A 56926-nucleotide genomic window follows, 5' to 3' on the forward strand; every position below is an offset into this window, starting at 1 on the left:
GCGTGACGGAACTGTCCTTGGCAATGTCAAAGATGACGCTTTCGGCACCGCGCGTCACAGTGACAAGATTTGGCGTTATGGCAATCTGGCCGCTTCCAAAGACGACGGTCGCCGCCACGACGGCCTTTTCGCGGACCGTTTTGGGCGCAGCCGGAACCGATTTGCCTGGCGAGGGGGCAGGGTTCTCGGCGGTTGGCGCGCCAGGCGCCATGAAAGAGCCCTGCGACGACTTGTCAGTGGCCATCGCCGGTGCTGGTGCGGCGTCGCCCCGCCGCTCGATCGCAGCAATCTTTTTGATCACCCAGTCGGGATTTGGATTGGATCCCAGTTTGGAGAAACGGGAGTAGTCGATGGTCAGATAATCGTCCTTGAACTCGATGTCCGGGCGGATTTCGTAAGACACCCAGTCGGCGAGATAGGCGCCGGCCAGGTTCCAGTTCGCCTTTTCTAGAACGATGCCTATCGAAAAGAACCACCAGCAGTAAAAGGTATAGAGAATGCACAAAAGGACGCCGAACGGGGCGGCATAGCGCTTCCAAAAGGGGCGTCGGAACGCATCCGGATGGCGAGCGGCGATGTCGTTGATGGCGTCGGCGTTCATTGCGCTATTCTCCGCGCCCGTATGCGAACGCCTGCCTGCCAACAAGACGTTGTCTCAGCCATGCCGAAAACTGGTCGACGGCGACAATCGTGCAGAACAGCAGAAAGACGATGGCAATGGTCTTGGCCTCATGGCCCCGGCTGATCGAAAGACGCAGGGATTCGCCGATGCCGCCGGCGCCCACGGCGCCGAGAATGGTCGAAGCGCGCACATTGATCTCGAAGCGGAGCAGGAAATAGCTCATGAAGTTGGGCAGAACCTGAGGCACGATGCCGAACCACACCCGTTCGACCCAATTGGCGCCAACGGCCCGCAAGCCTTCGTCAGGCTTCATGTCGGCATTCTCGACCACTTCGAAGAACATTTTTCCGAGCGCGCCGACGGTATGGATGCTGACCGCGAGGATCGCCGGAATGGGCCCAAGCGAGAAGATCGCCAGAAAAAAACCGGCAATGACGATTTCCGGAAAGGCGCGGACAATTTCGAGGAAGCGGCGGGTGGTGAAACGGAGCCAGCGGCTGGCCGTGATATTGCTGGCAGCCAAGAAGCAGAGCAGGAAACCGAAGGTGGAGCCGACCAGCGTCGAAAACAGGGCAATGTTCAGTGTCTCGATCATCCGGTAGAAATACTCCGGTATGTAGATGCCCTGGGTCAGGTAGACCCGGCCTTCGGGATAGTCGAATTTGAGGCTGCCATCGTCATAGGGCGAGGGCAGGTCGAACAGCGCGCGCACCGGGTCGAACCAGTCGCGCGGCTTCAGTTCAACGAAAAAGTCGGCGATGTAGGGAAGGCGGTCGAAGAACTTTCCGGCGTTGGTTTCGTTGGCGAACCAGAGCGAGCCCGAGAGCGCAAGCAGCAGGAAAACCAGGCCTCCGATCGTGTAGAGGCGCCGGCGAGCGGCGAGGTCGCGCCAGTGCCGCTCGACCAAGGCTCCTTCCGTGGAGAGCGCAGGCGCGCGGTAAACGTCGGTCGCACTCATGGATAGGTCCCCAGCCCGTGACGCGGCAACGCCGCCGGCGGCACTTTGGCCCCGGCGGCGTCGTGCCTTTAGGCTTACGAGCCGATCTTCGCCTTACGAGCGTCGATGATCGCCTGATAGAATTCCGGGGTGACCGGCGAATAGCCCTTGAAGTCGCCGCCTTGAACCGCCGAGAAACAGGCCGGATCGGTTTGCGGAAGCTTGGTCAGGAAATCGGTGATCTTCTGCTTGGTAGCGGCGTCGAGCGAGGTGCGTATGACCAACGGGCCGTTCGGGATCAGCGGCGACTGCCACAGTTCGACGAGGTCGTCCATCTTGAGGACGCCCTTGTCGACCATCTTGCGCAGATTGCCCGAGCTGTAGCCGTCCTTGAAGTCGCCGACGCCGGAGGCCCAGGTGGTGCCGGCATCGAAGGTGCCCTTCAGAACTTCAAGGACAAGCTGTTCATGGCCGCCGCCGAAACCGGTCGAGGCGAAATAGCTCTTCACATCCATGCCGATGTCCTTGGGCAGCGACGTGACCGGGATCAGGTAGCCAGAAGTCGAATCGGGATCGGCGAAACCGAGCTTCTTGCCCTTCATGTCAGCGAGTGTCTTGATGCCTGAATCTGCGCGGGCGACCATAACCGAATGGTAGCCGGTCGAACCGTCGGTCTGGACCGTCGTCAGGATCGGCTGAACCGCGTCCTTGTTTTCGAGATAGACCTTGGCGTAAGCGGAAGCTCCGAGTTCGGCATAGTCAAGTGTGCCGCCGAGGAGGCCCTGGATGACGCCGTCATAGTCGGCGGCCGGGAACAGCGAAACCTTCTCGACACCGAGGACTTCCTTGATGTGATCGGCGAAGCACTGGTAGTTGCGCAGACGGTCGGCTTCGTTCTCGCCGCCGAGAATGCCGACGCGGAATTCCTTCAGGTCCTGTGCCTGGACAGAGCCCATCGCCATGGCAATGATGGAAACGGCACCGAAGAGTAACTTCCTAAACATCTCGTGTCTCTCCTGTTGAGTCCGGCATCGCGCCGGCTGCGTTCGAATTTTGACGGTGCCTGTGACGCGGGCTGGCGATCCAGATTGCTCTTTTGCTTGTCCATGATCTTTCCCCGCAAACCGGCGTCTACTTTGCGGGATCATGGATCAGTATCCCGGGAATGCGGGCTCGAGCGGTCCAGTGGATGCGGCGATTCTTTGCTTGATGGTGACGCTGGTCGAGGTGATGACCTCGGAGATTTCGCCACCCTTGCTGTCGGCACCATAGACCATGCGCACAGCCTCGCGGTTGAGGTCTTCGGGCGGGCCGTCAAACACAACCTTGCCGGCGGCCATACCGATGATGCGGTTGCAATAGGTGCGGGCCGTGTCCAGCGTGTGCAGATTGGTGATGACGGTGATGCCTTCGCGCAAATTGATATCCTGCAGCGAATCCATCACCACCTTCGCGTTGAGCGGGTCGAGCGAGGCGATCGGCTCGTCGGCTAACAGAACCTTCGGCTGCTGCATCAAGGCGCGGGCGATGGCGACGCGCTGCTGCTGGCCGCCGGACAAGGTGCCGGCCGGCTGCAGCGCGGTGCGGGCGATGTCGAGACGCTCGAGTGCTGCGATTGCCTCAGCCCGTTCCTCGCGCGAGAAGACACCGAGCAGATTGGCAATGGTAGCACGATGATTTAACCGGCCGAGCAGCACATTGGTCAGCACGTCGAGGCGCGGCACCAGGTTGAACTGCTGGAAGATCATGGCGCAGTCGCGCTGCCAACGGCGCAGCGGCGAGCCCTGCAGGCGCGAGACTTCGGTGCCGTCAAAAAAAATCGACCCCTGGCTGGGATCGATGAGGCGGTTGATCATGCGAAGAAGCGTCGACTTGCCGGCACCGGAGCGACCGATGATGCCGACCATCTGGCCCTGCGGGATCGACAGGTCGACGGCGCTGACAGCGGTGTTCTTGCCGAATCGTCGGGAAACGCCGCGGATTTCGAGCGTGGCAGAGGTTGCTGACATGGGGCAGGGCTCCAGTCCAGTCGCGATTGAAGGTCTGTTAACCTTGGCTAGCGCAGCCGCATGAACCTGCGGTGTCGGATTGATGTCAGTTTTGTTACCGCCCACAGGCCCGTGGTGATCCTTTGCCTTGTGCATGTCGCTGTCCCAAAACCGCTGCGCCGTTTTGGGCGAGATGCACGGGATCAACCGAGGGCCAGAAGCTCCTCGAAATGGTTCATGTCCTTGAAGCTGCAGAAAGCCGGGGGCCTGAGTTCGATCACCGGCGCCTCGCGCTCAAACAGCGACAGGCAGTCATCGAACAGGTCCTGCCAGGCGGGCGCCCGCTCGTCGGCGAGACGCCGAATCTGGTAGGCGATGGTGATGTGGAAGACGTAAGTGTCGTGGTCGGGGTGACGATAGCCGAACGGGACCGCCAGCGCGTCGCGCCATGCGCTGAGGATGCGCTCGTCCTCGGCGGTGGCCCCGGCGACGGTGAGGCCGTTCGGCGTGATGCCGATGGTCCTGATGCGGAGCGGAGGGCACGGTTCGAAACCCTGAAGCCGCTCCAGATAGAGGTGGGTCATATGGTCGATGCTGGTGTCCAAAGGCACGTCCTGCGGCCAATATGGAAGCCGCCGGCGATATTCGATGATGCCCTGGAACAGCGTCATGTGCAGGCTGGAGATCGGCGTGAAGGCCAGCCGGTCGGCGTCGGGCATGCCGCGCATGCGCTCACGTACCTCGATGACCACCGCTTCGGAAGGCGAGCCGCCGACGAGATGGCTGACGACCGTGTTGCCGGGCTCGAACAGAAAATTACCTGATCTGTCATAGCGCGTGCCGAGATGCAGGGGCGGCGTCGGGTTGGTGCCTTCGAAAAATCCGGCGAGCGAGGGTCTGACCAAATCGAGCATTGCGATCTCCAAGGAAAGACCGCGTCCTGTCCGAGTCATGTGTCAGGGATATGAAGCGGGCAGGCGCGCCTATAGCATTCGATGCATGACCAAGGCATCAACGTAACCCAGCCTAGGGTGTTCAAACGCCTTCGGGATTGTCCCGACAATGTCGAAGCCGAGCCGGCTCCACAGCTTTACTGCGCGCTCGTTGGTGCTGATGACGAAGTTGAACTGCATGGCCAGAAAGCCTCGTTCGGCAGCCCTTTGCAAGGAATGCTCACACATCGCGGTGGCGATGCCGCGGCCGCTGGCGGCGGCAGAGGTGACGTAGCCGCTGTTGGCGACATGCGCGCCGCCGCCACGCTGGTTGGCATGGAGATAGTAACAGCCGATCACGTTGCCGGCATCTACTGCCACGAACACCTCATGACCGCCCGAAAACCAGTAGTCCAGCGCCTGCGCACGGCTCCAATCGCGGGGCAGCGCATAGGTTTCGCCGGCCCGCAAGATGGGCTCAAGCATGGCCCAGATTGCGTTTGCGTCGGCCTCTGTGGCGGGACGAATGGTCGGCACGATCGACAACTCTTGAGTGGTGGGAGCGTCAGAAACAGATAGCGGCAAGGATACTGCCAAGAAAGATCAGGGCCGCAAAGGCAGCCACAATTCCGGCTGTAGAGGGTAGGCCGGCGAAGCGGGGATGTCCCTTCGCAAGGGCAGCATGAACCCCTCAAACATCCCCTACTTTAGCATCTGCGCATCTTCCTGAACACTCGCGAAGTACGTCCTTTGCCCCAGGAGGTGATGTCGACGCTAGCCGCCATACTTCTGCAGGAAGGCTTCCGCCTCCAGCTCGCGGAAATCGTCGAGCGCAGCGCGTAGCCGGGCATGGTCCCAATCCCACCAGGCGAGCGCCTGGTAGCGCTCGGCGGTGCGGCGGTCGAAGCGCTCGCGGATCGGCTTGGCCGGCACGCCGCCGACTATGGTGTAGGGCGCGACATCCTTCGACACCACCGCTCCCGCGCCGACCGCCGCACCATCGCCGACGGTGACGCCGGGCAGGATGGTCGAGCCGTGGCCGAGCCAGGTGTCGTGGCCGATGGTGACCCGTTTGGCGCGGCGCTGGGCGAAGAATTCGCTTTCGTGCTCGGCGTCGTCCCAATAGTCGGAAGCACGGTAGGTGAAGTGGTGCAGGGTCGGCCGCCAGGTCGGGTGGTTGGTGGCGTTGATGCGCACGCTTGCCGCGATGTTGGAGAACTTGCCGATCGTCGCGCACCAGACTGCGCAGTCCTGCATCATGTAGGAGTAATCGCCGAGGGTGCTCTCCGAAACCCGGCTGCGGTCGGCGATCTCGGTCCAGCGGCCGAGCGTCGAATTCTCGACCTGCGCAGTTGGATGAACCAGCGGCGCTTCCGACAGTTTTTTGCTCACGCGGCAAGCTTCCCGGCGGCGAAGGCAGTGACATCGATGATCCGGTCGACGACCGCTTCGCGCACATCGTTGTCGTGGAAGATGCCGAGCAAAGCGACGCCCGCCGCCTTCTTTTCCGCGATCAGGGCGATCGCCACGTCGCGGTTCCTGGCGTCGAGCGAAGCGGTCGGTTCGTCGAGCAAAAGGACCGGATGGTCGGTGATGAAGCCGCGCGCGATGTTGACGCGCTGCTGCTCGCCGCCGGAGAAGGTCGCCGGCGGCAGCGCCCAAAGCTTTTCCGGCAGGTTGAGCTGTGCCAGCAGCGCGCGGGCCTTTTCACGCGCGGCCTCGCGCTCCTCGCCGCGCTCGACAAGCGGTTCGGCGACGACGTCGAGGGCCGAAACGCGCGGCACGGTGCGCAGGAACTGGCTGACATAGCCGATCGTTTGCCGGCGCACGGCAAGCACGGTGCGCGGGCTGGCGGTGGCGAGATCGATCAGCCCGTCAGCGTGCTGGACGATGATCTGGCCTTCATCGACGGCATAATTGCCGTAGAGCATTTTCAAAATCGAGCTCTTGCCGGCACCGGAGGGACCGCCAAGCACGGCGCATTCACCCGCTCGGATCGAGAACGAGACGCCGGCGACGACAGGCAATTTGATGCCGTCGCGCAGATGCATGGTGAAGCTTTTTGCAACGTCGGAGACAACGAGCGGGGTGGGCATCGTTTACACCTGCAAAATCGAGGAAACGAGGAGCTGCGTGTAGGGCGCGCGCGGGTCGTCGAGTACACGGTCGGTGAGGCCGCTTTCGACGACGCGGCCGTCCTTCATCACCATCATGCGCTGCGACAGCAGACGCGCCACGGCGAGGTCGTGGGTGACGACGATGGCCGCCAGGCCGAGGTCGGTGACGAGGCCACGCAACAGGTCGAGCAGGCGTGCCTGCACCGAGACGTCGAGGCCGCCGGTAGGTTCGTCCATGAACACAAGCCGCGGCCCGGTGACGAGGTTGCGGGCGATCTGCAGGCGCTGGCGCATGCCGCCGGAGAAGGCGCGCGGTTCGTCATCGATGCGGTCCTCGTCGATCTCGACGCGCGACAGCCAGTCGACGGCGGTAGCGCGGATCTTGCCGTAGTGCCGGTCGCCGATCGCCATCAGCCGCTCGCCGACATTGGCGCCGGCCGATACCGTCATGCGCAGCCCGTCCGCCGGGTTCTGGTGGACGAAACCCCAGTCGGTGCGCATCAGGAAGCGGCGCTCGGCCTCGCTCATGCGATAGAGCTCGCGGAACTGGCCGTCGCGCATGCGGTAGCTGGCGGTGCCGGAGGAGGGCAGCAGCCGGGTCGACAGGCAGTTGAGCAGCGTCGTCTTGCCGGAGCCGGACTCACCGACGACCGCAAGCACCTCGCCCGGCCATAGGTCGAAGCTGACGTTCTCGCAGCCGACGCGCGAGCCGTAGAATTTGGACAGCGCCGAGACGCGCAGCAGCGGTTCGTCGGTCATTGCGCCGGCTCCATGGTTTGCGGGGCAAGGTGGCCGCGATGGCCCTCGTCACGCCGCTTTTCGCAATGGTCGGTGTCGGAGCAGACGAACATGTGGCCGCCATGGTCGTCGAGGATAACCTCGTCGAGATAGACGCTCTCGGCCGCACACAGCGCGCAGGGCTGGTCGAAGGTCTGGACCTCGAACGGATGGTCCTCGAAGTCGAGGCTGACCACGTCGGTGAAGGGCGGCACGGCGTAGATGCGCTTTTCACGGCCGGCGCCGAACAATTGCAAAGCCGGCGAACGATGCATCTTCGGATTGTCGAATTTCGGCGTCGGCGAGGGGTCCATCACATAGCGACCCTCGACCTTGACCGGATAGGCATAGGTGGTGGCGATGCGGCCGTGCCTGGCGATGTCCTCGTAGAGCTTCACATGCATGAGGCCGTATTCCTCCAGCGCATGCATTTTTCGCGTTTCGGTCTCGCGTGGCTCGAGGAAGCGCAAGGGTTCCGGGATCGGCACCTGATAGACCAGCACCTGGCCCGCAGTCAGCGGATGTTCGGGGATGCGGTGGCGCGTCTGGATGATGCTGGCCTTGGCCGTCTCGGTGGTGACGGCGACATTGGCGACCTTCTTGAAGAAGGCACGGATCGAGACGGCGTTGGTGGTGTCGTCGGCGCCCTGGTCGATGACCTTCAGCACATCGTCGGGGCCGATGATCGAAGCGGTGACCTGGACGCCGCCGGTGCCCCAACCATAAGGCATCGGCATTTCGCGCGAGGCGAACGGAACCTGGTAGCCGGGGATGGCGATGCCCTTGAGGATCGCGCGGCGGATCATCCGCTTGGTCTGCTCGTCGAGATAGGCGAAGTTGTAGGTGGCGATGTCGGTCATGGCGATGGCTTCCGCTTTGTGCTACCGAATTGACTTCCAAAACGCGGAAAGAGGGCCAGACTCTTGTGACCCCTACCGGATGGATGCACATCGGAATTCTGCTGCTGGCGTTCGTCGGCGTGGTTGCCTTTTTCCTTCGCCCCAAGAATCTTTCCGGACCAAGAGACGGTTCGAGCAATGACTTCTTCTCTGGTGGGCAGGATGGCAGCAGCGGGTATCCTGGGCACGGCGGTCACTCTCACGATAGCGGTGGACACGGGGGGCACGGCGGCGGAGACGGTTGAACTCATGACGCCCTCTCCAGCCCCTTAGCGTAGCGCACCAGCCGACCTGCCAGCGTGCCCGCGTGCAGTTCGAACATGTGGTTGTCGTCGTCGTAGAAATAGATCGAGCGGCCTTCGCCCTCGACGCGCGGGCGCGGCGGGCGCATGTCGAGACCTAGCCTGCTGACGCGCTCGGCGTAGCGGTCGAAATCGGCGTCATCGATCTTGAAGGCGATGTGGTTGTAGCTGCGCTCCGGCAGCGGCTCGCCCTCCATGATGGCGATCCAGAGATCGCCGATCAGGAAGAACTTTTCGCGTGACAGCGAGAACTGCTCGGTATCGCTGGCATAGACTTCGCGTGCGTCGAAGATGCCGGTCAGGATCGCGCTCATGCGGTCGAGATCGCGGACGATGAAGGTCATGTGGGACAGGCCTTCGATCATTCGGCGGCCTCCCGCTTTTCCTCAACCTTCGCAGGGTTTTCGCGGGCGTCGTATTCGGCGCGCATGCGGCGCACGAGATCGAGCTCGGCCTGGAAGTCGACATAGTGCGGCAGCTTCAGATGCTCGACGAAGCCGGTCGCCTGGACATTGTCGGAATGCGAAATGACGAACTCCTCGTCCTGCGCGGCGGCGACGACATCCTCGCCCAGTTCGCTTGCACGAAGAGCGCGGTCGCAGAGCGCCATGGCCATCGCCTTGCGCTCGCTCTGGCCGAACACGAGGCCGTAGCCACGGGTGAATTGCGGCGGCGCCTTGGCCGAACCCTTGAACTGGTTGACCATCTGGCACTCTGTGACGCGGACGCTGCCGAGTGGCACGGCGAAGGGCAGTTCCGGAACGTCGAGCTCCAGCTCGACCTCGCCGATGCGGACCTCGCCGACGAAGGGGTGGTTGCGGGCATAGCCGCGCTGGGTGGAATAGCCGAGCGCCAGCAAAAAACCTTCGTCGCCGCGCGACAGCGCCTGCAGGCGGATGTCGCGCGCCATCGGGAACTCCAGCGGCTCGCGGGTGATGTCGCCGGGGATGTGGTCCTGGGACATCTCGCCGTCCGGTTCGATCAGGCCTTCGCGGGCGAGAATCGCCGAGACGCGCGGCATGGCTTCCGCCTCGCTTTCGCGCTGCAAAGGCTCGGCGACGTCGCCGCCGGCGGCAAGCTCGGGATCGAGCAGCCGGTGGGTGTAGTCGAAGGTCGGGCCGAGCAACTGGCCGCCGGGCAGGTCCTTGTAGGTCGCAGAGACGCGGCGCTCGACCAGCATCGCGCCGGTGTCGATCGCCTTGGTATAGCCGAAGCGCGGCAGCGTGGTGCGATAGGCGCGGACCAGGAAGATCGCCTCGATCATGTCGCCGCGCGCCTGGACGATGGCGAGCGCCGCCAGCTCGCGGTCGTAGAGCGAGCCTTCGCTCATCACCCGGTCGACGCCGAGCGCCAGCTGCTCGACGATCTGGTCGAGGCGAAGTGCCGGAACCGAACGGTCGCCGCGGCGGCGATCGGCGAGCAGTCGGTGGGCGTTTGCAATGGCTGCTTCGCCGCCTTTTACCGCAACATACATCTCACGCCTCCATCGTCTTGATGCGCGTCGTGCGCGGCAGGCAGGCGAGGCTGTCGGCGGTGGCCAGGATGATGTCGACGCCACGCGGAAAGCGCTGATTGTTCTGCTTCCACTGTTCGACGAAATGGCGCGGCATCTGGGCCGGCGCGATGGTCGTGCTGGTTTCGATGCCGGGGCCCTTGAGCAAAAGCGGCGTGCCTGAAGCAAGATCGCTGACTTGCAGGATCAGCGTCGTCGAGCGATCGGGATAGTCCTGGGTGCCTTGCGAAAAACCGTCGAGCGCCATCATCTCGGCCGGGTTGGCGATCAGCGCGAAATGCGCATCGGGTGGGGTGTTGGCGAGTGGCGCTCCGGTGTGGAAGCCGAGCCAGGATTTGACGGCGGGCGCGGCCTGCAAGGCGGGGTCGAGCCAGAGCGGCGTGTCGTTGTCGCAGAGCGCCAGGACGACAGCGCCAGCTGTCGCCGCGAGCGGCGCTGGCGGGCGGGCAAAGGCCGGCAGGGCTTGCACGCTGCCTGGCCGCGCCATCGCATCCATGACGGCGCGGAACACCGTCTGGGCGTTGAACACCGGATCGGCGAAGCCGCCCTCGATCGATTGAGGCGCTATCTCCATCAGTCCTCTCCGCGCACCATTGTGAAGAAATCCACTTTCGTTGCCGCGGTCTCGGCATGCCGCCGGTCGCGCGCCTCGACCAGGGCCGCCCGCAGCGGTGCAACCAGCCGGGTCTCGACGGCCTCGCGATGGACGGGTTCCTGCCACAGCGCGTCGGCGATCGCCGCCAGTCTTGCCTTCTGCTTGTCGCGGCCGAGCGTGTAGCAATGGCCGACCTGTCCAGACGGCAGTCGCACGGTGGCACGGGTAACCGTCGCCTCGCCGACATTGAAGGGCGCGCCGCCGCCGCCGATGCGGCCGCGCACGGTAACAAGACCAGTCTCGGGACCGCGCAGCAGTTCAGCCTCCGAAGGCAGGCCGGCGTCGCTCCAGAGGCGGGCGATGTCGTCGCCGGGCGACTGCGCCAGCGTTGCCATTATCGCCTTGCGTTCGGCCTGATCGCGGGCTTCCTGTCCTCGCATGGCGTGCTCCTTAGCAATATCTAAAATTTGTCTATTGATATAGACAATTATACAAATTATACCCATTAGCTAACGCGAGTCCATGACGGGTGCATGACACTTGGCAAAAAGGCTGAGCGGGCGAAAACATCGGGGCGACGGAGGAGCGGGAGCGGAAATGATCGCACAGCAACTGGCCAGCAGCATCGAAAGGCGCAGCGGTGTCTCGCTATGGCGGCAGATCGCCGACCAGATCTTGCACGCAATCGCGATCGGCGATTTCGCCGAGAATGCGGCGCTGCCGCCGGAAATGGCGCTGGCCGAACGCTACGGCGTCAACCGCCACACGGTGCGAAGCGCGATCGCGGCACTCGTGCAGGACGGGGTGCTGCGGGCAGAGCAAGGGCGTGGCACTTTCGTGCTGTCACGCAAGCGGCTGTCCTACCCGATCGGCGCCCGCACGCGCTTTTCGACCGGCCTGCAAGGGCAGACGTCCGAACGGCATATCCTCCTGCTTGCGTCGACGGTCGAGCCGGCCAGCCGGCGCGTCGCCGAGGCCTTGGGTCTTGCAAGGGGCGCCGATGTGATCCGCCTGGAAACGCGCGGCGAAGCCGACGGACGTCCGGTGTCACGCGCCACCGCCTGGTTCGATGCCCAGCGCTTCGCCGGTATCGACGCCGCCATGGCGGAAACCGGATCGGTCACTGCTTCCCTCAAGCGCTTTGCGATCAACGATTATCTGCGGCAATCGACGGTGCTGTCGGCGCGCCACGCCGATGCCGCCGACCTCGCCGATCTCGACCTACAGCCCGGCGCCATCGTGCTGGTGACGGTGGCCGTCAACGTCACGCTCGACGGCCAGCCGATCCAGTTTTCCGAGTCGCGGTTTCCGGCGGAGCGGGTGGAGCTCAGATTGTCGGCTAACGATCAGGCAATGCCGTAGAAACGCGCGGCATTGCCGCCGAAGACGGCATCCTGCTCGGCCGGCGACAGGCCAGCCAGAAGGTCCTTGGCCGCAGCCAGCCAGTTCTCATACGTGGCGGCCAGTTCGCAAACCGGCCAGTCGCTGCCGAACATCAGCCGCTCCGGGCCGAAGCAAGCGATGAGATGGTCGGCATAGGGTTTCAGGCCAGCGACCGACCAGTTAGGGCCGGCTTCGGTGACCAGACCGGAAAACTTGCACAGCACCGACGGTCTCTTGGCGAGCGCGGTCATGTCGCTCGCCCAAGGCTCGATGATGCCCTTGGCGATGAACGGCTTGGCGGCATGATCGACGACGATGGCAAGCTCCGGGATATGGTCGGCGAGCGCCGCCACCACCGGCAAATGGCGCGGCTGCGCCAGCGCGTCGAAGCGCAGGTTCAGTTCGAGCAGCAGCCTGAGCGCCGCGAGGTGCTTCGGCTTCAAGATGTCGAACGTGTCTTCGATGTCCTGCAACATCGGTCGGATGCCGCGAAATTTCGGCCGTGTCGCGAGCCGGCGCAACGTCGCTTCGACGTCGTCGGCGCCGAGATCGACCCAGCCGACCACGGCGGCGATGCTCGGCTCGTTCTCGGCAAGGTCGAGCATGAATTCGGTCTCGGCGACCGTCGCCGCCGCTTGCACCACCACGGTGCGTTCGATGCCGGCGGCGCTGAGATGCGGCTTCAGATCGGCCGGAAGGACATCGCGCACGATCGGCGCGACATGCGACCCCATCCAGAAATAGTCGCCGCGGGCGATCTGCCAGTAGTGCTGATGTGCGTCGATCCGCATCGTCTCATCCGACCTCGATGACGGCCTTTATCAGGCCGGATTTCTGCTGCGCCCAGCGGGCGAGGTCAAGGGGCGCCTGGCCAAGTGTCGTGCGGTGCGTGACGAGCTTTGCCATGGGCACCGCACCGTTGCGGATCGAGGCGGCGACATGGTCGAAATCGGCTTTGAGCGCGTTGCGGCTGCCGACCAGCGTCATCTCGCGCTTGTGGAACTCGGGATCGGAAAAGCTGATGTCGTCCTTGACGACGCTGACCAGGACCAGGGTTCCGCCATGCGCGACATGGGCGAAGGCAGACTGCACCGACTTTGTGTTGCCGGTGGCGTCGAAGACCACGTCGAAACCCTCACCGTCGGTCGCATCCTGGACCAGCTCGGCCGCTGTCTGTCGTGAACCGTCGAGCGTCGCGAAGCCAAGCTCGCTTTCGGCGAAGCCGAGGCGCTCCGTGCTCATATCGAGCAGGCTCACATCGAGCCCGGCGATGCGGGCAAACAGCGCCGTGCCGAGACCGATCGGCCCGGCACCGATGACCAGCGTGCGGGCGCCGGGATCGGCGCGCGCGCGGCGCACCGCATGCGCACCGATCGCCAGGAATTCGACGGCGGCGGCGTCGGCCAGCGACAGGCCATTTGCCGGGTAAAGGTTTTGCGCCGGCACCAGGATCTGTTCGCACATGGCGCCGTCGCGATGGACGCCGAGCACTTCGATCTTGACGCAGCAATTCGGCTTGCCGTGCCGGCAGGCGATGCATTTGCCGCAGGCGAGATAGGGATTGATGATCACCGGTTCGCCGATGGCAAGGGCTACGCCGTCGCCCTTGTCGACGACTGTGCCCGAGACCTCGTGGCCCATGATGCGCGGATAGGCGAGGAACGGGTGCTTGCCCTCGAAGATATGGTAATCGGTGCCGCAGATGCCGACATGGCTGACCGCCACCAGCGCCCATCCGGGCGGCGGTGCGCCGGGCGCCGGGCGGTCCTCCACGACAAGATCACCGGGCGAGCGGCAGACGACGGCTTTCATGCTTCAATCCAATTTATGAAACCGCCGGCCCTCGCTTTCGCGGGGCCGGCGGCCGCTTGGGAGGGACTTACTTGCCGCGGCGGCGCAGGCCGTCGAAGTAGACGATGACGATGATTAGCACACCGGTGATGATGCGCTGCCAGAAGGCGTTGACGTTGAGCAGGTTGGCGCCGTTGTTGATGGTGGCGAGGATGAAGGCGCCGAGCAGCGGCCCGTGCACTGAGCCGACCGCGCCGAACAGCGAGGTGCCGCCGATCACCGAGGAGGCGATCGCCTGCAGTTCCCAGCCTTCGGCCTGGGTCGGATTGCCGATGCCGATGCGCGATGCCAGCAGCACGCCGACGAAGGCGGCGCACAGGCCGGACAGCGTGTAGGCCATGTAGATGGTGCGCTGGACGTTGACGCCCGACAGGCGCGAGGCCTCGGCATTGGAGCCGACCGAGAACAGATAGCGGCCCCAGCGGCTGTGATGCAGGAAGATGTAGGCCGGGATGCCGACCAGGATCACCATCCAGAACAGATTGGGGACGCCGACAAAGGAGCTGCGCGAGAATTCCTGGAAGGCGTCGTTGTTGATCGAGATCGAGTTGCCGTTGGTCATCAACAGGCCGATGCCGCGCAGCGATGTCAGCGTCGCCAGCGTGATGATGAAGGGCGGCAGGCCCATCTTGACGATGCCGAAGCCATGGAACAGGCCAATGGCAACGCCGACCAGCAATGTGATAAGGATGGCGAGGAAGACCGGCACGCCGGCATTGATCAGCATGGCGGCGATGACGGTGGCAAAGCCGACCACGGCGCCGACGGAAAGGTCGATGCCGCCTGTGATGATGACGAAGGTCTGGCCGACCGCCAGGATGGCGATCATCGAACCCTGACGGAGCAGGTTCGAGATGTTGTTGCCCGAAGCGAAGCTTTGCGTCGCCACTGACAGGATGACCCACAACAGAACCAGCAGCGCCAGCAGTGTCAGCCCGAACAGGGCGTTGTAGTTGCGCTTCGGTTTTTCGGCGGCAATGGCCTCGGTGCTCATTTCTGTCCTCCCAGCTTTTCTTGTTTCTCGGCGAGCGCCTGCGTGAGAATGTCCTCGTGATTGGCGGTGCGAAACCCGTGCGTGGCCACCAGCTTGCCGCGCCGGAACACGTGCAGCGTGTCGGCCAGCTCATAGACCTCCGGCAGATAGGACGAGATCAGGATGATGCCGGCGCCCTTGGACAGCAGGGCACCGAACAGGCGGTAGATCTCGGCCTTGGTGCCGACATCGACGCCGACCGTCGGCTCGTCGAAGATGAACAGCTTGGCGCCGTGCGCCAGCCATTTGCCGATGACGATCTTCTGCTGGTTGCCGCCGGACAGGCTGGACGCGAGAGCGTTGCGCGTCGGCGTCTTGATCCTGAGGCCGGCGATCTGGCGATCGGCCTCGGTCTTTTCCTTGGCGCCTGAGATCAGCATGTTGCTTGAGATGCGCTTGTAGATCGGCAAATTGAGGTTGAGGCCGACCGGCAGGTTGAGGCACAGGCCCTGGTCGCGGCGGCTTTCCGGCGCCAGCGCCATGCCGAGCCTGATCGCGTCGTGCTCGGAATTGACCTGGACCGGCTTGCCTTGCCAGAGGATCTGACCGGCCGACTTGCGGTGGCGGCCGTAGAGCGTGGTGACGAACTCGCTGCGACCGGCGCCGATCAGGCCGTAGAGGCCGACGATCTCGCCGGCGCGCACCGACATCGACACATTCTCGAAGCCCTTGCCAGACAGGTTCTTGGCTTCGACGATCATCGCGCCGGGCGTGAAATGCTCCTTGTGGTAGACCTGTTCGATCGAGCGGTTGATCATCATCTTGACCAGCTCGGCGTCGTTGGTCTCGGCGATGTTCCTGGTGCCGACCAGCGTGCCGTCGCGCAGCACCGAGACGCGGTCGGCGAGCTCGAACACCTCTTCCATTCGGTGGCTGATGTAGATGATGGTGACGCCTTCGCCCTTCAGCCGGCGGATCAGCTTGAATAGCTGGTCGGCCTCCTTGCGGGTGAGATAGGCGGTCGGCTCGTCGAAGATCAGGAATTTCGTGCCGCGCACCGTTGCGCGAGCGGCGGCGATCAGCTGCTGCTGGCCGATGGTGAGATCACCGAGCACGACATGCGCCGGCAGGTCGAAGCCGAGATCGTCGATGATCTTCTGTGCGTCCTTGACCATGGCCCGCTGCTGCAGGATGCCATAGCGCGAGTTCTCCTCGCCGAGGAACATGTTGGCGGCGACCGTCAGGTGACGGCAGAGTACGACCTCCTGGTGCACCGCATTGATACCGAGCGCCATCGCCTCGTGAGGGGTCGCCAGCGCTTCCGGCTTGCCTTCCCAGATGACGTCGCCTGAGGTGCGCGGCATGACGCCGGTCAGAAGCTTGATCAAAGTGGACTTGCCGGCGCCGTTCTCGCCGACGATGGCGTGGATCTCGCCGGACTTGAAGGCTAGGTCCACCGGCTTCAGCGCGTGCGTGCCGGGATACCGCTTCTCCAACCCCTTGAGTTCAAGGATCGTCCTGCCGGGCTCCAAGGTCGGGGCCGGGTGCAGTTCCTGCGCCGTGGACGTCATGACAATCCTCCCAGATTGGTCTTACGATTGGGCTCGTAGACCAGAGCCTGCCGCATCACGACTGAATCGGGATGCGGGCTGTCTCCGGGGCAACGAGCCCCGGAGAAGATGCGCCCGTGGCGATGCTTAGTCGAGCTTCGGGTTGAGCAGCGCGTCGATCTTCGGCTCTTTCATGTTGGCCTTGGTGACCAGGTTGGCGCCGGTGTCGACATTGGCCTCGACCTTCTCGTTCTTCGAGGCGGCGAGCGCGGTCTTGATGCCGTCATAGCCCATCCGGTACGGGTCCTGCACGACGAGGCCGGAAATGACGCCGTCATTGAGGAACTTGATCAGCTTCTCGTCGCTGTCGAAACCGATCAGACCGACCTTGCCGGCAAGGTTGTTCTCGGCGATCGCCTGGCCGACGCCCTGTGCCATGATCAGGTTGGAGGCGAAGATGCCCTTCAGGTCAGGGTTGGCGGTGATCAGGTCAGTGGCGATGTTGAGGCCGGTCGTGGCCTGGCCGTCGGCATATTTGTCGGCAACCAGTTCGAGGCCCGGATATTTCGCCTTGAGCTGTTCCTTGAAGCCTTGAGCGCGCTGCTCGAGCGAGCCGGCGCCGGGAAGCGCGGTGATCAGCGCAACCTTGCCCTCGACCTTGCCGCCATTGGCCTCGCCAATGGCCGCGGCGAGACCGTCAGCGGCGACGCGGCCACCCTGGACGTTGTCGGTGGTCAGGAACGAGGTGAAGGCCTTGGAGTCGGCCCCGGAGTCGATGCCGATGATCTTCACCTTGGTGGCAGCCTCGTCGATCGGCTTGCCGAGCGCCTTGGCTTCGGTCGGTGCGATGACGACGGCGGCCGGGTTGCCGGCGACGGCGTTCTCGAGGATCGAGATCTGGCCGTTGACGTCGGTTTCGGCCTGGGCGCCGAGCTCCGGCACGTTGACGCCGAGGTCCTTGCCGGCCTTGCGGGCACCGGCGAGCACGATCTGCCAGTAGAAGGAGGTGGTGTCCTTGACGATGATTGGGATGGTCACGTCCGCCGCCGAAGCCGGTGCCGAGTGCAACGCACCTGCAAGCATCGAGGCGGCCGCGAGTGCCACGAAGGCGCGGCGGTTGAGAATGCTGGTCACAAATTTCATGAGGGTTCCTCCCTAGATCGCCCGGTGAAGGTTACGGAAGCTCCATTCGGATAGGCGCGGCCCAAACAGAACTTTATCAATAAAAAACATTTGCCGCTTTTTGATAGTGCATCGATCCGGCCGACGCAAGCGGTGTTTCATATCGTCTCCGCGTGGCCTCGACAGGAGGCAAGCCTCCCTTCGCCGGTCCTCTTGCCACGTTCGGATGCTTCCGATCCTCTCCGATCGATATGGAATGTTAATTCCATCATCATGTCAATATGGAATATTCATTCTCTCGCGATCGTGAAGCTGTTTTCATGCCGACCACCCAGTTGGACAATAGGCTCGTTGCCTCAGCCGAGTTCCTGCACCACCGTATAGGGATCGTATCTGGCGAATTCCGCTGGCGGCACGGGGGTTTCGAGCAGCTCCAGATTGCGCGTCAGATTGGCCGGCTTGGCGGTGCCGGTCAGCACGGAAGCGACGACGGGTTCGTGCAGCGGGAACTGGAAGGCTGCGGCTGCGAGCGGGTAGCCGCCCTCGGCGGCGATCTTCTCCATCGCATCGACGCGGTCGAGAATATCCTTGCCGGCCGGCTGGTAGTCGAAATGCGCGCCCTGCACCGGGCCGGTTGCCAGAATGCCCGAATTGAACACGCCGCCGATGATCAGCGAGGTCTGCCGCTCCCGGCAAAGCGGCAGCAATTCGGCTTCGGCGCTACGGTCGAGCAGCGAGTAGCGGCTGGCGAGCAGGATGCAGTCGAGCGGCGCGCGGTTGAGCACGTCGAGGCAGATCTGCACCTCGTTGACGCCGAGGCCATAGGCGGAAATCGTGCCTGACGTCTTTAGCTCGTCGAGCGCCTTCAGCCCACCGTCCATCAGCTGGCGGAAATGCAGCTTCGTCTTCTCGACGCCATGCGTGTAGGTGCCGATGTCATGGACAAACAGGATGTCTATCCTGTTTAGGCCGAGCCGCGCATAGGAGAACTCGACCGAGCGCATGATGCCGTCATAGGAATAGTCGTAGTCGAGCGCGAAGGGCAGCGGATCGACATAGGAGTGATCGGGAACCCGGTCCTCCGGCACCGGGCGGAACAGCCGGCCGACCTTGGTCGAAAGCACGTAGGAGTCGCGCGGCTTGTAGCGCAGGAAGTCGCCGAAGCGGCGTTCCGACAGGCCGAAGCCGTAGAAGGGCGCGGTATCGAAATAGCGCAGGCCGGCGTCCCAGGCGGTCTGCAGCGTTTCCATCGCCACATCGCGCGGGCAGGCCCGGTAGAGCCCGCCGATCGCCGCGCCGCCGAAGCTTATCTCGGTGACGTCGAGCGCAGTTGTGCCGATGCGGCGCTTGTCCATTGCAAAGCCTCCCCTTCCGGCCGCTGGCCGGTTTGAAAATGTCTGGTTGGTCGTGGCTGGTCTACAGCGTCGCTCCGAGGTGCCAGGGCACGAACTCGTTGTCGCCGTAGCCGAACTCCTCGCTCTTGGTCTTGCGGCCCGAAGCCGTCTCGACGATCAGCTCGAAGATCTCGCGGCCCATGCCGGCGATGGTCTTCTCGCCGGAGGCGATGACACCGCAATTGACGTCCATGTCCTCTTCCATGGTGTGATACATGGTCGAGTTGCTGGCGACTTTGATCGATGGCGTCGGCCGGCAGCCGAAGCAGGAGCCGCGGCCGGTGGTGAAGACGATGACGTTGGCGCCGCCCGCCACCTGACCGGTGGCCGAAACCGGGTCGTAGCCGGGCGTGTCCATGAACACCAGGCCGTGTCCGCTGACCTTCTCGGCATAGCCGAAGACGCCGTTGAGCGGCGTCTGGCCGCCCTTGGCCACCGCGCCCAGCGACTTCTCCAGGATGGTGGTGAGGCCACCGCGCTTGTTGCCAGGCGAAGGGTTGTTGTCGATCGAGGCGCCGTGCTTGGCGACATGGTCCTCCCACCACTTGATATAACCGTCGAGCTTGGCGGCGATCTCCGGGCTCGCGGCGCGATAGGCAAGCAGATGCTCGGCGCCATAGATCTCCGTGGTCTCGGACAGGATACCGATGCCGCCGACGTCGGCGAGGATGTCGACAGCAGCACCCAGCGCCGGATTGGCGGTGATCCCGGACATGCCGTCGGAGCCGCCGCATTGCAGGCCGACAACGATCTCGCTGACCGGGATCGGCTCACGCTTCAGCCGGCCGACTTCCTCAGCGATCTCGGCCAGCACGCCCATCGCCTTCTCGACCGATTTGCGCGAGCCGCCGGCCTCCTGGATGTTGAAATGGCGTTTACCGGCGGCGACGCCCTTCTGGCCGTAAAGGGTAAGCTGGTTGACCTCGCAGCCCAAGCCCACCATCAGCACGCCGCCGAAATTCGGATGGCGGGCATAGCCGGCCAGCGTGCGGTGCAGAACCATCATGCCGTCGCCGGTGCCGCTCATGCCGCAGCCCTGGCCGTGGACGATCGGCACGAAGCCGTCGATCCCCGGATATTTCGGCAGCAGCTCGCGGTTGGCCTGGTCGGCGATGGCGTGGCAGACGGTGGCCGAACAATTGACGCTGGCGACGATGCCGATGAAGTTGCGCGTGCCGGCGCGGCCGTCGGCCCGGCGGTAGCCCATGAAAGTGCGGGCGCGGTCGGTTTCCGTCGCGTGCTCGGCCTCGCTCGGCGGCACCACGGGCAGGCGGCCGGACTCGAAGACCAGATTGTGCGAATGGACGTGCTCGCCGGGCGCGATGTCCTGCGTGGCGCGGCCGATCGCCTGGGCATACTTCACCACCGCGTCGCCGGTCGCGATCGACTTGATCGCCACCTTGTGGCCGGGCTCGATCAGCGCGGCGGCAACGGCGCCGCCCGGCAGCACAGTGCCGATTTCGATGCGGCCATTGGCGACCGCGACATTGTCGGCCGGGGAAAGAAGAATGCTGTTTGCGGCGTTCACGGGCAGTTTCCTGGGAGTTCCTGGGATGCGCTGGCGGATTGACATCAGCCTGTTAGCAGATAATGTCTTTTATCGTGAAAAAACATTTTTACGTCAATTGTTTTTTCAGCGAAGACCGTGCGCCGGTGGATGCATGGAGGATAGGGAGCCGCGCCTGACACGGAAGGCGATTCCGCTTTTTTCGAGCATGCGCTAGGAACATCTGTCATAGCGCGCTTCAAGCCGGCCATAGCAAGCGCCGGCGCGCAACGGGGCAGGGGATGTCGAAGAGCAACAACGTCTACAAGGACGCCTACAACCGCTGCTTGCGGCTGCTCGATGAAACCAGGAGCCTGCCGTCGGAGCCGGAACTCGGCACGCTGCTCGGCGTCAGCCGCACGACGGTGCGCAGCATTCTGGCGCGCATGGAAGAGACTGGGCTGATCGCCTGGAACAAGCGCAGCAAGATGGTCCTGCGCGCGCCGCGGCCGGACGATTTCTTCCCCGAGGAAGAGACCGACACGCTGGCCGAGATCATCGAGCGCTCCTTCATGCGGCGGTTGCTTGCCGGCGGCGCGGAGGCGGGCATGCAGATCAACGAACTTGAGCTGGCGCGTGAGATCGGCGTCGGCACCACCAGCGTGCGCGAGTTCCTGATCCGCTTTTCCCGCTTCGGCCTGATCGAGAAGCGGCGCAACAGCCACTGGGTGCTGAAGGGTTTTACGCGAGCCTTCGCGCTCGAACTGACCGAAATCCGCGAGATGTTCGAACTGCGCTCGGCGGCAGCGTTTGCCGCCCTGCCGGAAGAAAGTCCGGTTTGGGCCGATCTCGACCGGCTGGAGGACGAGCACCGCCTGCTGGCGCGCGAAATCGCCACCCGCTTCAACGAATTCTCCGAGCTGGACGAGCGCTTCCACCGGCTGATCCATCGCGCCTCGCACAATCGCTTCATCGTCGATTTCTACGACGTCATCGCCATGATCTTCCATTACCACTACCAGTGGAACAAGGCGCAGGAGCGCGAACGCAACGAAGTCGCGGTGGCGGAGCATCTGGTCTATATCGCGGCGCTCAAATCGCGCGATCTCGGCAAGGTCGACGCCGCCTGCCGCAAGCACCTGAAGTCGGCGCGCAACACGCTGCTGACGTCGATCCCTGAGGCCGGCAGCCGCAGCGCGCCTGAAGCGCGCCGTGCCTAACGGTTTGGATGCCGCGCCACCCATTGATCGCGCCGCGTTGCCGCAGCAATGATTTGACGATTTTCGCCCCGTTGGCCGCGTGCTAGGTATCTGCCATTGCTGATCAAAGAGGCAGGTCCTTGAACATCCGGCGGAGACGATGGAGCATGACGGCCGCGCTTGTCGCGGCCTATCTGCTGCTCATCCAGTCGACGCTCGGCGCGTTCGCATTCGGCACGGCGCCGGATGCCTCACTGCTCGACGCCTTCGGCAACGTCATCTGCACCCATGAGGGCGCTGCCCAGCCTCCCGGCGGCGATCCGCACCAGCAGCACGTGCCGGCCTGCTGCATGCTCGGCTGCAGCACGGCTTCCGCGGTTCATGCATCGCCGCCCGATGCCGGCGCATTGGCCACCAGTCTCTCCTTCGAGGCCGTCGCCTTCGCGCTGCCGGCCTTCAGGCATCTCGATTTCGCCCGTGATCGCTCTCCATCGAATCCGCGTGCGCCACCGGCGTCCTGAGCAAACGCGGCCTCGCGGAACCTTTCGCGGGCGCACCCATCCAACGCTGAACTGATCGCGACCGGCCAATGGCGCGATATCGCATCCATGGAGCTATCATGTCCCACTTCTTCCGTGCCGCCGCGCATGCGCGCGCCCCCGGACACACCCTCCTGCTCGAGCAACGGCTAGGCATCCTTGTCGTCGCCCTCGCTTTGCTGTTCGTCGGCGCCCAGTCGGCCTTCGCGCATGAATTCAAGGTCGGCGACCTGGAGATCGAACATCCCTGGTCGCGCGCAACGCCAGCCGGCGCCAAGGTGGCGGGCGGCTATTTCACCGTCACCAACAAGGGCAGCGCGCCGGATCGGCTGCTGTCGATTGCGTCCGATGTGTCGGACAAGGCCGAATTGCATGAGATGGGCGTCAGGGACGGCGTCATGACCATGCGGCCGGTCAGCGGCGGCCTTGAAATCCCGGCCGGCGGCAAGGTCGCGCTGGCGCCCGGTGCCTATCATCTGATGTTCTTCGGGCTCAAGCGGCAGCCCAAGCAGGGCGAAAAGTTCTCCGCCACGCTGACCTTCGAAAAGGCCGGCAGCGTCACCGTCGAGTTCGACGTCGAAGGCATGGGCGAAACGGGTGCCATGGACGATCACGCCAATTGAGCCGGCCAGTCCGAAAATTTGAGAATCAGAGGGACCATCATGAACAAATATCTTTTGTCCGCTGGGGCGCTTTTCGTCGGGACAAGTGCTGCCTTGGCGCACATCTCGCTCGAAACCCAGGAAGCGGCCGTCGGCTCGACCTACAAGGCTGTCCTGCGCGTGCCGCATGGCTGCGAGGGCAAGCCGACGACCGCTTTGCGCGTGCAGATTCCGGAAGGGGTGATTTCGGTGAAGCCAATGCCGAAGCCCGGCTGGACGCTGCAGACCAAGCAAGGCAGGTACGAGAAATCCTACCAGCTCTATGGCGAGGCGGTGACATCAGGCGTCAAGGAAGTCGACTGGAGCGGCGGCAGCCTGCCGGATGAGTTCTACGACGAGTTCGTCTTCCGCGCTTCCCTGGCGGCCGATCTTCCAGCCGGCGAGACGCTGTACTTCCCGGTGGTGCAGGAATGCGAGGGGGCTGCCGAGCGCTGGATCGAGATTCCGGCGGCCGGGCAGGATGAGGATGCGCTGGAGAATCCGGCGCCCGGCCTCAAGCTGTTGCCGAAGAAATGATCCTCTCGGGCGGCGCGTTCGAAGGAGCGCGCCGCTGTCTTCATGGCGGTTGCATGAGCGCGGCATTCTTCGGCAAGACGATGAGCATATCCGGCAAGCGGGCCGGCCGGCTTGCCATTGGGTTGCTGGCCGTCTTCGCGCTGCTCGTGGCCATCGGCTTGCCGGGCCGGGCATTGGCCCACGCGGCGCTAATCAAGGCCGATCCCGCTGACGGTGCGGTGCTGGCGCAAGGCCCGGGGCAATTTTCGCTGACCTTCAGCGAGCCGGTGTCGCCGCTCGTGCTCACCCTTGTGCGGCCCGACGGCACATCGGTTGCGCTGACCTCCTTCCACCTCAGCAACCAGTCCGTCACCATCGACAATCCAGAACCGCTGAAGCCGGGCACCCATGTACTGAGCTGGCGGGTGATTTCCACCGACGGTCATCCGGTAGGCGGCTCGGTGCTGTTTTCCATCGGCGCGCCGAGCACGCCGCCAGCCGCGGCCGAGCCGTTCGACTGGGACTTGCGCTCGGCGATCTGGCTCGGCAGGGTTTTTCTCTACATCGGCCTGTTTTTCGGCGTCGGCGGCGCCTTCGCGCTTGTCTGGCTGGCGGAGGGCGGGCGGTGCGGCCGGCGCTTCGTCATTGCCGCGCTCCTCGCCGGGCTGGTCGCTGCGCCGGTTTCGCTCGGCTTGCAGGGGCTGGATGCGCTAGGCGCCCCGCCTACCGGGCTGGCGCAGCCGGTGGTCTGGCGCACTGCGTCCGGCACCAGTTTCGGCTGGACCGTGCTCATCGCCCTGATGGCGCTGGGGCTCGGCCTGCTGTCGCTGGCCGGGCCGCGCATTGGCGCAAGACTGTTCGCCGTTGCCGGGCTGGCCGGCGTCGGTGCCGCGCTCGCCGCCAGCGGTCATGCCAGTGCCGCCGAACCGCAATGGCTGACGCGACCGATGGTGTTCCTGCATGGCATAGGCATCGCCTTCTGGGCCGGCGCGCTGGCGCCGCTCGGCCTTGCGGTACGCCGGCAGCCGGCAGAGGCTGGGCCGTTCCTGCGCCGGTTCTCCCGCGCGATCCTGCCGGTCGTTGCCGCGCTCGCCGCCGCCGGTATCGTGCTTGCCGTCATCCAGGTGCAGACGCCCACTGCACTGGTCAACACAGGCTATGGCCGGCTCTTGCTGGTCAAGCTGGTGTTGCTGCTCTTTCTCTTCACGCTCGCCACCATCAACCGCTGGACGCTCACCGCGCCCGCCGAAGCCGGCGCGACCGAGGTGCAGCGGCGGCTGGTCCGCTCGATCGGCGCCGAAGTGCTGATTGTGCTCGCCATCTTCGCCGTCGCCGCCGGCTGGCGTTTTACGCCGCCGCCGCGCGCGCTGGCGATCGCCGCGGCGCAGCCGGCCTCCGTGCATATCCATACGCCGAAGGCTATGGCCGACCTCAGCATCACGCCAGGCCATGCCGGGCCGGTTGCCGCCTCGATGATCATCATGACCGGTGACTTCGGTCCGCTCGATGCCAAGGAAGTGACGCTGGTGCTGTCGAAGGCCGATTCCCGCATCGAGCCGATCAAGCGTCCCGCAACCAAGCCGGGCGACGGCAGCTGGCGCGTCGATGATCTCGTCATCCCTGTCCCTGGCCGGTGGACGGCGCGGCTCGACATCCTCGTCTCGGACTTCGAGATGGTGAAGATCGAGGCGCCGATCGACATCAGGCCCTGATGGCAGGGACGACCTCCTCGCGCGGACCCGCGAGCGATCCGCGCAACACAATTCGGCGAGGCGGTTGACGCCGCAGCGAAGGCCCGTCATTCATCACGGGAATAGGGGCATCCCCCAAAATCTCGGCCTCAACAAAAGATCCGAAAGCAGGGAAGAAACGATGGAAAAAGCCGAAATCGGCCTGATCGGCCTTGGCACGATGGGCTCCAACTTGGCGCTCAACATCGCCGAGCACGGGCACCGCATCGCCGTCTACAACCGCACCGCGGCGCGCACCGACGCCTTTGTCGAGAGTGCCGGCGCGCTGAAGGACAGGGTGGTGCCCTGCTACAGCCTGGAGGAACTGGCCGCCGCCATCCGGCCGCCGCGACCGATCATCATCATGGTGCTGGCCGGCAAGCCGGTCGACGAGCAGATCGCGGCATTGCGCGGCGTGCTGTCCGACAACGACATCGTCATCGATGCCGGCAACGCCAATTTCCGCGATACGATGCGGCGCTTCTCCGAACTGTCCGGCTCCGGCCTCACCTTCATCGGCATGGGCGTATCGGGCGGCGAGGAGGGCGCACGCCATGGTCCGTCGATCATGGTCGGCGGCACCGAAGAGAGCTGGAAGCGCGTCGAGGACGTGCTGACGGCGATTTCGGCCAAGTTCAAGGACGAACCCTGCGCGGCCTGGCTCGGCACCGACGGCGCCGGCCATTTCGTCAAGACCATCCACAACGGCATCGAATATGCCGACATGCAGATGATCGCCGAGATCTACGGCATCCTGCGCGACGGCCTCGGCATGGGGCCGAAGGAGATCGGCGCCGTCTTCGCCGACTGGAACAAGGTCCGGCTCAATTCCTATTTGATCGAGATCACCGCCAAGGTGCTGGCCGCCGACGATCCGAAGACCGGCAAGCCGGTGGTCGACATTATCCTCGACCGCGCCGGCCAGAAGGGCACCGGCAAATGGTCGGTCATCGAGGCGCAGCAGCTCGGCATTCCGGCCACCGCGATTGAGGCGGCGGTGGCGGCACGCGTGCTGTCGTCGATCAAGGACGAGCGGCAGGCGGCGGAAAAAGCCTATGGCAACAGCGGCGTGACGAAGATTTCCGGCGACAAGGCCGCACTTCTCAAGGATCTTGAGTTGGCGCTGTTCGCCGGCAAGATCGCCGCCTATGCGCAAGGCTTTGCTGTGATGAGCGGCGCCTCCAAGGAATTCAACTGGGACCTGCCGATGCCGACCATCGCCAAGATATGGCGGGCAGGCTGCATCATTCGCTCGCAAATGCTGGATACGATGGCGGAGGCTTTCGGCTCCGGCGGCGCTTCGACCAATCTCCTGATGGCGCCGGCCTTCATCGCCATGATGCAGGAAGCGCATCCGTCGCTCAGGCATATCGTGGCGCGAGCATCCGAGGCTGGCGCGCCGGTGCCGGCGCTGTCTTCGGCGCTCGCCTATTTCGACAGCTACCGGCAGGGGCGCGGCACCTCGAACCTGATCCAGGCGCAGCGCGATTTCTTCGGCGCGCATGGCTTCGAGCGCATCGGCGAGCAGGGCGCTTTCCATGGTCCGTGGGGCAGCGGTGCTGCCGGCTAGCCCTGATAGGCTACAACCTCACCAGGCAGGCTGAGCGACTGCAGGGAACCCGGCGCGGCGCCGCCGATCAAGCCGAGCACCGAGCGGGCAAGCTCGGAGCCGGCCAGCCGGAAGTTCTCATTGACGACCAGCAATTCGCGGCGGAACAGATGCAGCAGGTCCGACGACTGTTTCGACACGACATCGACGTCGCGACCTAGCTTCAAGCCGGCGTCCTCGATGCCGGCGACGACAGCCAGCGTCGCGGCTGCGGCGCTGCTGACGAAGCCGTCCGGCCTGTCGTCGCGGCGCATCAGCTGCGCGGTACGCATCCTGATCTGCTCGATCGAATGGTCGATCGAAACGGTGTTGAACGGCACCTCGCTGGCGCCGACCTCGCTTAGCGCATCGGCAAAACCGTTCACCGTGTGGCCGTGATAGGTCAGGCCGACGGGCGGCGTCAGCAAAGCAAGCCTGCGGCGGCCGATGCCGGCCAGATGGCGCACCGCCTCGGCCGCGAAGGCGTAGTTGTCGAAGTCGTGGTAGGGGTGGATCAGCCCCATATCGGTGCGGCCATGCGTGGCGAAGGGGATGCCACGCTCCAGCATGTAGCGGGCCCTGGGGTCGTTGGGCTGGGTGCGTGAAATGATGACGCCGTCGGCGGAACCGGTTTCCACCAGATAGCGGATCGGATCCAGGGGATCCTGCGAGCGCGAATAGGGCGTGACGATCAGGTGGTAGGGCGTGTCGGCGATTACTTCCGAGACGCCGTAGATGATATCCGAGACAAAGCTCATGATTTCGCGCTCGGTGTTGAGCACGAGGCTGATGACGTTGGTCTTGCCGGTTCTGAGACGCACGCCGGCGCGATTCGGCCGGTAGCCGATCTGCCTGGCGACGAGTTGGACACGTCGCCTGGTCTCGGCGCCGATCTCGGGCGCGTCCTTGAGCGCGCGCGACACGGTGGTGACGCCAAGCCCGGTCATGAAGGCAAGCGTCTTCAGCGTCGGGCGCTCGTGCGCCGACGCCTCGTCGTCCTTATCTGTCTGATCCCTGTCCATTCGTCCCGCCCGTCAGGCGCATAGCAGTTGCCGGGCAGGCCGGCAATCGCCGGGCCGCGACAGCGCGACTTCCACCTGGCGAAACCTCAATACACTGAAACGTTACAGATTGTCACGAGCGACACATGGGCGGCTGTGGCAGGCAGCTTAGGTCTTGCGGTGCTGCCGGGTCAGAAAACCATTGGAATTCAGCGGAGAAGACCTTTCAGGCGCATTTTTTGCCAGCTTTCCTTGTTTTGCGGTGCAAACTTTGCGTGCTGCGGTGCACAATGCGGTGTAGGACGGAGGATTTTGTTCGCAGCTCGAAAAATATCCGGACTGCTTTTGCGCGAGGGGTTGCGCACGTCACGCAATTGCCGTATCGAAAATCTGTAACGTTTCAGATTCTGGGAGGAACCGAAATGCGATATAAGCTCTTGACTGCCGCGCTGGCGGCGACGGCCGCGCTGCAGCTCGCCGGTCCGGCGGCTGCGACCGATCTGGAAGTGATTCACTGGTGGACGTCGAAGGGCGAGTCGGCGGCGGTCTCGCAGTTTGCAAAGGCCTTTGACAATGACGGCCACGGCGACAAGTGGGTGGACAGCGCCATCGCACTAGGCGAAACCGCCCGCTCGACCGTCATGCAGCGCGTGCTCGGCGGCGATCCGCCCGGTGCGGCTCAGTTCAATCCCGGTCGGCAGTACGAGGAACTGATTTCGGGCGGCAAGCTGCTCGATCTCACGGACGTCGCGACCGCCGGCAGGTGGGATGAGGTCATTCGCCCGAAGGCGATCGGCAGTGCCTGCCTCGTCGACGGCCACTGGTGGTGCGTTCCGGTCAACATTCATTCCAACTACTGGGCCTGGTACTCCAAGCCGGTCTTCGAGAAGGCGGGCGTGCCGGAGCCGAAGAGCATGGCCGATTTCATCGCCGCGGCGCCGAAGATCAAAGAGGCAGGCCTCATTCCCTTCGCCATCGGCGGCGACGGAAACGGCTGGCAGATCCAGTTGCTCTTCCAGGACATGGTCACCGAGGCTCTCGGTGTCGCCAAGCGTGACGAGATGTATACCAAGAAGAGCGCCGAAATTGCCGGCGGCCCCGAGATGAAAGGCGTCTTCACGCAGTTGAGGACCCTGAAGCAATTCACCGACAACGGTTACGCCAACCGCAACTGGAACGACACCACCAACCTGGTGATCACCGGCAAGGCCGGACTTCAGGTGATGGGCGACTGGGCGCGCGGCGAGTTCGCAGCCGCCGGCATGACCGGCGTCAAGGATTTCGGCTGCATGATCGGCCTGAACGAGGCCAAGCCGGTGGTCAGCACCGACGGCGACATCATCGTATTCTTCAAGCAGGACAATCCGGACGTCGAAGCAGCGCAGAAGCGTCTTGCGGCGCTCCTCATCAGCCCGGAGGTTCAGGTCGCCTTCAACAACGCCAAGGGTTCCATGCCGGTGCGTGGCGATGTCGACATGTCGGCGGCCGACCCGTGCATGCAGAAGTCCCTGAAAGCGGTGGAAGACCCGTCCAACATCGTCACTGCGACGAACCGCTTCATCACCGAGAACACCAACCAGCAGATCAATGAGCTCGTCTCGCAATACTTCGCGGACGACTCCATGACAGCTGACGACGCCACTGCGAAGTTCGGCACGATCATCGGCAATTCCGACTAGGAACCGATCAGCACACAGAGGCGCCGCCCTTGCGGCGGCGCCTCGGTCGCGTCCCGACCCGACAGGGAAGGCCCCCTTTCTCGGCGACGGGCTGACAAGCGCAGGACGGGAAGCTGAGGCGGTCCGGCGCCCGGTGGTTCGGACAGCGCTGACTTTCATGTCGGCAGACTGCCCCATTGTGTCGGTGGAAGCGGAGAAAGACGGACGATGCAGAAGAGTTGGAGGCGCAGATTTCACCTGCCCGCCGTCATCGGCACGATACCGATGATCCTCGTCGCGGTCGGCGTGTTCGTGATCGGCATCGGCTTCTCGGTGCTGTGGTCTTTCACCAGTTCGAAGCTCTTCCCCACCTACGATTTCGTCGGTCTGGCGCAGTACAGGCGCCTTTGGAGCGACAGCCGCTGGCTCGTCTCGGTCAACAACATCTGGTTCTTCGGCCTGATGTCCATCACCTGCAACATGGTGTTCGGCTACCTGCTCGCCGTTTTCATGGACCAGCGCATTCGCCAGGAGGACCTGTTCCGCTCGATCTTCCTTTATCCTTTCGCCATGTCGCTGATCGTCACCGGTCTCGTGTGGCAATGGGTGCTCGACCCCAATCTCGGCCTGCAGGCGGCGCTCCGCAACTTGGGCTGGTCGAGCTTCAGCTTCGCTCCGCTGGTCGATGCCGACACCGCGCTGTACGCGCTGGTCGTGGCGGGCATCTGGCAGGGCTCGGGCGTGACGATGGCGATCCTGCTTGCCGGCCTGCGCGGCGTTGACGAGGAGATCTGGAAAGCGGCGAGGGTCGACGGCATCCCGACCTGGCGCACGCACATGTCCATCGTGGCGCCAATGATGAAGGGTGCCTTCGCCACTGCCTTCGTTCTCCAGTGCGTAAGCGTGGTGCGCGTCTACGACTTGGTTATCGCCATGACCGGCGGTGGTCCCGGCATCGCCACGTCGATGCCGGCAGTCTACGTCATCCAGCTCATCACAGTCCGCCAGAACGTCGGCCAAGGCATGGCTGCGGCAACGATGATGCTGCTGCCGGTCCTGGTCGTTCTGGCTTTCAGCGGAATTCTACTGTGGCGGCGAAATCGGGAAGCGAGCGCATGACCGCCGGCCAGATCACCGCAATTCAGCCTGCCCAGGAAGCGCCGGATCAGGCCGGCGTGGGGCCCTTGGGGCCGAAACCGCGTCGGATATCGGCCGGCCGCATCGGCCTTTATGCTTTCCTGATCGTCGCGGCTCTCTTCTTCCTCATCCCGGTCTACATCATGATCGTCACATCGCTGAAGGGGATGCCGGAGATCAGGCTGGGGCATCTTTTCAACCTTCCGGGCGAGCCGACGTTCCAGCCCTGGGCCGACGCCTGGCTGCATGCCTGCACCGGTCGCGACTGCAACGGCCTCAGTCCAGGCTTTTACAATTCGGTGAAGATCACCGTCCCGAGTGTGGTCATCTCGATCATCTGCGCGTCGATCAACGGTTACGCGCTGACCTTCTGGCCATACAAGGGCGCCAATTTTCTCTTCGGGTTGCTCGTGTTCGGCGCCTTCGTGCCCTACCAGGTGGTGATCTATCCATTGATAATCGGACTGAGCTCGGTCGGGCTGTTTGCGTCCCTGCCTGGTATCATCATCGTGCACACGATCTTCGGTATGCCCATCCTGACGCTGCTGTTCCGCAATTTCTACGCGGCAATACCGGTCGAGCTGTTCAAGGCAGCGCGTGTCGACGGTGCGGGTTTCTGGCGCATCTTTTTCCACATCATGCTGCCGATGTCGCTGCCGATCACCGTCGTCGCCGTCATCCTGCAAGTTACCGGCATCTGGAACGACTTCCTGTTCGGCATCGTGTTTGCCGGGCGGCCCAACTGGCCAATGACGGTGCAGCTCAACAACATCGTCAACACCACGACCGGCGTGAGGGAGTACAATGTCAACATGGCGGCCACCATTCTGACGGCGGCGGTGCCCCTGCTCATCTACTTCATCTCCGGAAGATGGTTCGTGCGCGGCATCGCCGCCGGCGCGGTGAAAGGCTAGTGGATATGGCGCAGAACGGTACCAGCGTTTCGATCCAGGACCTGTCGCTGAGTTTCGGCGTCATCTCGGTGCTGCACACGCTCAATCTCGATGTTGCCGAGGGTGAGTTCGTCGTGCTGCTCGGGCCGTCGGGCTGCGGAAAGTCGACCTTGCTCAACTGCATCGCCGGCCTGCTCGACATTTCCGAAGGCCGCATCTTCATCAAGGGCAAGAACGTCACCTGGGAGGAGCCCAAGGACCGCGGCATCGGCATGGTGTTCCAGTCCTACGCGCTCTATCCGCAAATGACGGTGGAGCGGAATCTGTCCTTCGGTCTGCGGGTCGCCGGCGTGCCCAAGGACGAGATCGCCAAACGCATCGCCCGTGCCGCCGAGATCCTGCAGATCGAGCCGCTTTTGCAGCGCAAGCCGTCGGCGCTCTCGGGCGGCCAGCGCCAGCGCGTGGCGATCGGGCGCGCGCTGGTGCGCGACGTCGACGTCTTCCTGTTCGACGAGCCACTTTCCAACCTGGACGCCAAGTTGCGAGCGGAACTGCGCGTCGAAATCAAGCTGCTGCATCGCAAGCTGCAGAACACCATGATTTACGTCACCCACGACCAGATAGAGGCGATGACGCTGGCCGACCGGATCGCTGTCATGAAGGGCGGCGTCATCCAGCAGCTCGACGCGCCGCAGACCATCTACAACCGCCCGGTCAACCGCTTCGTTGCCGGCTTCCTCGGCTCGCCGGCGATGAACTTCATGGATGGCAGGCTGGAGAAGGATGGCGGCGACTGGCACTTCGCCGCCGAGGACGTGCGTATCCCGCTTGCAACCTACGCCTTCGAGAAGGAGCCGACGCCGGGGCCGGCCGTATTCGGCATGCGCCCCGAGCATGTCGCCTTCAACAGCGGCGCCGGATGGCCGTTTGCGGCGACGGCCAATGTCGAGGTCGTCGAGCCGATGGGCTCCGACACGCTGGTCTGGCTAAAGCTTGGTGGGCAGAATTTCACCGTGCGGGTGACATCGGAGCGCACGCCAAACAATGCCGACACAGTCAGCATCGGCTTTGATCCGATGCGCGCCTCGCTCTTCGACGCCCAAACCGGCAGCCGCCTCTAACTTCTCCCAAGATCCATCCCCCAAGAGAAAACGGACAAGACGATGAACTGGTCATTCCAACTTTACAGTGCCCGCAATTTTCAGCCCTGGACCGGCGTGCTCGAGATGCTCGGCAAGCTCGGCTACAAGCAAGTTGAAGGGTTCGGCGGCGTCTATGACGATCCCAAGGCGTTCCGTGCCGAACTCGACAAGAACGGGCTTTCGATGCCGACCGGGCATTTCTCGATCGATGCGCTGGAGAAGGATTTCGACGGCGTGCGCAGAACAGCCGACGCGCTCGGCGTCACGCTCATCATCTGCCCCTATCTGCTCGCCGAGCAGAGGCCGGCCGATGCCGCCGGCTGGCGGGGTTTCGGCGAGCGGCTGGCCAAGGTCGGCGAGACGGCCAAGAAGGCCGGCTACGGCTTTGCCTGGCATAACCATGATTTCGAGTTCAAGAAGCTCGCCGACGGTTCGGTGCCGCAGGACCATATCCTGTCTGCGGCGCCCGACATTGGCTGGGAGATGGACGTCGCCTGGGTGGTGCGCGGTGGCGTCGATCCGCTGCCCTGGATCGAAAAGCACGGCAAGCGCATCAGCGCCGTCCATGTCAAGGACATGGCCAAGCCAGGCGAGGGGGTTGACGAGGACGGCTGGTCGGATGTCGGCCACGGCACGATCGACTGGGCCGGCCTGATCAAGGCCTTGCGCGCCAAGAGCGTCGCCAAGTACTACGTCATGGAACAGGACAACCCCAACGACATCGAACGCTTCGCCCGCCGCTCGCTCGCATCCGTCAAGGCTTACTAGGAACAATCATCATGGCAAAGAAACTGGGTATCGGCGTCATCGGCTGCGGCAACATCTCGAAGGCGTATTTCTCGCTGGCGCCACTGTTCCGCGGCATCGACATGCGCGCCTGCGCCGACATCAACATGGACGCGGCGAAGGCGCGGGCGAAGGAGTTCAAGCTGCGCGCCGAGACTGTCGACGATCTGCTCAAGGCCGACGACATCGACATCATCGTCAACCTCACCATTCCGGCGGTGCACTACGAGGTGTCGAAGCAGATCCTCGACGCCGGCAAGCACGTCTATTCGGAAAAGCCGTTCGTGCTGTCGATCAAGGAAGGGCTCGACCTGAAGAGCCGGGCGGAGAAAAAGGGGCTGCGCATCGGCTCGGCACCCGACACCTTCCTCGGCGGCGCGCACCAACTTGTCCGCAACCTGATCGACACCGGCGCGCTCGGCAAGATCACCAGCGGCACCTGCCATGTGATGGGCCACGGCATGGAGCACTGGCATCCCAATCCGGACTTCTTCTTCCAGCCGGGCGCGGGTCCGGTGCTCGATATCGGACCCTATTACATCACCAATTTGATCCAGCTGATCGGGCCGGTGAAGCAGGTGGCGGCGTTCGCTTCGATCCCGGCGACGGAGCGGACGATTTCGTCGAAGCCTCGCGCGGGCGAAAAAATCCCGGTCAAAACGCCGACGACCATCCACGGCCTGCTGGAGTTCGAGAACGGCGCCGTCATCACGCTCAACACCAGCTGGGACGTCTGGAGCCACGGCCATGCGCCGATGGAACTCTATGGCGAGGCGGGCACAGCGTTCGTGCCGGATCCGAATTTCTTCGGCGGCGACGTGCGTCTCACCGAAGCGGCCAAGCCGGTCAAGAAACTGCCGAAATGGAAACATCCGTTTGGTGTTCCCAATGAAATGCACGGACAAGGCATGATGGCCAACTACCGCACCGCCGGCCTTGCCGACATGGCAATCGCAATTGCCGAAGGGCGGCCGCATCGCTGCTCGATGGAATTGGCGCTGCATGCCGTCGATGTGATGACCGGCATATTGCGCTCAGGCGAAACCGGCAAGTTCGTCGCCATGCAGACGACCTGCGAGCGGCCGGCAGCACTCGGCATCAAAGAAGCGAAGGCGCTCATGGCCAAGAAGAAGTAGGTCGCAGCGATTATCGATAATTTTGACATGACCCTCTCCCTCTTCGCCAGGGGAGAGGGTAAAGGGTGGGTGCGGGGCATGCTCATCGCGCACGCGATGACCGCGCCCGGTCTTGTTTCAGATATCGAGGATACTCCCCATGCCCTATGTCGCCGCCGAAAACCGCTACGAGAAAATGATCTACAACCGCTGTGGGCGGTCCGGCCTGAAGCTGCCGGCAATCTCCCTCGGGCTGTGGCACAATTTCGGTAACGACACGCCGCACAAGACCAAACAGGCCATCGTGCGCAAGGCATTTGACCTCGGCATCACGCATTTCGATCTCGCCAACAATTACGGTCCGCCGCCCGGCTCGGCGGAGACCGCCTTCGGTGAAATATTGCGCACCGACTTTGCCGCCTATCGCGACGAGATGATCATCTCGACCAAGGCCGGCTACGAGATGTGGGCAGGTCCCTACGGCGAATGGGGTGGGCGCAAATATGTGCTGGCCAGCCTCGACCAGAGCCTGAAGCGGATGGGACTCGATTATGTCGATATCTTCTATTCGCACCGCTTCGACCCCGATACGCCGCTGGAGGAGACGATGGGAGCGCTCGACCATGCGGTGCGCTCGGGCAAGGCGCTCTATGCCGGCATCTCGTCCTATAATTCGCAGCGCACGCGCGAGGCGGCCGACATCCTGAAGCAGCTCGGCACGCCCTGCCTCATCCACCAGCCGAGCTATTCGATGCTCAACCGCTGGGTCGAGGAGGACGGGCTGCTCGACACGCTGGAAGGGCTCGGCGTCGGCTCGATCGTGTTCTCGCCGCTGGCGCAAGGCATGCTGACCGACAAGTATCTCGGCGGCATCCCTGACGGCAGCCGGGCTAGCCAGGGCAAGTCGCTGCGGCCCGCCTTCATCAACGACAAGTCCATCGATAACATCAAGGCGCTGAACGCGATTGCTGGACGCCGCGGCCAGACGCTGGCGCAGATGGCGCTGGCCTGGGTGCTGCGCAAGGGCCGGGTGACCTCGGCGCTGATCGGCGCCAGCCGGCCGGAACAGGTCGAGGATTGCGTCGGCGCGCTGAAGGCGCTCGACTTCAGCGATGCCGAACTCGCGGAAATCGATACCTACGCGCGCGAGGCCGACATCAATCTGTGGGCGGCCTCGGCCGAGCGCAAAGGTCCGCCAAGGAAGTAGCTAAGCCGGCAAATATCGAAACGGCGGGAACATTCCCGCCGTTTTTACTTGCTTGTTCTCAGGGCTTTTTCGCAGTGCCGGCACCAGCCTTGGGTGCGGCCGGGGCCGCTGCGGGACCGTTCATCTTTTCCTCGATCCAGCCCGTGTAGTTGGCCAGCCGCGTGTAGATGCCGTAGGCATTCTTATGGCCGCAGGCGGTGCTGCCGTCCGCAGGTCCCTCTCCCCAGGAGACGACGCCGACCTGGACCGGACCGTCGGCGCCGGTCATGAACAGCGGGCCGCCGCTGTCGCCGTTGCAGGCGTCGCGTTCGCCGCTGGCGGTGCCGGCGCAGATCATGTTGCCGGTCAAAGGATCGGACATGTCGGCGGCAATGGCATTGGCGGCCGCGTCGATGCCCCTCGCCGAATAGCGCATGCGGCGGGCGAGATCGCTGAGCGCCGCTTTCAGGTCGCGCGCGTAGATGTCCTTGATGCCGGTGTTGCAGGTCGTGTTCGGCTCGAGATCTAGGTCGGCCACCATCAGCGCCGTCGGGAACGTTCCGTCCTGCATCTTGCCCCAGCCGATGACCGTGGTCTTGCCGGACTCGGGCGTTGCCTCGCGCGCGAGTTTGATAGTCGGCGCATCGGCCGGCTCGGCCAGCCGGATCAGGCCGAGGTCACTGTCCATCGTCTGCTCGCTATAGCCTTCGTTGACGATGACCTCCGCCGCCTTGTAGCGCTCGCCTTCGCTGAGCTCGGTGGCCCCGGTCAGCACGGTGATCGCGCCGGCCGAGATCGGCTGGCCGTTGTCGACAAGGCAATGCGCCGCCGTCAGAACCCATTGCGGGGCGATCAGGCTGCCGCCGCAGAATTGCGCGTCCGGCTGCGAGGCCGGGCTTTCGTCGAGCCTGTCGGTGGTCAGCAGCGCCACCTGGAACGGGTAGGCGCCCTTCTCGGCCTCCTTGCCGCCATAGACGCGATCGGCGCCGTCGGGGCTTTCGGCCTTGGCCTTCGCCCGGGCTTCCGCCACGCGCTTCATCGGCGAAACCGCGGCCTCCGGCCGGGCGGCTGCGTCGGCCGCATGAATGGCATTGACCGTCGCGAGCGCTGACATGCCGGCCAGCAATGCTGCGGCGAACGGCCTGAAGCGATGGATGATGTTCAACTGGACCTCCTGAGACGTGCGTTCCTGAACAGGCCGGCCGGGTGCATGATCCGCCACCGGGGAACCGGTTCGACGACCGGTCGTGCGCCAATCCAAATCGGCGCGACCGGTCATAAAACCGAATGCCACGTCTGCTAGTCGTGCCCGCGGGCAAAGCCTGCTCAAACCCTATAGCCCCCCACGGGCTACGTGGAAGCGATTTGTCGTTGCCAATGTTGGAATATTTTAGGCAGTATATCGCGGGGATGTTTTTGGCGGGGGCCTCAATTGACCGCACGGGGCAATAATCTGGTGTGCGCTACCGAAGCTCGGTTTTGGCGCTATCACGATCTCGACAATATTTCTCTATCTTGATCCAGTCCTTGCTGACTTTTGGGAGAGTCTCACCGTGACAAAACTGACAAACACCATCATTGCGTCCGCATTGCTTTCCACCGCAATGTGGGCGATGCCCGCCTTCGCCGCCGATCCTGGCTCCGCGAATGCCGGCAACGGCGAAAGCATGCGCGATGCGACATCGGGCGACTACAAACCGGGCCGGGCAAAGCCGATCGTTACGCCGAAACTGACCGAGGACGAGGCCAGCCGCGCCGCGCCGCTAGCCGACGAGGCAATTGCGGTCAAATCCTATGGCATCGTCGGACGTTCCGCCGACGGCAAGGACATCAAGATCGATGCGAACGAGACACTGAAGGACCTCATCATCAAGGAACTGAATGCGCCGGCAGACGGACAGAAATCCGACGCAACGTCGGGTCCGCAGAATACCGCGGATCCTGGCTTGCCGGAAGGCGAGGCCGGTCGTCAGGTCTTCGGCCCCGACGACCGCGAGCAGGTGAAGAACACCAAGACCTATCCGTTCTCGGCTATCGGCTATCTCGAAGCGAAGTCGCCGAAGACCGGCAGTTTCGGCAGCTGCTCGGCGACGCTGATCGGTCCGCGCACGGTGCTCACCGCTGCGCACTGCCTCTACAGCCACGAGGATGGTGGTTGGCTCGACGAGTATCTGTTCGTGCCGGGCCTCAACGGCAGCACCGCCGACGATGCGCCGTTCGGAGCCTTCGCCTATGAGAGCGCCTATATTCTCCAGGGTTTCATCGACAATTATCAAGGCTATTACGGTTCGGTGATCCTATGGGATCTCGGCATCGTCACGCTGAAGCAGGATGTCGGCACCAATCTCGGCTGGCTGGGCTATGCCAATTATGACGATCTCGGCGACTTCACCGCCAACATCGTCGGATATCCCGGCGACAAGCCGATGGGCACGATGTGGAAGGCAAGCTGCGAAGTGCATGCAGAAAGCATCGGTACCGAGCATTTCCAGTATGATTGCGACACGTTTCCGGGGTCGAGCGGAAGCTCGGTCTATGCCTATGACAGTGGCGCAAAGCAGCGTGTCATCACCGGCGTGAACGTGGCCGAAAGCCCGGACGCGAACACCGCCGTGCGCCTGAACGCCGCCAACGTGCAATGGATCAACGGCCTCTACAAATAAGCCTCTCCGCTCCGCCGCGAAACACCGGCGAGAGCCATCAGAAGACCGGCGATGGGAGCGATCCCGTCGCCGGTTTTTTCGTACGGGCAAATGGCGCGTCGGGTGCGGGCTGCTTACTTGCGCCAGCTTGCGTGGCCGATTACGCTAGGCCATCCAAGGGGTTGGGGATATGGCGCGGGCAGGGACGATCTTCGGGATCAGGGTGATTGCGGTCGCATCGATGCTGGCCGTGCTTATGGGCTCGGCGGCGTTCGCCGATCGCGCGGGTGCGCCGCAGGCTGGTGCCTGGGCGGAACGGGTGCAAATCCTCTACCAGAGCGATACGCGTTCAGTGCTGCGCAGGAGCGTAAAGGTATGGGATTTCAATCCGGAAAGGAACCTCGACTTTGTCTGGGAGCCGGCGGTCGGGCAGTCGCCCGACCGGACGATCGCCGACGACGGCACAGTCAGCGGCAAGGGCAGGTTGACCTGGCGGGTGCGTGGCTCGGCCAGCTACGACCCCAAGACCATCTATTCGAGCTATTTCGGCGAGATCAGCAATGGTCGCCCCGACGGGCAGGGCCAGCTGGAGCTGCGCTCGGGCGAAGTGCTCGAGGGTCACTGGCGCGCCGGCAAGCTAGACGGCCAGGGCATCCATATCGATGCCGACGGCAACCGCTATGAGGGCGCGTTCGCTGCCGGCGTGCCGAACGGCCAGGGACGCCTGCTGTCGAGCACAGGCGAAATCTTTGCCGGCGTGTTTGTCGACGGACTGAAAAACGGCAAGGGCCGCACGCGGCTGCCGGGCGGCACCGTCTATGAGTCCGATTGGGTCATGGGCAAGGAGACCGGCGGCGCGCGCCCCGACGCGCTGGCCGATGCCAGGGTGGGCGGGCTGCTCAAGGCGCAGGCCGGCGGCGGGGCCGCCGACAAGGTCGAGATCGGCGTCGCCGTCGACCAGCGCATGACCCAGCAGGCCGACATGCAGTACCAGCACCTGGTGCGCGACGAAGACATCGCGGTCTATCCGGTGTCGGATGAATACAACGACGCCTGGAACGGCACCGGGCAGATCCGCACAGGCAATGTCTATGAGGGCATGGACTGGGAGCAGGCGCCGGCTTTTGCCGAGGTCGATCTCAAGACGACCGACCAGACCAAGGTCAAGCTCGACAGTCTCGAAATGAAGGTCGCCGCCAGCGAAGCCTACCGCAAACCGATGCTGTCGATCAGCGAGCATTTTGGCTGCGTCGGCTTCCGGCCGGATTTCTCGATCATCAACAATGGCTGGGGCGATGTGAAAGAGATGAAGATGTCGATCCAGTTCACCAGGATCGACGAAGAGTACAACCCGACAGGCGAGCCGAGCCGCGTGTTCACCAAGGACATTGGTGATTTCGCCGACGGAGTCGACGTTTCGATCAAGAGTATTCTCGGCGAGGCCGGCGTCGATACCGCCAGCCTTGAAACAGGGCGGTTCCCGTGTGCATCGGTGGATGGCCTCAATGTCTGCCGCGCCCAGCTCACCAACAAGATCAGGTTTGGCGAAGTGCTGGACTATCTCGGCACTTTCAATCAAGCGGTGACGCTGAATGCAATCGGCAAGTTCGACTATTCCTGGACGGACGACCAGGGCAACGTCGTCCAGCAGAGCGAAGCGTTTCGCACGTCCATGACCATGGCCGTGTTCGAAGTTCCCGAATCGATGGCGGAATGCGGCGACGGCGGTGGCGGTTCGCCGGAAGCCATGCGCTACCAGAACGTCGAATTTCCGATCGGCAAGCACGACTACACCATCGCTATGCCGATGCGCGGCAACAAGAAGTTGAGTTCCTATACGGCGCGGCTGAAGATGTGGTCGGCGATGTCGTCGATCCACAGGTTCAGCATCGCAGCTCACTTCGCGGACGGCTCGACGCGCGAGAGCAAACCGGTGACATTTTTCTATTTCCGACCGAAGGAATCGCTGTTCGAAACCAGGACCGCGCCGACGGCCTGCTACCTGCCTGCCGACATGCAGGGGTGCTGAATCATTTCCGCCCCATTTCAAAGTAGTTCGGCAGCGGAATGAGCCTGGGAAAGATCGTGCCCTGTGCGAAGACGCGCAGTTCCAGCATCGAGCCTGACGACCGCTCGGCCCTCTGGTCGAACAGGAAATTGCCGAGCGAATAGACCTCGGCGACATCGCCGCCGGCAAGCGGCACGATCGAGTCGCTCGACACATGCGGGTGGCTGCCGACGATGGCAGAGACGCCTCTCAGCCGCATCTGGTCGGCGAGCAATTCCTCCCGAGCGGACGGCTCCGTCTTGTACTCGCGGCCCCAGTGGACGAAGGCGACCAACGGCCGGCTGGCGTTCGTGCCGACCAGGCGGTCGAGCAGAGCGGGGGTCAGCAGGTCGATGTTCTTCGAGCCGTTGGTGTCGATGTCGGTCAGGCCGACAAGGTCGAGATCGCCCAGCGCCAGCGCCTCGCCTTGGCCGAAATGGGGGATGCCGGCGGCGGCGAGCGCGCGAACCGTCTCGGCATAGCCTGACGGTCCGAGATCAAGAGCATGGTTGTTGGCGAGGCTGACGCCGGCAACGTACAGCCGCTTCAGCATGCCGATCGCAAGATCGGCGGGCATCGCCAGCGTCATGTCGTCGATGGCTTCCGGCACATTGGGCAGCACGACGCCTTCGAGGTTGACGATCAACGGCCGCGATCCGGTCAGGGCGAGTACGTCGTCAATGATGCGGTCGGCGACGCCGTCGCGCAGCAGCACCTTCTTCATGGCGCGGCCGAAATTCACATCGCCGGCAAAATAATAGATATTGTCTTCCGCCCTCGCCGAATTGTTGAACCCAGGGCCGAAGGCGCCGAACAGCGCGACGATGTAGCTGGTGGTCTGTTCGACATAATCGGTCGTGGTCTCCTGCGAATTCTCGTTGGCGACGACCAGTGGCGCCGCACCGAACAATGTGCGCTGCAGCTTGGTCTGGATGTAGAGCGCGCCGACCGAGTCGGCGTGATCTGGCTGAAGCAGCGCCGCGATACCGTCGAGCGATCCGGCAGCCAGGACATTCAGCGTCTGCTGGTCGAAGCGGCGGGCGTCGTGCTGCGGCAGATAGTGCGAAAAGTCGGTCGATTCGACGATCAGCGTGTCGTCGTCGACGATCGTCTTGAGCGCCTCCGCGAGCTTGTCCCAGTCGGCACGGCGCGCCTTGACCGACATCGCCACCGGCACGATTTTCGCCTCGGGGAAATAGTGATGCAGAAAGGGCAGCATCGCCATCACGCCATGCTCTTTAGCGAACAGGCAGGACTCCTCGACCATGTCGCCATTCGCCTCCAGCCGCTGGGCCGCCTCGGTGTCAACCGCCACGGGTCCAAGCACGGTGTCGAAGCCGCGCGTCGTCGTGGCAAACAGCTTGCGCGTCTTGTGGAAATGGTCCGGCGATAGGATGACGATGCGCTTGTAGCGGAAGCCGGACGCCGCATGGAAACCAAGCGCGACGAGATCGGCCGCCAGCAGATGATGCGGCACGATGATACCGGTCAGCCGCTGGTTCGAAGGTTCGACGTCGGCGACCTTGGCGATGGCGTCGCGAAACAGCGTCGCGTCGTCATAGAAGGACGGCAAGTTTGCGTTGCCGGGTGGGCAGGGGACGGGCTGCGCACGTGCAGCGAGCGCGGTCAGCAACAGGACAGCAATCGCTAGCAGGCGCATACTCATGGCTCGGCCAGGACGATGTTCTCGACGCCACCGACATAGTAGAACGGCTTCTGCCGCGACGCGGTCAGCCGATCGACCTCGCGGGACACGAAGTCGGCGAGGCCGAACAGCGTCACGCCGCTGTCGGAGGTTCTGGCCTGGCCGCGCAGGCCTGCGAGGATCGAATAGGTGAAGACGCCATGGCCGAGCTCGGGCAGTTCGGCGGCGGTGTTGTTGGCCGCGGTTGCCGAGAAGACGACGATACGCGCGTCCTGCGCATCCTTTTCCAGGCGCGGGTTGAAGGCGTTGGCGGCGTGGCAGGTGTCGAGCAGCATGAAGCGCATGCCCTTTGCCCGTTCGACCGATTTCTGGATGTCCGCCCAATCGACCAGCGAGGAGCGCTTCCAGCGCTCGGCGTCCTGTTTGCGGCCGTCGGTGGGGATGAAATAATAGTCCTCGTCGATGTTGATGCCGTGGCCGGCGACAAAGACGATGGTGGTGTCGTTCTCGCCGGGCTTATCGAGGAAGTCGGCGAGCTGGTCGTCGATTGTGTCGGCGTCGGGTTCCAGGATCTGGTCGGCGCTTGCGACCTGATACATGCCATCGGCGCTGCCGGGCGCTTCGTCCAGAGCCTCGCGATTGACCATCACCAGCGTTTCCATGGACGAGAACAGCGGCGCCGATTTCTGCGCGATCACCTTGAGGAATTCCGTAGCATCGTCGACCGGGTAGCGCAGGTCGCAGGCGCGGCCGGCACAGGCGTCGGTGAGGAAGGGATACTTGTCGACACCGATGACGGCGACATAGAGCTTGCCCTTGTTCGCTTTCTTTTCGGCCTTCCTGGCCAGCGCCGTCACGCTGCGCTCGGTTAGATAGCCGAAATCATTGGTGCCGGTGATGCGGATGGTGTTCTCGCCCTCCTCGACCGGCACCTCGACAATGGTGCTCTTGCCACCATCGACCGAGCGCGTGGTGACATCGCCGACATTGCGGCTGTTCGACAGGATCGAGAAGCCGGCGATTTCGGCGCCTGCCTCGCCGGCGCCGGTGATCTCGACGGCGACGTAGCCGTCGCGGACATTGCCCTGGTCGGTGGCGACACGGATGCCGAACTCCGGCGGCTTGCGCCGCAGCAGCTTCTCCAACTCGCGGTCGACACCCGGCCGCATCTCTTCCACCGCCTGTTCGGCACTGCGCAGGATGATGGCGCGGCGCACCATCTCCGGGCTCCAGAGATATTTCTTCAACTGGCCGGCGCTGATGAAGCGGCCTTCATGGTCACGGCCCTGATTGACCTGCCAGCCGATCAGCCTGTCGCCGTCGCCGGACGAATAGTAGTAGCCCTGCGGCATCCAGACGATCCATTCGGAGCCGGCAAAGAACATCGAGACGATCAGCCTGTGCGTCTTCAGGTTCCATAGACGCAAGGTCTGGTCGGCGCTGCCGGTGACCAGCAGGCCTTTGTCTTCCGAGACGGCCATGGCGTTGATCTCACCGGTATGCCCGGTGAATTCACCTGATACACGCGCGGTGGCGGTCTTGTATTCGAGCAAGGTGCCGTCATTGCCGCCGGTGATCAGGCCGAGCCCGTTGTCGGTGAGGGTGTGCGCCGAATGGACAAAGCCGTTGGTGGCGTCGTTCTCGATCGTGCGCGCCACCTTGCCGGCATTGGCGATCTCCAGCACGGCGTTCTCCAGGCCGTCCTTGCCGCCCGGCGCGGCGTGCAGCGACCATTGGCCGTCGGTCAGAGCGGCACGGGTATAGGTTCCCGGATCCGTCAACGCCTGCGGGTCATCGAAAAAACGCTCCGCCGTCGGCAAGGCCAGCGCTTCGTCGAGCGTGCCGTTGCGTTCCGGACAGGACACGCGCTCGGGGCAGGGATTGGCATTGCCCCAGGCAATGATGCCGTTGGCAGTGTCGATCCCGACCGCCATCAGCGGCTCGCCGACACCTTGCAGCAGTGCCTTGCGCTCACCGGTCACGGCATTCCAGACCTGGATGGCGTTGCGGCTGCCGCCGGCGGTTGCCACCAGCGAACCGTCGGCATTGGCCGTGCTGGCAAAGACGGTGCCGTCATGTCCGCTGTAGTGGAGCATCTCCACGCCGGTCTCGGCGTTCCAGACGATCGAGCGATGCTTGTCGGTGCAACGGTAGCCGCAGGAAGCGACCAGAAGCGATCCTGAAGCGAAGGCCAGCGAGCCGATCTGGAATTCCTGCTTCGGCATGGCGCGGACAAATTCGCCGTCGCTCGCCTGCCAGAGCAGGACCTGCCCGTCCTTGCCGCCGGTGGCGAACAGGCTGCCGTCCAGCGACACGGCGAGCGCCGTGACGCTGGTTTCCCTCAGCGGCTCAGCCTCGCCGGGGAGAGAAATTTCCTCGGCCTTCGCCACATCCCAGAGCCGGATGCCGTTGTCGGTGGTGACGGCGGCAATACGCGTTCCCGAGGCAGCGAAGGCGAGCTTGTCGATATGCCAGGAATCGGCGTCGAGCTTCTCGCCCAGCGTCCAACCGGTCGCGGACTTGTTGTCCAGCCGCCACAGAGAGACGAACCCATCGGCGCCGGCGGCGGCCAGCGTCTTGCCATCCGGTGAGAAGGCGATGTCGTAGGTCGCATAGTCCGCGGCCTTGAGTGCGGCCTTCATCTTGCCGGTCGATACATCGAACAGCCTGATGTCGCCGTAAGGTGGTTTGTCGCCGAGGCTGGCGCCGAAATACCCGCCGGCGGCGATCGTCTTGCCGTCAGGCGAAACCGCGACCGCGAAGACCTTGCCGTCACTGCCCTGGCCGAGATAGCCGCGGATGGTGCGCAGTGTCACCCCGCTCTGCCAGTCCCAGACGCGAATGGTCTTGTCGTTCGAGGCTGAAACCAGCCTCTGGCCGTCTGGCGTGAAGGCAAGGTCGTTGACTTGCGCGCTATGCCCGCCGGTGTTGAGGTCGAGATGGAAACCCAGCGCCTCTTCTGCTTGGACGACAGGTGCCATGAGCAGGGCGCCGGCGACGGTCACCCACCGGAGGGCACGCAGGAGCAATGGGCGGCCCGCCATGATGTCCTGCTTCTATTGAGCCGGAGCCGAGGGCGGCTGCCCAAGGCGCACATAGGTCTCGATGGGCAAGGCGAAGGTCGAAGAGCCGGCCTTGCGCTGCTTGTCTGCATAGCCGGCAAAATAGCTCCAGAAGGAAACCGCATAATCGCGGAAATAGGCGTCGGCCACCTTTTGCGAACAGAGCTTGCCTTCGACGCAGAAGGACAGGCGATTGAGGAAATAGACGATGCGGTCGAAGTGATCGCTGAAGTCGGCCAGCGGCATGTCGCCGCCTTCCGCCGTCATCGCCTCGATGCCGATGCGCTGCCTGAACACCTGTTCTTCGGTCGGCGTCGGATTGGCACTGAGCAGCTTGTCGTACTTGGCGTTGAGCGCCGCCAGGCGGTCTTTCAGGGCGCGTTGCGCCTGCTGGTAGTCCCTGGTTTCCCAAAGCTCGACGAGAGCCATCGTCTGCTCGACGCGTTTCTGCTCCTGATTGGCCAGGAACTGGTAGATCGAGAACATCAGCGTGAAGATGATCGCCAGGCGCACCAGCAACCCTGACCAGGCGTAGGCGAGCATGCGCCAGTCGCGATCGGTGAAGGGGTTCGCCTCCTTCTTGATCTCGTGACTGCTCGGCCAGGGGAAACCCTCTGTCGTCTCTGCCAGCGTGGCCGCCTTGCCGGCCGCTGCCGGTGGCGGCGCCGGTGCTGGTGCCATCTGCTGTGTCGTCTTGCCCCCCGGCCTTTTCATCGGCAGCTGCCCAGGTCGATGGTGGCGGACGGGTCGAGCACAATGCCCGGCGCCTCGAGCTTTTCCTTCAGACAGTCGAGCTGCAGGCGCGAAATCAGGAATTGCACATCCGGCTCGGCGGGCGCCTTGTTCGGCGATGGCAAGGCCTCGACCACGCCGCGCGAGCCGCAGTTCGAGAGATCAACGACGATGGCTTCGCTGCTTGTCTTGGCGAACTGGTCGTACTGGTCGAGAAAGCAGCCCGCCAGCTCGGAATTGGTGACGATCTGCTTGGCACAGAGGCCGCAGCTCTCGTCCGCCAAGGCTTGGTCAAGCAACAGTCCGGCGGTGACAAGCCCGGTTGCGGCGGCACGCCAGAAAAGCATCATGATATTCACGAACGTCCCCATCCTTTTCGTCCGGCCGGGCCAGAATGTTCACATAACAGGCCGACCGCAAGAGGCCAGGCAATGATGCCGGCGAGACTCTTGCAGTGGCTACCGGTCAAGTGCGCGGCACCGTCTCCATCGGGAAGATCATCACCGCGCCCTTCGGTGCGCTCTTGTCGGCAAGCTTCATCACCGAGCGTGTCGCCGGCGCCATGCCGATGTCGGTCAGCATGTCGGAGAAGCCCGACCCTCCGACCGCGCGCGTCGCCGACGGAACGCCGTCCTGGGCGAGAAAACCCAGATCCTCTTTCTCGCTCTGTGGCGGCGCTTCGGTCAGCACCGCGATCATCCGCTCCATGCCGAAGCTGGTGTCGGTGAAGGCAAGCAGGCCCACCTTAAGCCTGGCGTCGGGCGAGCCGTTGGCGGGCGCCAGCCGCTCGGCGACGATGTGGGTGATCGAATAGTCGCTGCCGACGTAGAGCACGTTGATGTCGACATATTTGTCGGAATCGTTCCTGGCCCTGATATGCACCTCGTCGCCGGGCGAGACGCGCGGCACCGTCGAGGCCTGCAGGGGCTCGAGAGTATCGACGTCGCGGCGCCTGATCTGGAATTCGACGCTGACCTCTTCCGGCCGGTAGTCGGAAGCGGCTGCCAGCCGCGACAGCCCGGTGGCGCGGAAGATCGTCGTCAGGTTCTTCACCGTCGCCTCAGCCAGCTTTGCCCGCTCGTCTGGATGGATGATGATCAGCGGCGGCCTGCCGCCATCCGTCAGCGTCACGTCGCCGGAAGCCGGCAGGAACCACAGAGCCGGCTTGTCGGCGGCATCGGCGGCTGTCCCGGCGATGGCGTTCTCGCGCAGCACGGCGAGCCTCAAATCGGCACTCTTGCCGGGGTCGACCAGCTCGACATGGAAGCCCGATTTCTCCTTGGCCGCCAGCTCGTCCAGAACCGAATTGACCAGCGCGGTCTCCTTGTCGAGTCCTCCGGTCGCGGCGGGCCGCGCCACCACCAGTCTGTAGTCGACGGCGAGTTCGGCGAGGCGCGCATAGGCGTTGGCGGGGATGTCGGCCAGTTTCAGCGCCGGCTTGCCGTCGAATTCCACCGGCTTGATGCGGCTCTCCAGGTTCTTGGCCGATTGCACCTCGACATAGCCGAGGGCGTCGGAAAGCTGCGACAGCGCCGAAGGCAGGATGGCGAGCTTGCTGCCGGGGGTGAGGCGCTGCAGCAGCCCCGCGCCGATCGTCGCCGCGTCGTCCTTGACGACCACAGGCCATTGCATGACGGCGTCGGTCTTGTCCGTGCCGAAGATGCGGGCGTCGAGCTCACCTTCGAACAGCGGTGTCGGCCGGGTGCGGCTGTCGGCGGAGTATTGCTGCAGCACGGCCTGGCCGAGCTGGCGGTAGGTGACGTTGGGGTTCTGCGCCAGCTTGGACAGGATGGTGAAGGTGAACAGGCCGAAACGCGGTGCGTCCGCAGTGCCCTTGGGCAGCGGCATCTCCGGCGTCGTCTCGACGGTCTGCGCGGCATAGAAGGCGACCAGCTTGCCCTTGGTGATCGCCTCGCCGCCGGTCGGCGTCAGGTTGAAGGCGGGCTTGCGCTGGCCGTTCTCGTCCAGAGCGCGCGAGGCCGTCGCCGTGATGTCGTCATAGAGCTTCACGGCCGCCGTCCTGTCGGCCTCGCCACCGCCGACCAGATCGGCGAACTCGACCTTGCGTTCCAGCTCGTCATCGACCTCGGCCGCCCGCGTTGCCGTGCCGGAATGGCAGCAATCGAAGACCACCCAGACGAAGGCACCCTTGTCGCGGATGGCGTCGAGTGCGGCGCCGATCTCGTTGTCGATCAGTGCATTGGGCACGCCGGCATCGCGGTTGATCCATTTGTCGATGTCGAAGGGAAGGAAGATCTCGTCGAGGCCGTCGGTTTCGTCGCCCTTGACCATCGCGGGCTGCTGGGCGCCGTGGCCGGACAGGTGCAGGTAGACGAAATCGTCGCGCTCGACCCTCGCGGCAAGGTCGGCAAGTGCGGCCTTGATCGCCGCATGCGTCGGCAGGCCGTTGGCGCCTTCGACGTCCTTGGCCAGCAGCATGATGTTTTGCGGGGCGAACGCCACCGGAGCGGGCGTGTTCTTCAGTAGATACTCACGCACCAGGTTGGCATCGTTATTGGGCCCGACCAGCCAGGTCTTCTTCGGCAGGTTCGGATAGTCGGTGCAAGCGACCAGCAGCGCATGGTAGGTGCGCCCGGCGGCAAGGGAGCGGAACGACAGCGTGCCGGCAAGCGTCAGCGCGGATGCGCCGACAAGCAGCGTCCTGCGTGTCAAGCTGATCATGAATGCTTCCCCAAGCCCGATCGAATTTCCAAGCGCGGCAATCCTCATCGAGGATCTTGTCAGTATTTTGAATGCGGTCAGGGCAGTCAACCCGCAACCGCGAGTGGAGCGGGCTGGGCCATGCCGTGCAGACAGGCGACCCGGCAGTCTTGGTCCTAATGGAGATGACGGAAACAGTGGCAAAAAGGCCGGTTCGTCGCTATCTCAGAGGAATTGAGACCGCCCGCATGCGGAAATGACGCGTGAGCGGCGCAGAATGATTGGAAGCAGGAACCATGGCGGCAAGGGATGTGCTGACGAAAAACCAGCTGTGCGTGCTCGAAAAACTCGAGGCTGCCAGTGGGCCGCTCAGCGCCTATACGCTGCTCGACCAGCTTCGCGAGCGCGGTTTTCGCGCGCCGCTGCAGGTCTACCGGGCGCTCGACACGCTGGTGAAGTCCGGTTTCGTGCACAGGCTGGAAAGCCTCAACTCCTTCGTCGCCTGCGCCGAGCCGCATGACCACAGCCATTCGATGACCGCCTTCGCCATCTGCGACACATGCGGCCAGGTGACGGAAATGTCCGACCACGATGTCGATCATCGGCTCGACGAGTGGGTGCGCTCGACCGGCTTCGCCGCCAAGAAGGCGGTGATCGAGTTTCGGGGGATGTGTGCCAAGTGCTTGGCTGAGGCCGCCTAACGGGTGGTCGACCAGGCGAACCAGAACGCGACAAGGGCCAGTAGTGCCGAAAGCAGCCGTCGGCCGAAACGCTCCCGCCGGGGATCGTTGAGGAACGGCTCCAGCGATCCCGCCAGCACGACAATCATTCCATGTATTCCAGTCGCGATCGCCACATAGACCGTGGTGAGCAGGACAGTCTGGGCGAGGATCGGCCGTTCGGCGTCGACGAAGGTCGGCAGCACGGCGACATAAAAGATAGCCGCCTTGGGATTGAGAAGGTTGGTGACGAGACCGCGCGTGAAATATCGACCATTCGCGCCGCCGCCAGCTGAAACCACGTCTGTCCCGGCGGTCCAGCCTTCCCAGGCAAGGTAGAGCAGGAACAACACTCCAGCCCAGCGAAGCCCTTCATAGAGGAACCGGGACGCCTGGATCAGTTCGGCGACGCCGAAGGCGGCAGTCCCGCCGATGACAGCAAGGCCCAAGGCAATGCCCGCGACCGTGGCGAAGCCGGCGCGTCGACCGTCGCTGGCGGAAACCAGCGCCAGATAGGTCATGTTCGGTCCCGGCGTCAGTTCGATCAGCAGGCACGCGAGCGCGAAGGAAAGGAACGCCCCCGTTGAAAACGGCAGGACGCCGCTCACCTCAATGCGCCTCGTCCCAGTTGTTGGCGGCCCGCGCATCGACGTGCAGCGGCACCGACATCGAGACCGCCGGCATCGGCGCGTTCTCCATCACCCGGCGCACGACCGGGATCGTCGCCTCGACTTCCGCCTCCACCGTTTCGAAGATCAACTCGTCATGCACCTGTAGGAGCATACGGGCGGAAAGCCCTGCCTTCTCCAGCGCCTCGTCCATATGCACCATGGCGCGGCGGATGATATCGGCGGCGGTGCCTTGCAGCCTGGCGTTGATCGAGGCGCGCTCGTTGAAGGCGCGGATCGAGGGGTTTGACGATCTTATCTCCGGATAGTGGATGCGGCGGCCGAAGATGGTTTCGACGAAGCCATGTTCGCGGGCATAGGCCTTGGTGGCATCGATATAGTCGCGAATGCCGGGGAAACGCTCGAAATATTTCTTGATGTAGGCGCCGGCTTCCTCGCGCGGGATCGACAGCTGGTTGGCAAGGCCGAAGGCCGAGATGCCATAGATGATGCCGAAATTGATCGCCTTGGCGCGGCGGCGCACTTCCGAAGGCATGCCTTCGACCGGCACGTTGAACATTTCCGAGGCGGTGATGGCGTGGATGTCGGCGCCGTCGGCGAAAGCCTGCGTCAGCTGCGGGATCTCGGCGACATGGGCAAGCACGCGCAATTCGATCTGGCTGTAGTCGGCCGAAACCAGCTTGTGGCCCTTGTCGGCGATGAAGGCGGTCCTGATCTTGCGCCCCTCGGCGGTGCGCACCGGGATGTTCTGCAGATTGGGGTCGGAGGACGACAGCCGGCCCGTCGTCGTCGCGGCCAGCGCATACGAAGTGTGCACGCGCCTGGTGTCGGGATGGATGAAGCCGGGCAGCGCGTCGGTGTAGGTCGATTTCAGCTTGGTCAGCTGGCGCCAGTCGACGATCTTGCGCGGCAGTTCATGGCCTTCGGCGGCTAGGTCTTCCAGAAGCTGCGCCGAGGTCGACCATTGGCCGGTCTTGGTCTTCGAGCCGCCGGGCAGCCCCATGCGCCCGAACAATATGTCGCCCAACTGCTTCGGCGAACCGATGTTGATGCGCTCTCCGACGAGGCCGTAGATTTCCTCTTCCAGCCGGGCAGCCCCTTGCGCCAACTCGCCGGAGAGCCGCGACAGGATCTGGCGGTCGACCGAAATGCCGCGCTGCTCCATCCTGGCCAGCACTGGCACCAGCGGCCGCTCCAGCCGTTCATAGACCGAGACCAGGCCCTTGGCGGCGAGCCGAGGCTTCAGCACTTGCCACAGCCTGAACGCCACGTCCGCGTGGCCTGCGGCGTAGGCGGTCGCCCTGTCGATGTCGACCTGCTCGAAACCGACCGAGCTTCTTCCGGAGCCTGCGAGATCCTTGAGCGGGGTCGTTGCATGGCCGAGCCATTTGTCGGAAAGAGCCGATAGAGTGTGGTGGCCGGTTCCGGCGTCGAGCACGTAGGAGATCAGCATGGTGTCGTCGAAGGGCGCGACGTCGACGCCATGGCGGCTCATGACGACGATGTCGTATTTCACGTCCTGCACGATCTTGAGGACCGATCTGTCCTCCAGCAGGGGTTTTAGCAGCGCCAGCGCCTCACGGATCGGGACCTGGTTCTCCAGCATTCCGCCGCCGAGCAGGTCGCCGGCGCCGCTCTTGTGGGCAAGCGGCATATAGGCGGCGCGGCCGGGCGCAATCGCCATCGAGAAACCGATGAGATCGGCCAGCATCGGGTCGGACGAGGTTGTCTCGGTGTCGAAGGCAACGACGCCGGTCTCTCTCGCCTCAGCAAGCCAGGCCTTCAGCGTTGCCGTGTCGCGGATCGTGACATAGGCGCCGGCGTCGATCCTGGCGGCGGAAGCTGCTTCGAGGCGGAGGGCGGCAAGCAGGGAAGGGGTATCGCCTGCCTTGGCCGCTTCCCCCATGACCGCAGCCGGCGCCGCGCCGGCTTCGTTCGTCCCCGCCGTGCTTGGGGCGGCTGTCGGTGCGCCGGCGCCGACATCGGGGCCATGCGCGGTATCGGCGCGCTCGACCGTGACGGCAACGGCCTGGACATCGCCGGCCTCGGTTCCGGTCGCTTCCGCCACGCGGCGGGTCAGCGAGGTGAATTCCATGGTCTTGAGGAAGCCGATCAGCTTCGGACCGTCGGGCGCATGCAGTACGAAATCGTCGAGCCCGTCGACGACCGGCACGTCGTTCATCAGCGTCACCAGCTGGCGCGAAATGCGCGCCTTGTCGGCGTTGGCGATGATCGATTCCCGCCTCTTGTCCTGCTTGATCTCGCCGGCGCGCTCAAGCAACCCGTCGAGGTCGCCGAACTGTTCCAGCAACTGTGCCGCCGTCTTCGGCCCGATGCCGGGCACGCCCGGAACATTATCGACCGAGTCGCCGGTCAGCGCCTGCAGATCGATCATCTTTTCCGGCGGCACGCCCCATTTCTCGATCACCTCGGGAATGCCGATCTGGCGGTCCTTCATTGGGTCGTACATGCCGACCGTGTCGCCGACCAGCTGCATCAGGTCCTTGTCGGAGGAGATGATCGTGGTGTCGCCGCCGGCCTCACAGGCAAGCTTGCAATAGGTGGCGATCAGGTCGTCGGCCTCGAAGCCTTCCATCTCGATGCAAGGCAGGTTGAAGGCCTTGGTCGCCTGGCGGATCAGGCCGAATTGCGGGATCAGGTCCTCGGGCGGGGCCGAGCGGTTGGCCTTGTATTCGGGGTAGAGTTCATTGCGGAAGGTCTTTGACGAATAGTCGAAGATCACGGCGAAATGCGTCGGCACCAGACCGACATCGGTGTTACGGGCGTCCTGCATCAGCTTCCACAGCATGTTGCAGAAGCCGGAAACGGCGCCGACCGGCAGACCGTCGGATTTGCGGGTCAGCGGCGGCAGCGCATGATAGGCACGAAAAATGTAGCCGGAGCCGTCGATAAGGAAGAGATGATCGCCTTTTTTCATGCCGGCAGGGATAGCGCGGCGCGGCTGCGCGGTCCATGCCAAAGGCGGCTTCCGTCAACGGTTCCGGCAATACCCTGACAGAACCCGGCGCTGAGGGGCCGGGCGCTCACAAGTATGTTACAAAAGTGTAATTTTGGTGCCCTTGAATCGCCACGTTCAAGGACCCAAATACACGTCATCGGCAGTTTTCGCCGAAGTCCGGAGCAAGGCCCGTCCCCCGCCTATCCCGGACACCTGCGGCAGCCTATCCCCCCTCTCCGGGCTGCCGCAACGTTTCGAGTAAAAGGCCGCCGTGGTTCCCCCTCCACCACGGCGGCTCTTTTTTGCCCTCATAGTGCCCATGGCCGTGGCCCAACGATCGTGGGCTTTTCGTTTTCACGTGCTGCCTTTACGGTTCCGCCTCTGAATCGAAAGGCCTGTAGCAATGTCCCAAGTTTCCCCCGTCCTCGATCGTCTCGACAGCAATCTCGACCAGAGCCTGGAGCGGCTGTTCGGCCTGCTCGGAATCAAGTCGATCTCCACCGATCCGGCCTACGCTGCCGACTGCCGCAAGGCGGCGGAGTGGCTGGTGGCCGAGCTCAAGCTGATCGGTTTCGACGCCAGCGTGCGCGATACGCCTGGACATCCGATGGTGGTGGCGCATCATGAAGGTCCGGCAGGAGCGCCGCATGTGCTGTTCTACGGCCATTACGACGTGCAGCCGGTCGATCCGATCGAGCTCTGGGAAAACGATCCGTTCGCGCCGGCGGTGAAGGAGGTCGAACCCGGCCAAAAGGTGATCACCGGCCGTGGCTCGGCCGACGACAAGGGCCAATTGATGACCTTCGTCGAGGCCTGCCGCGCCTGGAAGCAAGTGCATGGCAGCCTGCCTTGCCGCATCACCATCCTGTTCGAAGGCGAGGAGGAATCCGGCTCGCCGTCGCTGAAGCCGTTCCTCGACGCCAACAGGGCCGAGCTCAAGACCGACTTCGCGCTGGTCTGCGACACCGGCATGTGGGACCGCGAGACGCCCTCCATCTGCGTTTCGCTGCGCGGCTTGGTCGGCGAGGAGATCACGGTCAAGGCCGCCGACCGCGACCTGCATTCGGGCCTCTACGGCGGCGCTGCCGCCAATCCGATCCGCATCCTCGCGAAAATCCTGGCCGACATCCATGACAAGGACGGCCATGTGACCATTGCCGGCTTCTACGACGGGGTCGAGGAGACGCCCTCGCAGGTGCTGAAGTCCTGGGAGACGCTCGGCGAGACTGCCGAGACCTTCCTCGGGCCGATCGGCCTGTCCATCCCGGCAGGCGAAAAGGGCCGGTCGGTGCTCGAACTGACCTGGGCGCGGCCGACGGCCGAGTTCAACGGCATCAACGGCGGCTATACCGGCAAGGGCTTCAAGACGGTGATTGCGGCGGAAGCCTCGGCGAAAGTGTCGTTCCGTCTGGTCCACAAGCAGGATCCGAAGAAGATCCGTGCCGCTTTCCAGGCTTTCGTCAAGGAACGCATTCCGGCCGATTGCTCGGTCGAATTCCACCCGCATGGTGGCTCACCGGCGATCCAGCTCTCCTACGACTCGCCGTTCCTGGCCAAGGCCAAGGACGCGCTGTCCGACGAATGGGCGAAACAGGCGGTGACCACGGGCAGCGGTGGCTCGATCCCGGTGGTCGGCGACTTCCAGACCTATCTTGGCATCGAGTCGCTGCTGGTCGGCTTCGGCCTCGACGACGACCGCATCCATTCGCCCAACGAGAAATACGAGCTCAATTCCTTCCACAAGGGTCAGCGCTCCTGGGCCCGCATTCTCGATGCGCTGACGCGCTGAATTGGCGTGAAAGGCAAGTTTCTGTTGATTTTTCGTCGGATCGCGGCGAGGACGATGCACGCCCTCACCGGAGAAGACGATGAGCGACATCCGCTTCCACCAAAATGACCTGCCCGACCTTTCGCACTACAATGTCGGGGCGGTGGCCATCGACACCGAGACGCTGGGGCTGAACCCGCATCGCGACCGGCTGTGCGTTGTGCAGATATCGCCCGGCGACGGCTCAGCCGACGTCATCCAGATCGCGCCTGGCCAGAAGAAGGCGCCGAACCTGGTCGGCCTGCTCAGGAACAGGAGCATCACCAAGCTGTTCCATTTCGGTCGCTTCGATCTCGCCGTGCTCTACAATGCCTTCGGCGTCATGCCCGAGCTGGTGTTCTGCACCAAGATCGCCTCGCGGCTGACCCGTACTTATACTGACCGGCATGGGCTGAAGGACATCTGCAACGAGTTGCTCGGCATCGGCCTGTCGAAGGCGCAGCAATCGTCGGACTGGGCAGCCGAGACGCTGTCGCCGGAACAGCTCGAATACGCCGCCTCCGACGTGCTTTATCTGCACCGGTTGCGCGAGGTGCTGGCTGCCCGGCTGGCGCGCGAGGGCCGCACCAAGGAGGCCGACGCCTGCTTCCGCTTCCTGCCGACGCGCGCCAAGCTCGACCTGATGGGCTGGGCCGAAGAGGACATCTTCGCCCACAGCTGACGGCTCCGGAACCAGCGCGCCGTTGGCCGCGTTCTGTCGGTTCAAAGAGGGGATGACCTCGAAGAGAGGAAGACATGGCAGACCGCAAGCCGATATCGACCGCACCGACGGACGGTTCCAGGGTCACCGTCTACTGGAAAGACGCCAACAGCGTGATCAACGAATCCATCGCCCAGTATCGCGACGGAGCGTGGTGGACCTATATCGACAGCGATACGCAAAAGCGGGTCGAACCGACGAGCTGGCGGCCGGCCTCCGAGGAGAGCGACGACGACTGACGCCGCCGCTGGCGGGGCCGGCTGCTTTCGCATAGCCTGAAGTCGTTGATATCGAGGCCGATTCGGGGCTTTCGCTCCGCCGTCGTCCGTTGCTCGGAGGAACTAATGGGTATCGAAAGCCTTATCATCTTCATCATCATCGGCGCCATTGCCGGCTGGCTGGCCGGCCTCGTCGTCTCAGGCTTCGGCTTCGGCCTGGTTGGCAACATCATCGTCGGCATTATCGGCGCCTTCATCGCCGGCTGGCTATTCCCCAGGCTCGGCTTTGCCATTGGCGGCGGCATCCTCGCCGCCATCATCAATGCCACGATCGGCGCCATCATCCTGTTGCTGGTGGTCAAGGTCTTGAAACGAGCCTGACGCTCGTCACCAGAAGGGCGCGCCATGAAACAGAACATGCTCTATTTGATCATCGGCGCGCTCGTCGTGGTCGTCATCGCCCTTGGCGTCTATGTCTATCGCGAGCAGACCAGGCCGAAGGGCGTGGAGCTGAAGATCGACGACAAGGGCATTTCGATCCAGCAGAATTGATATCGACGGATTGACGCCGGGCTGACCGGCTTGACCGGACAAGCGCAGATCGGGGTTTATCACCGCGTCTCACGCCAAGCCGGGGCAGCGTGAACTTTCCAACCCTTCCTCTTTTCAGGTCAGGCCTCAGGTGATACCCCGGATCGACTTCAGGGCCAGCGATGCTGTCCAAGCCGCGCTTTCGGCAATCGGGCGCACGGAGGATGTGCGCTTTTCGCCCGACAACCGGTTGTTGGCCATCGCCGGCTTTGGGCGAAAGCGCTGCCTGATCCTGCGGATCGAGGTCGAGGCAGCGGCCGACGGTCCCGGTGTCGCGATCCATGATTACATGGAGCTGACATCCGACTGCATCGGCGAGGTTCATGGCCTCGATTTCATCGATGATCGGACCCTGGCGGTCGCCAATCGCGACGGGGTGGTCGCGATATTCTCGCTGCCTTCGGGAGAGCCTGCCGGCAGAAGCCTAGAAATCGTATCGCGTCGCCAGATCAAGAGCGGGCTGTTCTGCAAGCTGAGGACGCCCGGTTCGATCGCCGTCAGGCGGGAGTCACCCAGCCGGACCACCCTGCTGGTCTGCAACAACTATACATACCGGGTTACCCGTCATGTCGTCGACCGGCGGCTGGGATATCGCGCGCTCAGGAACCAGGTGCTGCTGAAACGAGGCCTCGATATTCCCGACGGCATCGCGCTCAGCCATGACGGCAAATGGGTCGCCGTCAGCAGCCATGGCACCAGGGATGTGAAGATCTACAGCCTGTCGGGGCTGCTTGGACCCGACACCGAGCCGGCCGGGATCCTCGAGAACGCCAACTACCCGCACGGCCTGCGCTTCACCGCTGACGACCGACACATTCTTGTCGCCGACGCCGGCAGTCCAAAGCTGCACGTCTATGAAAGCGAGGGCGGCTGGAGCGGACGCCGCACACCGTCGCGATCGCTTGTCGTCCTCGATGACGA

53 protein-coding genes (2 of these 53 cut by a window edge) are annotated in these 56926 nt (G+C 63.8%); 23 read left to right on the forward strand and 30 right to left on the reverse strand.

All coding sequences use genetic code 11. The features are described from left to right. The 14 genes from phnE (D3227_RS09645) to phnG all read right to left on the reverse strand — a co-directional run. Positions 1–601: the 5' end (the start) of a phosphonate ABC transporter, permease protein PhnE gene (gene phnE / locus D3227_RS09645; protein ID WP_120013893.1), read on the reverse strand. It extends 959 nt beyond the left edge of the window; the window shows 601 of its 1560 coding nt (coding positions 1–601); it begins with the start codon at positions 599–601; its stop codon lies off the left edge, out of view. 4 nt (positions 602–605) lie between these two features. Continuing rightward, entirely contained in the window at positions 606–1580 is a 975-nt protein-coding gene (gene phnE / locus D3227_RS09650) for a phosphonate ABC transporter, permease protein PhnE (RefSeq protein ID WP_120013894.1), read from the reverse strand. Positions 1581–1654: 74 nt separating this feature from the next. Continuing rightward, positions 1655–2563 carry a phosphonate ABC transporter substrate-binding protein gene (gene phnD, locus D3227_RS09655; RefSeq protein ID WP_120013895.1) on the reverse strand — a complete coding sequence of 303 codons (909 nt, stop codon included), beginning with the start codon at positions 2561–2563 and terminating at the stop codon, positions 1655–1657. 147 nt (positions 2564–2710) lie between these two features. Then, entirely contained in the window at positions 2711–3568 is an 858-nt protein-coding gene (gene phnC / locus D3227_RS09660) for a phosphonate ABC transporter ATP-binding protein (RefSeq protein WP_120013896.1), read from the reverse strand. Positions 3569–3750: 182 nt separating this feature from the next. Further along, entirely contained in the window at positions 3751–4461 is a 711-nt protein-coding gene (locus D3227_RS09665) for a DUF1868 domain-containing protein (protein WP_120013897.1), read from the reverse strand. A 69-nt stretch (positions 4462–4530) separates the two neighbouring features. After that, complete coding sequence (locus tag D3227_RS09670) at positions 4531–5064, reverse strand: GNAT family N-acetyltransferase (RefSeq protein WP_425374494.1); 534 nt, start codon at positions 5062–5064, stop codon at positions 4531–4533. A 189-nt stretch (positions 5065–5253) separates the two neighbouring features. Further along, entirely contained in the window at positions 5254–5871 is a 618-nt protein-coding gene (locus tag D3227_RS09675) for a DapH/DapD/GlmU-related protein (protein WP_120013899.1), read from the reverse strand. Beyond that, a complete protein-coding gene (phnL, locus tag D3227_RS09680) occupies positions 5868–6575 on the reverse strand; it encodes a phosphonate C-P lyase system protein PhnL (RefSeq protein ID WP_120013900.1) in 708 nt (235 codons plus the stop codon). Before phnL ends, D3227_RS09675 begins: the two co-directional genes overlap by 4 nt. A gap of 3 nt (positions 6576–6578) precedes the next feature. Continuing rightward, on the reverse strand, positions 6579–7355 hold the full coding sequence (gene phnK / locus D3227_RS09685) for a phosphonate C-P lyase system protein PhnK (protein ID WP_120013901.1): 777 nt from the start codon (positions 7353–7355) through the stop codon (positions 6579–6581). Next, positions 7352–8233 carry an alpha-D-ribose 1-methylphosphonate 5-phosphate C-P-lyase PhnJ gene (locus tag D3227_RS09690; RefSeq protein WP_120013902.1) on the reverse strand — a complete coding sequence of 294 codons (882 nt, stop codon included), beginning with the start codon at positions 8231–8233 and terminating at the stop codon, positions 7352–7354. The genes phnK and D3227_RS09690 overlap by 4 nt, the downstream gene beginning before the upstream one ends. A gap of 286 nt (positions 8234–8519) precedes the next feature. Next, entirely contained in the window at positions 8520–8939 is a 420-nt protein-coding gene (gene fosX, locus D3227_RS09695; RefSeq protein ID WP_120013903.1) for a FosX/FosE/FosI family fosfomycin resistance hydrolase, read from the reverse strand. After that, positions 8936–10048 (reverse strand): carbon-phosphorus lyase complex subunit, encoded by a 1113-nt coding sequence (locus D3227_RS09700; RefSeq protein WP_120013904.1) that lies wholly within the window; start codon positions 10046–10048, stop codon positions 8936–8938. The genes fosX and D3227_RS09700 overlap by 4 nt, the downstream gene beginning before the upstream one ends. A gap of 1 nt (position 10049) precedes the next feature. Next, the gene (gene phnH / locus D3227_RS09705) at positions 10050–10661 is read right to left on the reverse strand and encodes a phosphonate C-P lyase system protein PhnH (protein WP_120013905.1); all 612 of its coding nucleotides are present in this window, start codon (positions 10659–10661) and stop codon (positions 10050–10052) included. After that, a complete protein-coding gene (gene phnG, locus D3227_RS09710; protein ID WP_120013906.1) occupies positions 10661–11122 on the reverse strand; it encodes a phosphonate C-P lyase system protein PhnG in 462 nt (153 codons plus the stop codon). Before phnG ends, phnH begins: the two co-directional genes overlap by 1 nt. A gap of 157 nt (positions 11123–11279) precedes the next feature. Here phnG and phnF point away from each other — a divergent pair, with 157 nt between their 5' ends. Then, positions 11280–12044, forward strand: coding sequence for a phosphonate metabolism transcriptional regulator PhnF (phnF, locus tag D3227_RS09715; protein WP_120013907.1), 765 nt, complete (start codon positions 11280–11282; stop codon positions 12042–12044). Here the strand turns inward: phnF and D3227_RS09720 are convergent. From D3227_RS09720 to D3227_RS09750, 7 genes are all read right to left on the reverse strand, one after another. Then, positions 12029–12856, reverse strand: a complete 828-nt coding sequence (locus D3227_RS09720) for an amidohydrolase family protein (protein ID WP_120013908.1) — start codon at positions 12854–12856, stop codon at positions 12029–12031. The genes phnF and D3227_RS09720 overlap by 16 nt on opposite strands. Positions 12857–12860: 4 nt before the next feature. After that, entirely contained in the window at positions 12861–13877 is a 1017-nt protein-coding gene (locus D3227_RS09725; protein ID WP_120013909.1) for a zinc-binding alcohol dehydrogenase family protein, read from the reverse strand. 67 nt (positions 13878–13944) lie between these two features. After that, positions 13945–14910: an ABC transporter permease gene (locus D3227_RS09730; protein WP_006200459.1), complete on the reverse strand. Its 966-nt coding sequence runs from the start codon at positions 14908–14910 to the stop codon at positions 13945–13947. After that, positions 14907–16460, reverse strand: a complete 1554-nt coding sequence (locus D3227_RS09735) for a sugar ABC transporter ATP-binding protein (protein ID WP_120013910.1) — start codon at positions 16458–16460, stop codon at positions 14907–14909. The genes D3227_RS09730 and D3227_RS09735 overlap by 4 nt, the downstream gene beginning before the upstream one ends. A gap of 126 nt (positions 16461–16586) precedes the next feature. Continuing rightward, positions 16587–17582 (reverse strand): ABC transporter substrate-binding protein, encoded by a 996-nt coding sequence (locus tag D3227_RS09740; protein ID WP_120013911.1) that lies wholly within the window; start codon positions 17580–17582, stop codon positions 16587–16589. Positions 17583–17917: 335 nt separating this feature from the next. Further along, entirely contained in the window at positions 17918–18916 is a 999-nt protein-coding gene (locus D3227_RS09745; RefSeq protein ID WP_120013912.1) for an aldo/keto reductase, read from the reverse strand. Between the two features lie 61 nt (positions 18917–18977). After that, entirely contained in the window at positions 18978–20483 is a 1506-nt protein-coding gene (locus D3227_RS09750; RefSeq protein WP_120013913.1) for a UxaA family hydrolase, read from the reverse strand. A gap of 260 nt (positions 20484–20743) precedes the next feature. On the opposite strand from D3227_RS09750, the gene D3227_RS09755 reads away from it, so the two are divergent. From D3227_RS09755 to gndA, 6 genes are all read left to right on the forward strand, one after another. After that, positions 20744–21661, forward strand: coding sequence for a GntR family transcriptional regulator (locus tag D3227_RS09755; protein ID WP_120013914.1), 918 nt, complete (start codon positions 20744–20746; stop codon positions 21659–21661). A gap of 146 nt (positions 21662–21807) precedes the next feature. Next, a complete protein-coding gene (locus D3227_RS09760; protein WP_120013915.1) occupies positions 21808–22161 on the forward strand; it encodes a DUF2946 family protein in 354 nt (117 codons plus the stop codon). A 98-nt stretch (positions 22162–22259) separates the two neighbouring features. Further along, a complete protein-coding gene (locus D3227_RS09765; protein ID WP_120014075.1) occupies positions 22260–22802 on the forward strand; it encodes a copper chaperone PCu(A)C in 543 nt (180 codons plus the stop codon). A gap of 39 nt (positions 22803–22841) precedes the next feature. Next, a complete protein-coding gene (locus tag D3227_RS09770; protein WP_120013916.1) occupies positions 22842–23357 on the forward strand; it encodes a YcnI family copper-binding membrane protein in 516 nt (171 codons plus the stop codon). A 53-nt stretch (positions 23358–23410) separates the two neighbouring features. Beyond that, positions 23411–25048, forward strand: a complete 1638-nt coding sequence (locus tag D3227_RS09775; RefSeq protein WP_120014076.1) for a copper resistance CopC/CopD family protein — start codon at positions 23411–23413, stop codon at positions 25046–25048. Between the two features lie 160 nt (positions 25049–25208). Continuing rightward, on the forward strand, positions 25209–26636 hold the full coding sequence (gene gndA, locus D3227_RS09780; RefSeq protein ID WP_120013917.1) for an NADP-dependent phosphogluconate dehydrogenase: 1428 nt from the start codon (positions 25209–25211) through the stop codon (positions 26634–26636). On the opposite strand, the gene D3227_RS09785 is transcribed toward gndA, so the two are convergent. Beyond that, positions 26633–27676 carry a LacI family transcriptional regulator gene (locus D3227_RS09785; RefSeq protein WP_120013918.1) on the reverse strand — a complete coding sequence of 348 codons (1044 nt, stop codon included), beginning with the start codon at positions 27674–27676 and terminating at the stop codon, positions 26633–26635. The two genes, gndA and D3227_RS09785, sit on opposite strands and share 4 nt — an antisense overlap. A 401-nt stretch (positions 27677–28077) precedes the next feature. Here D3227_RS09785 and D3227_RS09790 point away from each other — a divergent pair, with 401 nt between their 5' ends. From D3227_RS09790 to mgrA, 7 genes are all read left to right on the forward strand, one after another. After that, on the forward strand, positions 28078–29334 hold the full coding sequence (locus D3227_RS09790) for an ABC transporter substrate-binding protein (RefSeq protein ID WP_120013919.1): 1257 nt from the start codon (positions 28078–28080) through the stop codon (positions 29332–29334). Between the two features lie 207 nt (positions 29335–29541). Further along, a complete protein-coding gene (locus tag D3227_RS09795) occupies positions 29542–30432 on the forward strand; it encodes a carbohydrate ABC transporter permease (RefSeq protein ID WP_120013920.1) in 891 nt (296 codons plus the stop codon). After that, positions 30429–31364 carry a carbohydrate ABC transporter permease gene (locus tag D3227_RS09800; protein ID WP_120013921.1) on the forward strand — a complete coding sequence of 312 codons (936 nt, stop codon included), beginning with the start codon at positions 30429–30431 and terminating at the stop codon, positions 31362–31364. The genes D3227_RS09795 and D3227_RS09800 overlap by 4 nt, the downstream gene beginning before the upstream one ends. Before the next feature lie 5 nt (positions 31365–31369). Continuing rightward, positions 31370–32464 (forward strand): ABC transporter ATP-binding protein, encoded by a 1095-nt coding sequence (locus tag D3227_RS09805; protein WP_120013922.1) that lies wholly within the window; start codon positions 31370–31372, stop codon positions 32462–32464. Between the two features lie 42 nt (positions 32465–32506). Then, positions 32507–33253, forward strand: coding sequence for a sugar phosphate isomerase/epimerase family protein (locus D3227_RS09810; protein ID WP_120013923.1), 747 nt, complete (start codon positions 32507–32509; stop codon positions 33251–33253). A gap of 11 nt (positions 33254–33264) precedes the next feature. Then, positions 33265–34407, forward strand: coding sequence for a Gfo/Idh/MocA family protein (locus D3227_RS09815; protein ID WP_120013924.1), 1143 nt, complete (start codon positions 33265–33267; stop codon positions 34405–34407). A gap of 139 nt (positions 34408–34546) precedes the next feature. Continuing rightward, the gene (mgrA, locus tag D3227_RS09820; protein WP_120013925.1) at positions 34547–35593 is read left to right on the forward strand and encodes an L-glyceraldehyde 3-phosphate reductase; all 1047 of its coding nucleotides are present in this window, start codon (positions 34547–34549) and stop codon (positions 35591–35593) included. Between the two features lie 58 nt (positions 35594–35651). Here mgrA and D3227_RS09825 read toward each other — a convergent pair whose 3' ends face one another. After that, positions 35652–36737: a S1 family serine peptidase gene (locus D3227_RS09825; RefSeq protein ID WP_120014077.1), complete on the reverse strand. Its 1086-nt coding sequence runs from the start codon at positions 36735–36737 to the stop codon at positions 35652–35654. A gap of 388 nt (positions 36738–37125) precedes the next feature. Between D3227_RS09825 and D3227_RS09830 the strand changes: the two genes are divergently transcribed. Beyond that, positions 37126–38235 (forward strand): trypsin-like serine peptidase, encoded by a 1110-nt coding sequence (locus D3227_RS09830; RefSeq protein ID WP_120013926.1) that lies wholly within the window; start codon positions 37126–37128, stop codon positions 38233–38235. A gap of 169 nt (positions 38236–38404) precedes the next feature. Continuing rightward, positions 38405–40243, forward strand: coding sequence for an MORN repeat-containing protein (locus D3227_RS09835; RefSeq protein ID WP_120013927.1), 1839 nt, complete (start codon positions 38405–38407; stop codon positions 40241–40243). 1 nt (position 40244) lies between these two features. Here D3227_RS09835 and amrB read toward each other — a convergent pair whose 3' ends face one another. The 5 genes from amrB to D3227_RS09860 form a co-directional block, all read right to left on the reverse strand. Further along, positions 40245–41927 carry an AmmeMemoRadiSam system protein B gene (gene amrB / locus D3227_RS09840; protein WP_120013928.1) on the reverse strand — a complete coding sequence of 561 codons (1683 nt, stop codon included), beginning with the start codon at positions 41925–41927 and terminating at the stop codon, positions 40245–40247. After that, positions 41924–44950 (reverse strand): caspase family protein, encoded by a 3027-nt coding sequence (locus D3227_RS09845; RefSeq protein WP_120013929.1) that lies wholly within the window; start codon positions 44948–44950, stop codon positions 41924–41926. Before D3227_RS09845 ends, amrB begins: the two co-directional genes overlap by 4 nt. Positions 44951–44962: 12 nt before the next feature. After that, positions 44963–45649, reverse strand: coding sequence for a DUF4760 domain-containing protein (locus D3227_RS09850; protein ID WP_245451717.1), 687 nt, complete (start codon positions 45647–45649; stop codon positions 44963–44965). 29 nt (positions 45650–45678) lie between these two features. After that, positions 45679–46050 carry a hypothetical protein gene (locus D3227_RS09855; protein ID WP_120014078.1) on the reverse strand — a complete coding sequence of 124 codons (372 nt, stop codon included), beginning with the start codon at positions 46048–46050 and terminating at the stop codon, positions 45679–45681. 115 nt (positions 46051–46165) lie between these two features. Beyond that, positions 46166–48382 carry a caspase family protein gene (locus D3227_RS09860; RefSeq protein ID WP_120014079.1) on the reverse strand — a complete coding sequence of 739 codons (2217 nt, stop codon included), beginning with the start codon at positions 48380–48382 and terminating at the stop codon, positions 46166–46168. A 275-nt stretch (positions 48383–48657) separates the two neighbouring features. Between D3227_RS09860 and D3227_RS09865 the strand changes: the two genes are divergently transcribed. Further along, positions 48658–49062, forward strand: a complete 405-nt coding sequence (locus D3227_RS09865) for a Fur family transcriptional regulator (RefSeq protein WP_120013931.1) — start codon at positions 48658–48660, stop codon at positions 49060–49062. Here D3227_RS09865 and D3227_RS09870 read toward each other — a convergent pair. Both D3227_RS09870 and polA read right to left on the reverse strand, forming a co-directional pair. Further along, entirely contained in the window at positions 49059–49688 is a 630-nt protein-coding gene (locus D3227_RS09870; protein WP_120013932.1) for a LysE family translocator, read from the reverse strand. The genes D3227_RS09865 and D3227_RS09870 overlap by 4 nt on opposite strands. 1 nt (position 49689) lies before the next feature. After that, the gene (gene polA / locus D3227_RS09875; RefSeq protein WP_167480664.1) at positions 49690–52647 is read right to left on the reverse strand and encodes a DNA polymerase I; all 2958 of its coding nucleotides are present in this window, start codon (positions 52645–52647) and stop codon (positions 49690–49692) included. A gap of 424 nt (positions 52648–53071) precedes the next feature. On the opposite strand from polA, the gene D3227_RS09880 reads away from it, so the two are divergent. From D3227_RS09880 to D3227_RS09905, 6 genes are all read left to right on the forward strand, one after another. After that, positions 53072–54457 carry a M20/M25/M40 family metallo-hydrolase gene (locus D3227_RS09880; protein ID WP_120013934.1) on the forward strand — a complete coding sequence of 462 codons (1386 nt, stop codon included), beginning with the start codon at positions 53072–53074 and terminating at the stop codon, positions 54455–54457. A gap of 79 nt (positions 54458–54536) precedes the next feature. After that, positions 54537–55157 carry a ribonuclease D gene (locus D3227_RS09885; protein WP_120013935.1) on the forward strand — a complete coding sequence of 207 codons (621 nt, stop codon included), beginning with the start codon at positions 54537–54539 and terminating at the stop codon, positions 55155–55157. A gap of 74 nt (positions 55158–55231) precedes the next feature. Beyond that, positions 55232–55435, forward strand: coding sequence for a hypothetical protein (locus tag D3227_RS09890; protein WP_120013936.1), 204 nt, complete (start codon positions 55232–55234; stop codon positions 55433–55435). 105 nt (positions 55436–55540) lie between these two features. Beyond that, the gene (locus D3227_RS09895; RefSeq protein ID WP_006200425.1) at positions 55541–55795 is read left to right on the forward strand and encodes a GlsB/YeaQ/YmgE family stress response membrane protein; all 255 of its coding nucleotides are present in this window, start codon (positions 55541–55543) and stop codon (positions 55793–55795) included. Between the two features lie 24 nt (positions 55796–55819). Beyond that, positions 55820–55966: a hypothetical protein gene (locus D3227_RS09900; RefSeq protein WP_029348215.1), complete on the forward strand. Its 147-nt coding sequence runs from the start codon at positions 55820–55822 to the stop codon at positions 55964–55966. A gap of 130 nt (positions 55967–56096) precedes the next feature. Beyond that, positions 56097–56926: the 5' portion of a YncE family protein gene (locus tag D3227_RS09905; protein ID WP_120013937.1), read on the forward strand. It continues 166 nt past the right edge of the window; the window shows 830 of its 996 coding nt (coding positions 1–830); it begins with the start codon at positions 56097–56099; its stop codon lies beyond the right edge, outside the window.

The sequence above is a fragment of the Mesorhizobium waimense genome (assembly GCF_003601975.1).
Lineage (GTDB): Bacteria > Pseudomonadota > Alphaproteobacteria > Rhizobiales > Rhizobiaceae > Mesorhizobium > Mesorhizobium waimense.

Coding starts and splice junctions, on each gene's coding strand:
- phnE (WP_120013894.1), bottom strand. CDS start 1,580: ATGAGTGCGACCGACGTTTACCGCGCGCCTGCGCTCTCCACGGAAGGA.
- phnD (WP_120013895.1), bottom strand. CDS start 2,563: ATGTTTAGGAAGTTACTCTTCGGTGCCGTTTCCATCATTGCCATGGCG.
- phnC (WP_120013896.1), bottom strand. CDS start 3,568: ATGTCAGCAACCTCTGCCACGCTCGAAATCCGCGGCGTTTCCCGACGA.
- D3227_RS09665 (WP_120013897.1), bottom strand. CDS start 4,461: ATGCTCGATTTGGTCAGACCCTCGCTCGCCGGATTTTTCGAAGGCACC.
- phnL (WP_120013900.1), bottom strand. CDS start 6,575: ATGCCCACCCCGCTCGTTGTCTCCGACGTTGCAAAAAGCTTCACCATG.
- phnK (WP_120013901.1), bottom strand. CDS start 7,355: ATGACCGACGAACCGCTGCTGCGCGTCTCGGCGCTGTCCAAATTCTAC.
- D3227_RS09690 (WP_120013902.1), bottom strand. CDS start 8,233: ATGACCGACATCGCCACCTACAACTTCGCCTATCTCGACGAGCAGACC.
- fosX (WP_120013903.1), bottom strand. CDS start 8,939: ATGATCGAAGGCCTGTCCCACATGACCTTCATCGTCCGCGATCTCGAC.
- D3227_RS09700 (WP_120013904.1), bottom strand. CDS start 10,048: ATGTATGTTGCGGTAAAAGGCGGCGAAGCAGCCATTGCAAACGCCCAC.
- phnH (WP_120013905.1), bottom strand. CDS start 10,661: ATGGAGATAGCGCCTCAATCGATCGAGGGCGGCTTCGCCGATCCGGTG.
- phnG (WP_120013906.1), bottom strand. CDS start 11,122: ATGCGAGGACAGGAAGCCCGCGATCAGGCCGAACGCAAGGCGATAATG.
- phnF (WP_120013907.1), top strand. CDS start 11,280: ATGATCGCACAGCAACTGGCCAGCAGCATCGAAAGGCGCAGCGGTGTC.
- D3227_RS09720 (WP_120013908.1), bottom strand. CDS start 12,856: ATGCGGATCGACGCACATCAGCACTACTGGCAGATCGCCCGCGGCGAC.
- D3227_RS09725 (WP_120013909.1), bottom strand. CDS start 13,877: ATGAAAGCCGTCGTCTGCCGCTCGCCCGGTGATCTTGTCGTGGAGGAC.
- D3227_RS09730 (WP_006200459.1), bottom strand. CDS start 14,910: ATGAGCACCGAGGCCATTGCCGCCGAAAAACCGAAGCGCAACTACAAC.
- D3227_RS09735 (WP_120013910.1), bottom strand. CDS start 16,460: ATGACGTCCACGGCGCAGGAACTGCACCCGGCCCCGACCTTGGAGCCC.
- D3227_RS09740 (WP_120013911.1), bottom strand. CDS start 17,582: ATGAAATTTGTGACCAGCATTCTCAACCGCCGCGCCTTCGTGGCACTC.
- D3227_RS09745 (WP_120013912.1), bottom strand. CDS start 18,916: ATGGACAAGCGCCGCATCGGCACAACTGCGCTCGACGTCACCGAGATA.
- D3227_RS09755 (WP_120013914.1), top strand. CDS start 20,744: ATGTCGAAGAGCAACAACGTCTACAAGGACGCCTACAACCGCTGCTTG.
- D3227_RS09760 (WP_120013915.1), top strand. CDS start 21,808: ATGACGGCCGCGCTTGTCGCGGCCTATCTGCTGCTCATCCAGTCGACG.
- D3227_RS09765 (WP_120014075.1), top strand. CDS start 22,260: ATGTCCCACTTCTTCCGTGCCGCCGCGCATGCGCGCGCCCCCGGACAC.
- D3227_RS09770 (WP_120013916.1), top strand. CDS start 22,842: ATGAACAAATATCTTTTGTCCGCTGGGGCGCTTTTCGTCGGGACAAGT.
- D3227_RS09775 (WP_120014076.1), top strand. CDS start 23,411: ATGAGCGCGGCATTCTTCGGCAAGACGATGAGCATATCCGGCAAGCGG.
- gndA (WP_120013917.1), top strand. CDS start 25,209: ATGGAAAAAGCCGAAATCGGCCTGATCGGCCTTGGCACGATGGGCTCC.
- D3227_RS09785 (WP_120013918.1), bottom strand. CDS start 27,676: ATGGACAGGGATCAGACAGATAAGGACGACGAGGCGTCGGCGCACGAG.
- D3227_RS09790 (WP_120013919.1), top strand. CDS start 28,078: ATGCGATATAAGCTCTTGACTGCCGCGCTGGCGGCGACGGCCGCGCTG.
- D3227_RS09795 (WP_120013920.1), top strand. CDS start 29,542: ATGCAGAAGAGTTGGAGGCGCAGATTTCACCTGCCCGCCGTCATCGGC.
- D3227_RS09800 (WP_120013921.1), top strand. CDS start 30,429: ATGACCGCCGGCCAGATCACCGCAATTCAGCCTGCCCAGGAAGCGCCG.
- D3227_RS09805 (WP_120013922.1), top strand. CDS start 31,370: ATGGCGCAGAACGGTACCAGCGTTTCGATCCAGGACCTGTCGCTGAGT.
- D3227_RS09810 (WP_120013923.1), top strand. CDS start 32,507: ATGAACTGGTCATTCCAACTTTACAGTGCCCGCAATTTTCAGCCCTGG.
- D3227_RS09815 (WP_120013924.1), top strand. CDS start 33,265: ATGGCAAAGAAACTGGGTATCGGCGTCATCGGCTGCGGCAACATCTCG.
- mgrA (WP_120013925.1), top strand. CDS start 34,547: ATGCCCTATGTCGCCGCCGAAAACCGCTACGAGAAAATGATCTACAAC.
- D3227_RS09835 (WP_120013927.1), top strand. CDS start 38,405: ATGGCGCGGGCAGGGACGATCTTCGGGATCAGGGTGATTGCGGTCGCA.
- amrB (WP_120013928.1), bottom strand. CDS start 41,927: ATGAGTATGCGCCTGCTAGCGATTGCTGTCCTGTTGCTGACCGCGCTC.
- D3227_RS09845 (WP_120013929.1), bottom strand. CDS start 44,950: ATGGCGGGCCGCCCATTGCTCCTGCGTGCCCTCCGGTGGGTGACCGTC.
- D3227_RS09850 (WP_245451717.1), bottom strand. CDS start 45,649: ATGGCACCAGCACCGGCGCCGCCACCGGCAGCGGCCGGCAAGGCGGCC.
- D3227_RS09855 (WP_120014078.1), bottom strand. CDS start 46,050: ATGATGCTTTTCTGGCGTGCCGCCGCAACCGGGCTTGTCACCGCCGGA.
- D3227_RS09860 (WP_120014079.1), bottom strand. CDS start 48,382: ATGATCAGCTTGACACGCAGGACGCTGCTTGTCGGCGCATCCGCGCTG.
- D3227_RS09865 (WP_120013931.1), top strand. CDS start 48,658: ATGGCGGCAAGGGATGTGCTGACGAAAAACCAGCTGTGCGTGCTCGAA.
- polA (WP_167480664.1), bottom strand. CDS start 52,647: ATGAAAAAAGGCGATCATCTCTTCCTTATCGACGGCTCCGGCTACATT.
- D3227_RS09880 (WP_120013934.1), top strand. CDS start 53,072: ATGTCCCAAGTTTCCCCCGTCCTCGATCGTCTCGACAGCAATCTCGAC.
- D3227_RS09885 (WP_120013935.1), top strand. CDS start 54,537: ATGAGCGACATCCGCTTCCACCAAAATGACCTGCCCGACCTTTCGCAC.
- D3227_RS09890 (WP_120013936.1), top strand. CDS start 55,232: ATGGCAGACCGCAAGCCGATATCGACCGCACCGACGGACGGTTCCAGG.
- D3227_RS09895 (WP_006200425.1), top strand. CDS start 55,541: ATGGGTATCGAAAGCCTTATCATCTTCATCATCATCGGCGCCATTGCC.
- D3227_RS09900 (WP_029348215.1), top strand. CDS start 55,820: ATGAAACAGAACATGCTCTATTTGATCATCGGCGCGCTCGTCGTGGTC.